Below are 52,118 nucleotides of genomic sequence, written 5' to 3' on the forward strand. Positions count from 1 at the left end.
TCTCGCCTCCGCGACTGCCGCGGGCAGCAACACCACGCCGTCTTTTAGGCGCAGCAGTCTCCCGGCGCGCTCAGCTGCGGCAAGCTCCTTGTTTCCCAGACCAAGCTCGCGTAGGTCCGCGGCCTCCGGCGCGGCGAAGGGCTCTCTCTTTAGCCGGCGCTCCAGCTCGGCAACGCCCGCTTCTGCCTCGCCCAAGTTAACCGCAGCGCCGGGCAGCCGAATAACGCCTTCGGCGGACTCCAGCTTCGCCGCGGCAACAGCTAGGTTGAGCAGGCTATCTTCTTCGACACCCAATACATCGCGGGCGGCACCGCGCGGCAGGCCGACAGACAGCGGCTTGGCCGCCATGTGTTCCTGTACGGCATCATTAAGCGCCTGCTTCCACTGTCCCACCTGGCGGGCGGTGATCCACCACTTGTTAAAGGCAATCACCCCGGCAGGCGGCGCGGAGGTCTCATAGCCATCCTGTTCTAACTCGCTGAGCAACACGTAACCGCGGCGGCGCAGGCTCTGCGCCGGATTGCGGTAGTCTTCCAGCTGCGCGAGTTCTTCCGCGCGGCGGGCTGCAGCTCCCCGCCGGCGCAGCGCGGGCGGGACGAGGTCAACAATTTCCACGCCGGCCAACACGTGGCGAGCGCCGGGCCCGCGCAGCACAAAGCGATCCCCCAGCTGAAGAGCCAATGGGGCACTGAGTCGAATGCGCGCGAAGTCGCCGCTGAGAGGTCGCACGCGTGCTGCCACGCCCGCCGTGCCGGTATGGGCGATGAGCTCCTGGACCACGTCACTTAGGCTTTCGCCAGAGACCCGGCGCACGTCGAATTCTTGTGTGACCCGCCACGTGCTTGGGCTGAGCAGGCTATCGCCGCGGCTAATCGCCTCTGCCTCCACGCCGCGCAGGTTTACCGCAACGCGGGTGACTGGCTGGGCTGAGACAACCGCCGTATTTTCACTGTGCAGGCCGCGTACCTCGACTGGGACCAGCTCCCCGCCGCTGAGCAGCTCAAGTCGATCGCCCACGGCAATGCTGCCTGCCCCAAGTGTTCCGGTGACCACGGTGCCCGCACCCTTCACGCTGAAGGAGCGATCTACCCACAGGCGAACGCGCCGCACGGCATCTGGAGCAGGCGCGGCAGCCAGCACGGTGTCGAGCTCAGCGCGCAGCTTCTCGATGCCCTCCCCGGTCTTAGCGGAGACCTCGATGATGGCGGCGTCGGCAAGCGCGGTGGCCGCGAGCTGCCTGCCTACCTCCGCGCGCACCTCCTGACGACGCTGATCATCCGCACGGTCAGCGCGGGTCAGCGCCACGACGCCGTGACTAATTCCCAGCGCGGCGATGGCATCGCGGTGATCGGTGGACTGAGCCTGCCAGCCTTCATCGGCGGCGACGACGAAAAGCACCACCGGCGCAGGCCCCAGGCCAGCCAGCATATTGCCCAAGAATCGCTCATGGCCTGGGACATCAACAAAGGCAACATCGGCGCCCGAGGGCAGGTGCGTCCACACGAAGCCCAAGTCGATGGTGAGCCCGCGGCGCTTTTCCTCTTCCCAGCGATCCGGGTCCATACCTGTAAGCGCCCGCGCAAGCGTGGACTTTCCATGGTCCACGTGGCCGGCGGTGGCGACGACGTACATCTTTTACTCCTCAGGCTGTAGCTCTTGGGCTTTGCGGATGGCCGCGATAAGCGCGGCGTCGTGGGAGGCAGGGATGCAGCGGACATCGATAAGACACTGCCCCTGGTGTACGCGCGGCAGCACGGCCGACTGCCCTACGCGCAGAAGAGCGGCGAGTTCTTCCGGCAAAGCCACGGCAAAGCCTTCGAGCGGGTACTCAGGTGCCCCACCACCGCCAACACGTCCGGCGTGTGCAACCACCTCGCCGCCTACCGCCTGCGCCACCTCTTCGGTGCGGCGGCGGTACTTGGCGGAATCAATATGCAGGGCCTCCTCGACTGCATTCGCCGGCGCATTCAGCGCTGCTTCCAGGGCGTTTAGCCGCAGCTTATCGATGCGCACCGCACGCGCGAGCGGGTGCTTTTTCAACAAAGCAATAGCCTTCTTGGTGCCCAAGATGATGCCGGCCTGCGGCCCGCCGAGCAGCTTGTCACCAGAGGCGATGACCACGTCCGCGCCGGCATCCAGCTGCTCGCTGAGGCTCGGCTCCTCGGGCAGGGTCGGGTCCGGCACCAGCAGCCCGGAGCCCAGATCGACGATGAGGCTGACCTGCCCCGCGCCCTCTCCACGAGACTTATTGTGCTTCTGCAGCGCCCCACGCAGCTGCGGCACATCCACGGCGGTGGTAAAGCCCTCGATGCGAAAGTTGGAAGGATGTACCTTGAGCACCGCACCGGTGTTGTTACCTAGCGCAGCCTCGTAGTCAGCGAGGTGGGTGCGGTTGGTGGCGCCAATCTCTTTGAGTACCGTGCCGGAGGATTCGATGAGTTCCGGCAGCCTAAATCCGGCGCCGATCTCGATGAGTTCGCCGCGGGAGATGATGACTTCCTTTCCGGGGGCAAGAGCGGCGGTGGCCAGCAACAACGCTGCAGCTCCGTTGTTGACCACGAGCGCATCTTCCGCGCCCAGGCAGGCTGCGAGCAGCGCATTGATGGCGCCGCGGCCGCGGTCCTTAGAACGCACGCCGGCCGGAAGATCGAGCTCGACGTCGGTGTAGGCGGCGGCATCGGCAAGCGCAGCGATGGCAACCTCCGGAAGCGGCGCGCGGCCCAAGTTCGTGTGCACGATAACCCCGGTGGCGTTGAGCACCGGGCGCAGGCTATACGGGCTTGCGTTGTTTAGAGCATCCCGGACCTTGGCGGTGACATCCGCTGGCGCGATGGCTCCCCTTTGCGCCTGCTTGACGACGCCCCGGATAACAGCCCGCACTGCATGTTCCGCGAGCTTCTCGCGCGCAGCTTGGGCCTCCGGCAGCGCCAAAAGTTGGTCGGTACGGGGGATGTTGCGGCGCTCGTCCTGCCGCTGCGAATCGCTCTTGCTTGTCACAAACGTTCCTTGGGTTGCGGGGAGATGCCACGGGTGCCAGATACGCTGGCGGAGACGGACAGGAATCGAACCTGCCAGACCGAGCTACTCGGCCTCACCGGTTTTGAAGACCGGGGCGCCCACCAGGACACGTACGCCTCCATCGCACGAGTTTACACTTAGGCCAATTCAGCCAACACCCTGCCCAGCACCGCGCCCGCGCTCATCCGCAAAAGCACTATTGTCCCAGCGTGTTGCCAGCGGTTGTACACTCGGGATAATGAACGACATTTTGTTGACATCTTTTGCAGCAGGCGGCGGATGCGCCTGCAAAATCCCGCCGGGCGAGTTGGAATCGGCCGTCGAAGGCCTCGTGGGCAAGGCCGATCCGAACGTCTTGGTGGGCCTCGATGACGGCGACGATGCCGCGGCTGTCAAGATTCAAGATGGCCTAGCGGTAATTTCCACCGCGGACTTTTTCACCCCGATGCTCAACGACCCTTATGACTGGGGCCGAGTGGCGGCAGCGAACGCGCTTTCTGACGTCTACGCCATGGGTGGCACCCCAGTCACCGCCATCAACCTGGTGGGTTGGCCGCGTGAGGTACTCCCCCTCGACGTTCTGCGCGAGGTCTTGCACGGCGGAATGGATATCGCGACGCAAGCTGGCATCTCCGTGACCGGTGGCCACTCAATTACCTCGCCAGAGCCAATCTACGGCATGGCGGCCACGGGCATCGTGGCGCCGGAGAAGCTGATGCGCAACGACACTGCGGAAGCGGGCCTTCCCATCACGCTGACCAAACCCATCGGCGTGGGCATCTTGAACAACAAGCACAAGGCCACTGGTGAGGTTTCCAAAGCGGCCGTGGACTCAATGACCACGCTCAACCGCGAGGCCTCCCGTGCAGCAGTTGAGGCTGGCATTTCTGCAGCTACCGACGTCACCGGCTTCGGCTTGTTGGGCCACCTCTACAAGATGATGCGCGCCTCCGGCATCGCCGCTGAGCTCGACGCCAGCGCGGTTCCGGCCGTAGAAGGCGCCAAGGAAGCTCTTGCTGAGGGCTTTATTCCAGGCGGCTCCCGCCGCAACCTGGATTGGGTACGCCCGCACATCGACAATGCCGCGGAGCTTAGCGAAGAAGAGCTCGTCTTCTTAGCCGACGCCCAGACCTCCGGCGGCCTGCTGCTCATCGGCGAAGTACCGGGCTCCCCAGTCATAGGCCGCACCGTCGCGCACGACGGCGGGCCTTTTATTCGGCTTGCTTAATCTACTGAAGTAATCACCGAATGACGCAGCCCTTCCTGCGCGCGGGCACGTTCCGCCCGGCGTTTTTGGGGCGCGATGGTCGTGGCCGGGTCCTTGACCGCTTCGATGCCGCCGTTAAGCACACCGAAGCGGGTGCAGGCGGAACCAGCCATGAGCGAGAGGCCGGAGACCACCGAAAGCGCACGTGACTTGGTGGCCGCGGCCAGTGCGGTGCCCATACCACCGGCGGCGATGAGGTACTCGCTGGCCTTCATCAACTTGCCTGGGGTGCCGTTGTGCAAAGGTGCGACGGTCTCAGGCTCCATGTTTTCCTCCATGACCTCGGTCATGACCAGGTCGCTGGCAGCGGCAGCCATGCCCAGAGCGCGGGCCGGGCCGGCGCTTTCGACCGGAGTAAAGACCATGGCGCAGCCGGAGGCAGCGGCAGAGGCCGAGGAAACGAACACATAAGGCAGATGCTGCTTGGCGTCGTTCCACGTCGGGTTCGAGGTATTGCCCAAAAGCACCGCGGTATATCCCGCCAGCGGCCCACCCAAGATGCCCGCCGCCACGCCGACCGGACCGGTAGCGGCACCAAGAGCCTTGCGCACGAACTTTGGCACAGGCAGCTTCTGCTTGGTCAGCTTGTCCGCCTCATGCAAAGCCGGCAAGGAGGAGGCCGTGGCAAAGGTGCCCAGAATCCACGAGCCCACGCTCATCGGGGAGGTCACCTTGAACACACGAAACATGTTCAGCAGGCGCTCAGGGCGGCCGAGGTCCAAGACCAGGAACACGGAGCCGCCCGCGGCAGCGCCAAAGGCCGCCAGGCGGGTGCTGCGCGCCAAGGCTTCATTCTTGGTGGCCTGCGCGCCAGCCGCCAGCAGTGCGGAGCCGCCAGAGACGCCGCCCAAGAACAGGTAAGCGCCAATCGGCCACTCCCATGGCGGAGCCTTGACCACGGGCTTGCCGTAGTAGGAGGAGAACTCGAAGTCCTCCGCCATGCGCTCTTCCTTGGAACCGTCCTGCGCCCCGGCGCCAGGACGCTTACGCTTCTTCTTTGGCTTGATGCCGTCGAACTTGCGGTAGCGGTTAGCGCGCGCTGGTTGCGGCGGGCGGTACTCGTCGAATTCACTCACTTGCGGCCTCCCATCACGAATGCGCCAGCGACGGCCAAGGCCATGCCGCCGATAGCTTTAGCTGCGGTCTTGTACATCTGCGGCAGGTCCGCAGTGGGCACGCGTGGGTCTGGCGGCAGGCCATAGACCTCCGGGGAATCCAGCAACAGGAAGATGGACCCAGTTCCGCCGACGCCGTCCTCGCGGTTGGCGCCGTACAGGCGTGCCTCGGTCAGGCCCTGCTCGTGCAGAGCTTTGACGCGCGCCTCGGCTGCGGCCAGCATCTCCTCATACGGGCCGAACTGAATGGAGTCAGTCGGACATGTCTTGGCGCAGGCTGGCTGCTCGCCGATCTTAAGGCGGTCGTAACACATGGTGCACTTCTGAGCGACGCCGAGATTCTTAATCGGCATTTTCTCACCCGGCGTGTGGTCCTCGCCCTGTGGTTTCAGCTGCGCCAGCTTCTTGAACACATTAATGCCAGCGTGGTCATCGGGCTGAAAATCGACGGTAGCCGTCTTATCAGTCTTCAGCGTCACACCGCCGTCATCGCGGCGCTCAATGACGCCGAACGGACAGCCGGCAACGCAAGTACCGCAACCGTTACACACGTCATCCTGCACAACCACCGTGCCGAACTCGGAGCGGAAGAGCGCGCCCGTTGGGCACACGTCCAAGCAGCCCGCGTTGGTGCAGTGCTTGCACACGTCAGAGGACATGAGCCAACGGAAGTCACCGGTGTCCGGCGGCGTGGTATCGACCTTTTCTAGCTGCGACCCGAAACCGGGCATGCCGAGGGAGACCAACTGACGGCCTTCCTCACGTGCCTGCTCGATGCGCTCTTGACCTTGTTCGATGAAGGCCACGTGGCGCCAGGTATTAGCGCCCAATGAGCCGGTGTTGTCGTAAGAGTCACCGGTTACCGCATATCCCTCAACCGGGTTGCGGTTCCATTCCTTACAGGCCACCTCGCAGGCTTTGCAGCCAATACAGATCGAGGTGTCCGTAAAGAAGGCCATGCGGTTATAGGACTCGTAGCCGTGCTGATCGGCTTTTTCAGTAAGCAAATTAGCCATGAGCTCTACTCACCTACCCTTCTTTGCCTTCGTAGTCGGCTACGTTGCCGGCGGTGTCATCAGCGCCGGTGTTTTCGTCCTTGGAATTAGCACCCTTGTCTTCGGGATTCAGCGTGAAAGCATCGTCGACGTCGACAAGCTGGTTACCGGACTCCAGGTCAAGGTGAGCCTTGTCCTGGTACTCCTTGAGCAACTCGATGCGGGCATGTCCGCGTGGACGACGGCCCGGGCGGATATCGCAGGCACCAATCTTGGAGTTCTGAATCCACACGTTCGGCTCAAGCGTGAGACCGAGCAGGTCATTCGCGCCGTCGCCAGCCACGTCCGTGGTTTCAGACTCGCCGTAGTGATACGGCAAACCGATCTGGTGGAAATCCTCGCCGTTAATCGTCAGCTTCTGCACGCGGCCGGTGACCAAGACCTGCGCCTCGATCACGCCACGCGGTGAAACGATGGTTGCCCATTCGCCATTTTCCAGCCCGCGCAGTTCTGCAAGCTCCTTCGAGACCTCACAGAACAGGCCCGGCTGCAGCTCCGCCAGGTAAGGCAGGCGGCGCGACATCGCACCCGAGGTATACATCTCGGTCAGGCGGTAGGTGGAGAACACGAACGGAAAGACCTCGGCTCCTGGCTCGCCCGGTTCTGGGCGCGACAGGTTATCTGGACGCTTAATGGTAAGACGCGTCGGCGATTGCTGCTGCTTGTAGAGCAGGTTGTGCGCTGGGGACTCATGCGGCTCATAGTGCGTTGGCAGCGGGCCATCCGATAGTCCCTTCGGCGCGAAGAGCCAGCCGACGCCGTCCGCCTGCATGATGAATGGATCGTCACCGTCGAGCGCGGCAGGGCCGACGGCGTCGATAGGCGCACGGTAATCCGGCGCCTTGTTGACTGGGAAGTCTGGGACGTCGTCGCCAACCCATGCCTCCTTGGCAGCATCCCACCAGATGTACTTCTTGCGCTCAGACCATGGTTTTCCGTCTGGGCGTGCGGAAGCACGGTTATAGAGGATGCGGCGGTTTGCAGGCCAGACCCAGCCCCACTCGAGGGCGACCTCGTTTTGTTCAGATCCCGGTACCTTCTTGGCGGCATGGTTGATGCCGTCCTTGAACACGCCTGTGTAAATCCAGCAGCCGCCGGAGGTGGAGCCGTCGTTCTTCATCTCCACGAAGGTCGGCAGTAGCTCGCCCTTCTTAGGACCATCGAGGTAGTAGCCGTTGATCTCCTTGAGGATCTCCTGGGAGTCTGGCTCACCTTCCTCGTTTTCGGTGTAATCCCAGGTGATCTTCTGAACCGGAAGATCGCGCGGATCGGTGGAGTCGGCCAAGCGCTCCTTGATCTTCTTACCCAGCTGGTAGAAGAACCACAGGTCACTGGTGGCCTCACCCGGCGGGGTGACCGCCTGGAAACGCCACTGCAGCATGCGCTGGGTCTGGGTGAAGGTGCCGGCCTTTTCCACGTGGGTAGCTGCCGGCATGAGGAAGACCTCGGTACCGATTTCCTCGGTCTTCAATTCACCGTTTTTAATCTCCGGCGAGTCCTTCCAGAAGCTGGCGGTCTCAATTTCTTGGAAGTCACGAACGACCAGCCACTTCAGCGCAGCCAGACCACGGCGCTGCATACCGCCGTTGGACTGTGCCACCGCTGGGTTTTGACCGAAGACGATGTAGCCCTCAACCTCATGCTCGAGCATGGCCATCAAGGTCTCATACGTCGAGTGCGCACCAGAAATGCGCGGCATGAGGTTATAACCCCACTCGTTTTCCGCCGTAGCGGCATCGCCCCAATAAGACTTCATGAGCGATACGGCATAGTTTTCGCCGATCTGCCAGAAGCCCTTCTGATCTTCCTTGCGGAAGGTATTGACGTAATCCTTCCAGCTCTGCAGGTTAACGTGGGGCATCGGCAGGTAGCCCGGCAGCGAGTTAAACAGCGTCGGGATATCCGTGGAGCCCTGGATGGAAGCGTGGCCACGCAGCGCCATGATGCCGGAGCCTGGGCGGCCGACGTTGCCCATCAGCAGCTGCAAGATAGCAGCGGTACGGATGAACTGAGCGCCCAGCGTGTGCTGGGTAAAGCCCAAGGCATAGGCAAAGCAGGTGGTGCGATCCGGCTTGGAGTTATCCGCGATGGAATTAGCCAGATAGAAGAAGTCCTCCTGCGAGATACCGCAGGTCTCCTCCACCATCTCCGGGGTGTAACGGGAGTAGTGACGCTTTAAAATCTGGAACACCGAATTCGGGTGCTGCAGAGTCTCGTCCTTCTCCACGTTCCACGAGGAGCCTTCCGGCTTGCGCACGTACTGCCACGAGTCGGTAACGTACTTGCCCGTTTCTGGGTCATAGCCAGAGAAAAGACCATCCAAGTCCTCGGTGTCCTGGTAATCAGGCGAAATGATCGAGGAAGCGTTGGTGTACGAGACCACGTAGTCGTGAAAATAAAGCTCGTTGTCGAGCATGTACTTGATGATGGCGCCAAGCAGCACCACGTCAGTACCACCGCGAATGCCGATGTGGCGGTTCGCGAAAGCCGAAGTACGGGTATAGCGCGGATCCACGTGGATGATGCGCGCGCCGCGCTTCTTGGCCTCAACTACCCACTGGAAGCCCACTGGGTGGCATTCAGCCATGTTAGAACCCTCAATGACAATGCAGTCCGCATTTGCCATATCCTGCAGCGGTTGGGTTGCGCCGCCGCGGCCAAACGAAGTTCCCAAACTGGGAACGGTGGCAGAGTGTCAAATACGAGCCTGATTTTCGACCTGAATCGCGCCGGTGGCGGTAAACAGCTTCTTAATCAGGTAGTTCTCTTCGTTGTCCAAGGTTGCACCGCCCAGACCGGCGATACCCATGGTGCGGTTGAGAGTGCGGCCTTCATCGTCAACGTCTTGCCAATGGGCCTTGCGGGATGCGATATAGCGATCCGCAATCATGTCCATGGCGGTTTCGGTATCCAGGTACTCCCACTCGGTGGAGTAAGGCGCACGGTACTTGATCTTGGTCAGACGCGAAGCAGAGTTAATAAGCTGCTCAGAGGCAGAGCCCTTCGGGCAAAGGCGACCGCGCGAGATCGGAGAATCTGGATCGCCTTCAACCTGAATGACTCTGTTGTCCTTGACATAAACGCGCTGCGCACAGCCCACCGCACAATAAGGACAGACAGACTGCACGACGCGGTCCGCTTCAACGGTCCGTCCGTGGAGCTCTTTGCTCTTCTTCGACTGGGTGCTGAGATCCCTGCCGAAGGCGTCTTTAGAACGCACCTGGCGCACAACGGGCCAGTTGAGAGGACTAAATTTCGACATACAGTCAAAAGTAGTGTGACCCATTGCCTAAATCTAGAAAGGCGTGCCTAACTTAGGGCCTTCAGTTCTGGAACAATCGGCCGCCCTACAGCGTTGACCAAGGTATGGCTAACCCAACGCATTTCGAACTCAAAGTCCCAGGCGGCAAGCTCCTTGTCGTAGACATCGAGGTCACCGACGGAACTATCTCCTCCGCGCAGGTCTCGGGCGATTTCTTCCTTGAGCCGGAAGAGGCCTTCGAGGCTCTCGGCCCTACGCTGGAGGGCTCCAAGGTTTCTGATTCCACGCAAGAGATCACCGCGCGGCTCGATGCCGCCCTCGCCAAGATTGAGGCGGAGCACCCTGTGGCCCTCCACGGCTTTTCCACGCACGACTTGGCCGTAGCTGTTAAGCGTGCGCTCTCAGGCGGCACCGACTTCACGGACCACCAATGGGAGATCCTCCAGCCGGGAGTGCTGCCTACCCCAGTGAACGTGGCGCTCGACGAGGTCATCCTCAACGAGGTGGCTGAGGGCAAACGTGGTCCGACGCTGCGTTTCTGGGAGTGGGACGACAAAGCGGTCGTGTTCGGCTCCTACCAGTCCTATGCCAACGAGTTGGACCAAGCAGGCGTCGACAAGCACGGCATCACTCCGGTGCGTCGCATGTCGGGCGGCGGCGCAATGTTCATGGAAGGCGGCAACTGCATTACCTATTCCATCTATGCGCCTGAGTCCCTGGTTGCCGGGTACTCCTACGAGGCTTCCTATGCCTATTTGGACCAGTGGGTGTTGGCCGCGCTAGCTAAGCACGGCGTCAATGCCTGGTACGTTCCCATCAACGACATCACCTCCGACGGCGGAAAGATCGGCGGTGCCGCACAGAAACGCCGCGCGGGCGCCGTTCTTCACCACACCACGATGAGCTACGACATCGATGCAGACAAGATGATGGAAGTCCTGCGCATCGGCAAGGTGAAGGTCTCCTCGAAGGGACTTTCCTCCGCCAAAAAGCGCGTGGACCCGCTGCGCCGCCAGACTGGCGTAAAGCGCGAAGAGATCATCGAAACGATGGCCCGTGAGTTCGCCACTCGCTACGGCGCCAAGGACGCCGTGCTTTCCGACGCGACCCTTGCCGAGGCCGAGCGCCTCGTTTCCGAGAAGTACTCCACCGAGGAGTGGACGAAGCGAATTCCGTAATTCTTTCGCGGCTCTTCTCAGAGTTCAAAAGCAGCCCGGCGAAATCGCAGTTCCCGCTCAGCGGCATTAGCCGTCATGCGGTCACAACCTCAACACGCAGCCCCACTGCGCTGAGCAGTTCTAAAACGGTGGAAAAGCTCGCTTTTCCGGTCCCCAGCTCCACATCTCGGACCGTTCTGTCGCTCACTCCCACCAACTCGCCCAATTCTTCCTGAGTCAATTGATACGCCTTTCGGCTTTCCCGCAGTGCGGTCCCGAGTTCAGTCAACCAGCCATCGATGCGATTCATGCCGGAAATATCCTTCCTTTTTACGCTTTTCAAACTCTAAAATAGCCTCAAAATCACAAAACAGGAAGTATTTTTCCGATTTATCCATTTCCCCTGACATCCTCCTCACCCCGGCAAGTTTCCGGAAGGATATTTCCCCTTCAAACAACCCGCACCACCACACGGGCTCGAAGGTCGACGTAGCGCCCCTTGCATCCCCGGGCACCCCAACCATGAGCCCGATCTCACAATAGTTGCACGGGAATTTATAAACGTCGTACAGTGTTGATGTCATTAGTGAACCGATCAGTCCATAATCGATGGACTAGACAGTTCAAATACATACAAAGTTGTCTACAACGCCAAACTCTCACAAGTTCGAAGTAAAAGGAATTTTCGTGTCTCAACCACAAACGCAATCACGGAAACTGCCCAGCTGGGTAACCGGCTTCGGCGCCCAGGTCATTGCAGGCCTCATCATCGGCCTGATCCTGGGATTTATCGCTTCCAAAATGGACGCTGGCCTGCCTGCCGACGATGAAAAGGGCTCCTGGCTCACCCAGACCCTCACCGGCGTGGGCAGCGCTTATGTCCAGCTACTCAAGGTGATGGTGCCGCCGCTCATCTTCGCGGCCGTTGTTACCTCCGTGGCAAACCTCCGCAAGGTTGCCAACGCCGCATCGCTCGCGATTTCCACCTTGGTGTGGTTCGCAATTACCGCCTTCTTCTCCGTCATCAGCGGCATCGTCGTTGCCCTCGTGCTGCGCCCTGGCGTTGGTACCACTGTCGATGCAGCGAGCGCAGCGGAGCCATCCCACGTCGGTTCGTGGACGGCCTTCCTGCAGCAGCTCATCCCCTCGAACTTCATCGGTATGAAGGCTTCCTTCGACGAGGGCGAGGTTTCCCTAGGCTTCGGTGCCCTTCAGCTACTGGTTATCTCCCTGGCGCTGGGCATTGCCGCCGTGAAGGCCGGCAAGGCAGCCGACCCATTCCTGCGCTTTACCGAGTCCTTCCTCAAGGTCATCCAGGTTGTCTTGTGGTGGATCATCCGCCTGGCGCCGGTTGGCACCGCAGCCCTCATCGGTAAGGCAGTGGCCACCTACGGCTGGGACGCACTGGGTTCCCTGGGCAAGTTCGTGCTCGCGATGTACGTGGGCTTGGCAATCGTCATCGGCGTGGTTTACCCGGCAGTTCTTGCCTTCAACAAGATTCCGGTCGTGGGCTTTTACAAGCGCGTATGGCCCGTCTTCTCCCTGGGCTTTGTTACCCGCTCCTCCATGGGCGTTATGCCGGTTACGGAGCGTTACACCGAGCAGGCAATGGGTGTGCCGAGCGAGTACGCTTCCTTCGCCATCCCGCTGGGTGCTACCACCAAGATGGACGGCTGCGCTTCGGTCTACCCTGCTATCGCCGCCATCTTCATCGCTCAGTTCTACAACATTGACCTGACGTTGACGCAGTACCTTCTCATTATCTTCGTCTCCGTCATCGGTTCTGCCGCAACCGCGGGCACCACCGGTGCAACCGTCATGTTGACCCTGACCCTGTCCACCCTGGGCCTGCCTTTGGCCGGTGTTGGCCTGCTGCTGGCCATCGAGCCGATCATCGATATGGGTCGTACCGCCGTGAACGTTACCGGCCAGGCACTGTGCGCCACGATCGTCGCCAAGCGCGCCGGTATCCAGAACCAAGAGGTGTGGGACGCAGCCGAGCACGGCGTATCCGGCTTGATGGAGTCCGAAGAGCGCGAGTCCGTCGACGCCTAATAAACTTAGGCATTAACGCAGGGAGGCGCCTCACTGAGTGGGGTTCCTTCTTCGTTTTGCTTCGGTTACTCTCGATGCCGGTCGGACTCGGTCGGTGCCGGTCGGCGGTAGGCTGTGTGCTAGTCGACGATCGCCCCAAGAAAGGCCGCCATGGCAGGTGCCAGGTGGACGGCCTGTTCGTTAGTAAGTACCGCGCCTTTGAGGGAACCCACACCAGAGATAGCGTCGAAGTCGAGGCCGCGGAAGTCCACGTCTTTCATCCGCGCCGCATCCACCCGCAGGGTCCGAGCACGACAGCCCCGGAAGGCCACGCGTTGGGCCTGTACCTGGGACAAATCGACTTCGTCGAATACGCAGTCTTCAAAGAGGACATCCCGCAGTGTTCCACCAGAATGGTTAGTCCAGGCGAACTTGCACCCGCTGAACCTCACCGAAAAGAGGTCCGCTTCACCGAAGTCTGCAGCGCCAAAACGGGAATCAGCCACCTCGACGTCGCGAAGCACGGTGCACGCCATCCTCCATCCTGGCGCATCGAGGCCGGTCAGCTCGCACTCGGTGAAAGTAGATGAGGAAAGGTCGATTCCGTCGAGTGAGGAATCAGCAACCATGCACCCAGTCAGTGACATCCCTTGAAGGTTGCGCTCAAACTCGCCGGAGAACCACTCGTTTTCAAACACTCCCCTCGCGTCCAGTCCCAGGCCTTCCCGCACTTCCAGGTGCAATGAAGATAGTTGGGGCGCTTGGACGATCCGGCGAGTCACTGCTTACTTCCTTGTTGGTCGTGTTTTATTCATTTACGCGTTGCGTTCTATAGGTGCAAGCTTACGCAGCACCAACTCCGGCATCCACGAACGTGCCCCGATTGTGCGGGCAAGCATCCAGACAAGAACGAGAAGGGCTGCAACTGCCGCGAAGACAGCAGCGACGCTGCAGGCTCACAAAGTCGCGGGATCGACTGGAACGCTGATCGATTGTGCAGGAAGATAAGGGCGCAACAAGGCTAGGAGGCCAAAGTGGCGCTTGTTGAGCAGTGGATTGAACAGGCTCCGTGCGCTGATCTGAAGGTCCGGCTCAGCAGTCAGCAACGCTTGGTACACCGGCCACTGCTCCTCATCCGACGCTAAAGAGTGAACCAAATGAACCCAGACGGTTTCGCCAAAGCGATTGACAGCGTTGGGATCGGCGCCTGCAGCGATGAGCTTTTCGATGACTGGGGCGTCCTGCGCGCAGAGCTCTGGGTTGTCCGCCAGCTCCGGCAGCAGCTTGGTTGGCGGTGCCCAACCGAACTCAAGCATCGCCGTGAGAGCCTCAACTCTTTCGGCAGTGTCACGGACACGCGATGCATCAAAGAATACGGCTTCCGGGTCATGGCTCGCCCAGTCGATAGTGTCAACGAAAGTCATTACTGTGCCTCCTGGAGTTGAATCACGAGCCAATCGGGAATCCATTCCGCGGTGCGCGGGAAAGTCTCTATGTCGGCCGCCCACTGCTGCGGGCTAGGTTGTACCGACCACGCCGGGCGGTAAGCAAAGTTAGGTGTGAGGACAAAACCGTTAGGTCCTGGCTTACCGTGCAGCGAGAGCCACGCTCCACGGGGATCGTCTTTGCAATAGCGGGCATCCAAGAATTCGGCACGCTTGTCTGCTGGCAGTTCCCCGCTGACCTCGTAGATTTCGCCGCATGCACGCAGTACGAACTCTGGCAGGTCGGCGTCGATGGTGCCGTAGTAAGGCCCCTCTTGGCCGTTAACAGGCGCGGCAGGAGCAACGCTGTATTTTTCTTCGGCCCACTGACGCGCGGATTCGAGTTGAGTGCGGGCTTGGGGACGCAGCTCATCCACCTCTTGCGCGGAAAGGCTCTTGCCATCGATGATGATGCCATGTTCGGCAGGAGCGAAGTCGATGAGCTCTCTCATCGTCATCTGCAATTGTGCTCCCTCGAAAGGCGCGATGTCGAGGGTATGCGCCTCCAGATGCGGTAGCTTTTTGCGGCTGCGAATCTTGAGCCGGAGCGGACGCGGCTTTGCTAGCGCCACTCCGACCAGCGGGGCGAAATTGAAAGTATCGGGCTTTTCCATGGCAGTCTCCTGTCGCGTATAACTACAAAGTCGTTGACCATGTGCCGCCTAGTGTAAATAACTACTGTGACGTCCGCCTGAGGAGTTTCCGCACTGAAGTTTCACGCTGCACAAAGCGCTAAGAAATGGCTGTGTTGCACCAGCCGCAGACCGAAGAGCTAAGCAGTGGCAGCCGTAACGTGCACTGTTTCGCCGTATGCGCGCCGACCATGCACGAAGTAGTACAGCACCGTCGCCAAGGCCACGGTTGCGGCAAGCACCCAATACATAGCGGAGTAGCCCAGCGCAGAAATCAGCATGCCCAAGACCACGGGGCCAAAGCCTATTCCGATGTCGAGGAGTAAGAAGAGCGTCGAAATACCCGCGCCCATCTCGTGCGGAGCCACGAGGCGCACGGCCACCGCTTGCGCCGCCGGCATGATGGAGCCATAGCCCAAGCCAACCAAAGCACCCGCGATGACGACCTCCCAGTCAGCTACTGCGATAGCAAGCACCACGAGACCAATCATGAACGAAGCGAGCGCACCGTAGAAGATGACGTTATCGCCGTGGCGGTCTTGGACACGGCCCAAGACAAAGCGCATCGCGAGGCTGACAATCGCATAGGCAATGAAGAAGAAGCTGGCGCCCGTCGCCAGGTCGGACGCGTCAGCATAAGCGTTGAGGTACGTGATGATGCCTGCATAAGCAACGCCGATGAGAAGCATGAAGAAGCCAAAGGGTGCGACCGCCGGGTGGACGATGTTGGCCAGGCTAAAGGTCACGCTAGGGCGCTCCTGCGTGGGAGTCTTGAGTGCCAGTGCCAAAGCCACGGCACATACCGCGAGGCTGAGCACCACAACGAAGATGGTGTTGTAGCCACTCGCACCGACGATAGCCAGTCCTGCCGCCGGGCCAAAAGCGGTGGCAAGGGTAGTTCCCAAGGCAAAGTAGCCCGTGCCCTCAGCACGGCGATGGTCAGGAATGACGGACTGCGCCACGGCCATGACGGCAGTCGACGCCACCGCATACCCCAGGCCATGAATGATGCGCACGACGATAAGCAGCGCCAACGAGTGCGCAACAAAATACGCGGCACATGCCACGGTCACGAGAACCAACGAGACCAAGAGGGACTTTTTACGTCCTGCCGCATCTACCAGATATCCCGAGAACAGTCGCGCAATGGTCGCACCGACCACGAAGGAGCTGGAGGCAAAGCCGCCCGCTGTGTCTGATGCACCAAACTGTTGCACCGCATACAAAGCCATGATCGTCACCAACAGGTAAAAGACCATGAATTGGGCAAAATTAACCAGCCATGCAAAGACGAATGTTGGGGTGATGAGTTTCTGCTCAGCGGACGTAGGAAACACCTTCTTGACGCATATGGAGTTAAAACGAACCCTAAAACGGTATCAGACCCTTAATCGGCGCATGGCACTAGCTGGGCAGCAGAGCGGCTACCTCGGCGTCGGAAAGCACTGCGTCCTCGAAGTTGCGCAGCGTCTCCTCCGCATTGAACTCCACACCGATGAGCACGACCTCAGAGCCCGGCGTCACTCCGTTGGAGGCCCACAGTGAGGCCGGCTGGATCTGGAGGTTGGGGCCTGCCTGCTGCCAAGCGTGGGCAACGCGCAGATCCGTGTCGATCCAGCAATACCCCTTGGAGCGGACCAACCCGGTACTCACGCGCAGCGCCTTGAGCAGTCGCTCACGATTGAACGGCCTATCGGAGCGAAAGACGACGGAAGAAATCCCGTACTCCTCAGTCTCCGGTGTGTGTGGATTGGCCAGTTCCTCAGCATAGCCGTGATAGGTCGCGGCGGTAGCGGGGTTATAAAGGGCGGCATCGAGGATGAGCTCGGTGGCGATGACGCCGTTGGTCACCGGCACCACCTTGGCGCGGCGGTTCATAGCCTTGACGGTAGCGATGACCCGCTCGGTCTCCTCCGCGTCGACGAGATCGGTCTTGGTAATCAAGATAAGGTCGGCGAACTCAACCTGGTCCACTAAAAGGTCCGCGATGGTCCGGTCATCTTCCGGAGTCGCTTCGATTCCCTGTGAGACAAGGCTGCGGCCGCGACGTAGCTGGTCTAAGAAGGTCGAAGCGTCGACGAGGGAGACCATCGTGTCGATGTTCGCGTAGTCCTGCAGCTTGAATCCGTCTTCAAATTCCCACTCGAAAGTGGCGGCAACCGGCATCGGCTCGGAGATGCCGGTCGACTCAATGATGATCTGGTCATATCTGCCTGACCTTGCAAGGCGCGCAACCGAGTCGATGAGGTCCTCACGCAGGGTGCAACAGATGCAGCCGTTGGACAGCTCCACGAAACGATCTTCGCCGCGTTCGAGGTGGCCCTCCCCTGCAACGAGCGCCGCATCGATGTTGACCTCGGAGAAGTCGTTGACGATGACGGCTAGCTTGCGGCCTTGTCGGTTAGCCAGCAGGTGATTGAGCACGGTGGTTTTGCCGCTGCCCAGGAATCCAGAAAGAACAGTCACGGGTGTAGTCATTCCGCAAATGATAATCATTTTCATTTACGGAGACAACTACGCCCTAACCGAAGACCCTCCGCGTGTAATCAGAACCAAAGCGCCACTGCGGGTCCAGTTCCTCACGCAGGGCACAGAACTCGTCGAAGCGCGGATACAGCGCGGAGAAGTCTGCCCGCGTCAAGGTGTTCATCTTGCCCCAGTGTGGGCGGCCGCCGGCAGCCTTCAGAATGGGTTCCACCTTTGGCATGTATTCGTATGGGTTTTTGAAACGCGGGACGTGGAACGCGATGTACATCGACTCGCGGCCGTTGGCGGTAGACAGCGCGACGTCGTCAGATGCCGTGGTGCGTAGCTCCAGCGGGAAAGCAATCTGCCAGCCCTGTGCATCAATTAAACGTCGGATCTCTCGCACCGCTTCAGGTCCATCCGCCAGTGGTCGACTTCGCGGGAGTGCGGATGAGTGAGCGCCGCGGTCCGACTTTGACGCCACGCAGATGGGAAGCCCACCCGCACGCGTCACCATTTGTTCCGCGTTGAAGTCGAAAGCGGCAATGTCAATGACACCAAGAGGGGCAGCCGCCTCGCCGGCCCTGACGAGTGGCGCGATAGTTTCCCGGAGCTGCGGGCTCGGAATTTTTGAAAGCGTTGCCATAAAGTAATGCTACTCACACTCGCACCATGATTGCGATACATATCACAATCAATTTCTGGCACTATAGACTCCATGAAAACCTTCACTAGTGCTCATCTCCCGCCGCGCGTCTCTGATTTCCTGGCCACCAACCCGGTAGGCGACGTGCGTGGTTCCGGCGCTCAACACACAGCACTCATGCCGTTTACAGGCGAAGAGCTTTTCTCCTTCCCCACGGCCACGCCCAAGGACGTCGCCGCTGCCGTCACCACCGCACGGGCCGGGGTAGGCCAGGGCAATCGCGGGCGCATACTGCTCAAGCTCCACGACCTAATCCGGAAACATGAAGAGCTCATCCTCGACCTCATTCAGGCTGAGAACGGCAAGTCCCGCTCGCACGCCTACGACGAGGTGATGGATCTCTATAACTGCGCGCGCTTTTATGGCGTGAACATACGCAAGGCCTTTGGTCCGGAGCGACATCCCGGCGCGTTGCCGGTGCTCACCAAGACGCGCACCCAGCACTACCCACTGGGCGTCGTGGGGCTCATCTCCCCGTGGAACTATCCGCTTTCCTTGGGCGTGGGCGACGTTCTGGCGGCGCTTTCTGCTGGCAACTCTGTGGTTCACAAGCCTGATTCCCAGACCACGCTGACGGCAATCTTGGTCCGCCGGCTGGCGATTGAAGCCGGCCTACCAGAGGCTGCCTGGCAGCTAGTACCAGGCAACGGCGCGGAGGTGGGCGACGCCTTGATCCCCCTCGTCGACGGTCTTTCCTTTACCGGTTCCACCAAGGTGGGCAAGTCCATTGCCACCCAGGCGGCCGGACGTCTCATCCCCACAATGTTGGAGCTCGGAGGTAAGAATCCAATGCTGGTGCTTGACGACGCCCCCCTTGAGCCCACCGCTCGCGGCGCCGTGCGCACTGCCTTCTCGTCCTCGGGCCAACTGTGTATGTCCGCCGAACGTGCCTACGTGCACACGGACATTTATAAGGACTTCCTCGTTGCGCTTAAAAAGGCCCTCGATAAACAGACTCTGGGCGCAGCGTTCTCCGATGCCGCAACTATCGGCTCCCTGACTTCGCAAAAGCAGCTCGACTCCGTCCAAGCTCATGTGCGCGACGCTGTGGACAAGGGCGCAACGATTGTCTACGGCGGAAAGCATCGCCCGGAACTCGGTCCGTTTTTCTTTGAGCCCACGGTGCTCACTGGGGTAACGCAGGAAATGGAGCTCTTCGCTAACGAGACCTTCGGCCCAGTGTTGGCTGTGTACGAGGTCGATTCTGATGCTGCTGCCATCCACGCAGCAAATGACACGAACTACGGCCTATGCGCCTCAGTGTGGTCGGGCAGCCCCCGCCACGGCTGGGAGGTTGCTTCCCAGCTAGAAGCGGGCATGGTCAATATCAACGAGGGCTTTGCCGCAGCATATGGTTCTATTGCCGCCCCAGGTGGCGGCGTAAAGGAGTCCGGCCTCAATCACCGCCACGGTATTACCGGCATGCGCTTGTGGGCAAATAAGCGCACCGTAGCCGAGCAAAAGCTGCACCCGCTGGCGCCCTCGGAGCTACTGCCGCCGCAGCGCTTCCAGAAGCTCATCACCACGGGCATGGCGGCCATGAAGGCGCTGCGCTTGTAGCAGCATAAAGAAAGTCCGAATAAAGTTTAAGCAATGCTCCATCTAACGCTGCCTGAACTTCGCGCCCGCCGCCTCATCGCCCAAGGCCTGGCCCCTTCGGCGGCGCGCCCAGCCACCACTTCACCGCTGGCTGCGGCCGAACACCTCATGGCAGTCCAAGGGCAGAACTATGCCGCGGGCGTGCGCGCGCTGGCCCTGCGCAGCACCCAAGGATCCGCAGCGCCAGACGATGCCGCAGTGCTCAACGCCATCGATGAGTTCCAGGTCGTGCGCTGTTGGCCGCAGCGCGGCACGGTCCACTTCATGCCTGCTGCCGACGTGCGTTGGATGTCCCGCCTGCTCTATCCCCGTGTCGCGCGCAGCCAGCAAGCCCGACGCCCAGGGTTGGGCCTCGACGAAGACCTGTTTAACCGCGCACACGCCGCACTTCACGACGCCGCCCTAAAAAGCACGACGCCGACTCTGACCCGCGCCGAGGCCTACGAGATCTTCCGGTCAGTTGGCATCGCTCCGGATGGCGGCCGTGGATCGCACCTGCTGCGCGCATTCGGTGGCGCGGGCGACCTCGTCCAAGGACCGAAGCACGGCAAGCAAGAAACGTTCATGCACGTCGATGTCCTCCCCGTCGAGCAACGTCAACCGGAGGAGCCGCTCCGCGAGCTAGCACTGCGCTACGTCAGTGGACATGGTCCGGTGAGTGCCGCCGACCTAGCTTGGTGGACCATGCTCGCCAAAGGCCAAGCAGCCAAGGCCCTCGAAAACTCCGGATTGGTGCGGGCTGAGCACAAGGGCGAAACCTTCTGGCTCAGCCCATGGCAGCAGGACGTGACCGCAGAGGAAATCTCGGTCGCATTGGCGCTGCGGCTCGAGCTTCCCGCCTTCGACGAATACTTGTTGGGCTACGCCAACAAGGAGTGGATTCTGCCCGATGAACTACGCCCAGATATTCTCACCAAGAACGGGCTTAGCTGGCCGTGGGTGATGGAAAACGGTATGGCCGTGGCTAGCCTGCGTGAACCCGCTTAAGGCATGCGCAAGATGCGGCGATGCACCGTGCCGGCGGGCTCGACGTGGATGAACACTTCGGCGCCTGAGAAAAGCTCGTCGATGTTGTCCTCGATGCGATCCGCGATGTCGTGGGCCGCAAGAACTGTCCACTCGCCAGGCACGTCCATGGTGAGATAGACCAAGCGCTGGCGGCCCGATGCGATGGTACGACGGGACGTGAACAACACGTCGAATTCATCCTCAAGCTCAGCAAGTCGCGCATCAAGCTCAGCGTGCTCTTCCTTGGGCAAGGACTCGGAAAGCAGGCTGCTCAAGGATTCTTTGAGCAGCCTGTAACCGGTCCACAGGATGTTGATGCCCACTGCAAAAGCGACCATCGGATCGAGCCACAGCCAGTCCGTCAGGGCAACCAGCGCGATGCCCACGAGGACGCCAACAGAAGTCCACACGTCAGTCAGCAAGTGATGGCCGTCAGCTTGAAGCGTTGCCGAACGATATTTCTTGCCCGCTTTCAGCAACGCCAGACCGACAGCCAGATTAAGGACCGAAGCGAGCGTCGAAAGCGCCAGACCAATGCCTGGCTGTTCCAAAGGCTGGGGGTTGAGCAAGCGCAATGCAGAGGTATAAATGATGAGTGCTGCGGCGACGAAGATCATCGCGCCCTCTACCAACGCGGAAACATATTCGGCCTTGCCGTGGCCGAATTGGTGGTTCGCGTCAGCCGGCTTCGCAGCAATGCGAAGGGCGATGAAGCCCACTACTGCAGCAACGAGGTTGACTCCGGATTCCAAAGCGTCAGACAGGAAGCCGACGGAGCCAGTAAGCATGGCCGCAAGGACCTTTAAGACAATGGTGAGAACAGCCGTCGCGATGGACAGCTTCATGAAACGCTCAAGCAGGAGCTGCTCGGAAGGAAGTGCCATACAGATACCTTCGGTTAGTTTGGCGCCAACCGAGCATCCAACAACGGGGACAATCGGTCGACGTAGGAACTACGGACCGAAGGTCTCGCTCACTCACGAATTTCGCAAGCTGGGTGGCCGGGCGCAAAGGCACCAGTATGTCGACCATCCATCCGCCGCCATGGGAGGCCGCGGAGGAGCTACTCCCCTTCAGGAGGTTTTAGGTTAGCAAGCCGCCAAGTTGCCAACAACTCGGCGGCTCAAGCAATGCTGAGACTACAGCTTTAATCTCAGGCGAGCGCTAGCCGCCAATCTTGAAGTCGCAGACGTCGCCGTCCTGCATGATGTATTCCTTGCCTTCTTGACGGACCTTGCCCTCAGCACGGGCAGTGGCCATATCGCCGGCGGCATCCAGGTCATCGAAGGAGACGATCTCAGCCTTAATGAACTTCTTTTCAAAGTCGGTGTGGATGACGCCTGCTGCGGCAGGAGCTGCCGCGCCCTGTTTGATGGTCCAGGCACGCGCTTCCTTCGGGCCTGCGGTCAGGTAGGTCTGCAGGCCGAGGGTGGCAAAACCTGCTTTAGCCAGAGTTGCCAGGCCAGGCTCGGTCTGGCCGACGGACTCGAGCAGTTCCATTGCCTCTTCCTCGTCGAGCTCAAGCAGCTCGGTCTCAGTCTGTGCATCGAGGAAGACGCACTCTGCTGGGGCGACGAGCTCGGCGAGCTCGGCCTTCTTCGCGTCGTCGGTAAGCACTGCTTCGTCGGAGTTGAACACGTACAGGAACGGCTTCGCCGTCATCAAGTGAAGCTCACGAACCAGTGCGAGGTCGATCTCGCCATTCTTGGAAGCGGCGAAGAGCGTGCGGTCATCCTCCAGGATTTCCTGTGCCTTCTTGGTGGCCTCGACGGTCTCAGCCAGCTCCTTGTTCTTGCGCGCTTCCTTCTCCAGGCGCGGCAGGGCTTTTTCAATGGTCTGCAGATCCGCCAGGATGAGCTCGGTGTTAATCACGGAAATATCGTGGGCAGGATCGACCTTGCCATCGACGTGAATGACATTGTCATCGGCAAAGGCGCGCACGACCTGGCAGATAGCATCTGCCTCACGGATGTTGGCAAGGAAGGCGTTACCCATGCCTTCACCCTTGGATGCGCCTTCGACGATTCCGGCGATGTCCACGAAGGACACGGTCGCCGGCAGGATGCGCTCGGAGCTAAAGATCTCCGCCAAGCGGTTAAGGCGGTGATCCGGTAACTCAACGAGGCCGACGTTCGGCTCGATGGTGGCGAACGGGTAGTTCGCTGCCAGAATGTCAGAACGGGTCAGGGCATTAAACAGCGTGGACTTGCCAACGTTAGGCAGGCCGACGATTCCAAGTGTAAGACTCACAGGGGCAATCCTAACGCACCCAAGGTTTTTTAAGGCAAGATGGTGGGGTGAGTTCTCATTCGCCTTCCTCATCATCCACGCCGCCATCCGGTCACCACTCGGATCCGGACCACGCTGGGCTCGGCGATCGTTTTGACGAGTCTGTTGATGCCGCAGCGCTTGACGACGTCTCCCCTCACCCACCCGGAGACCAAGTCGACCGTTCCGTTGTAGTCGGCGAGGTAATTAAGTCTGCTTCCCTATGGGCACTGCGCCTGTTCGTCATTTGTCTTTTCCTTTATGCGCTCTTCCGCATCGCCGGCAACCTCTGGCGCGGCATCCTGCCTATCCTGTTGGCTCTCATCATCTGCACAGTTTTGGCTCCGATCACCCGGTGGCTACGCCGCCACCATGTGCCAAGTTCGCTAGCAGCGGCGTTGACGATCTTGGTTTCCTTCAGCGCACTGGGCGCGCTGTTTCTTTTCATCGCGCCGAATTTCGTTCGGCAATCCCAAACGCTTTATTTGCAAACAGCCAACGGCATTCAGGCACTGCGCCTATGGGTCCAGCAGCCGCCGCTGAATCTCAATGAGGATCAGATCGGCACCTACATCGATGAGATCGCCGCCTGGGCACAAAAGCAGGCCGGCACCATTGCAGGATCCGTGTTCAACGGTATTGGGCAGGCAACCAACATCATCGTGACCTTGATGGTGGTTTTGGTCTTGACCTTCTTCTTCCTGAAGGACGGTCACCGCTTCCTGCCATGGCTGCGCGAAGCCACGGGCCGGCGCACCGGTTGGCATTTGACGGAACTGCTCACCCGAGGCTGGAACACACTGGGCGGTTTCGTGCGTGCCCAGGCGCTCGTATCGCTAGTCGACGCCATCTTCATCGGCATTGGCCTGGCCATCATCGGGGTCCCGCTGGCACTAACGCTGGCCATCATCACCTTCGTTGCGGGCTTTATCCCCTTTGTTGGCGCTATCGTCGCCGGCGCGCTTTCGGTGACCATCGCCTTGGTCTCCCTGGGAATCACCAAAGCACTGTTGGTCTTGGCGCTCGTGCTTTTGGTCCAGCAGCTTGAGGGCAACGTGCTCTCCCCCTGGTTGCAATCTAAGGCGATGAACCTGCACCCCGTCGTTGTGCTGACTTCCGTCACTGTGGGCTCTGCTCTCTTTAACCTCGTGGGTGCGTTCTTGGCTGTGCCAGCGGCCGCGATGTTCGCTGTGGCGTATCGCTACTTCCAGGACATGATGATGCTGCAGTCTGGCGAGAAAACCGCAGAGGATATGCATTTTGCCACGGTGGCAGGCTTCCTCATTGGCCGCTATACCCAAGAGCAGGGCGATCATAAGCGGGAGGCCTGGTTGGCGATGCCGGACCACGCCGCCCCGGAGGCCGTCCCTGCCGATGTTGCTAATCACGGCAATAGTCCGCACCTCGACGCCGCGGTCGATATGGATGCCCGCCCTACTGGTAAGGGCGAGGGAGAAGCACCTGCTTCCCGCGGCACGCAGATGCGCGTTGTTCGAGGTGGCGTGCAAAAGGCTATGTCGCGCGTCGAACATCTGTTGCATCCACGCCGCGAAGATTAGGCCAAGACAAACGGCAACGTCCGGAGCACGCGCTTAGGTGGTGGCTATGTCTACCACCTTGCCCGTGCTTTTGTTATTTCTAGGTCTTTTCATCGGCGCCATTTTGGGCTGGCTGCTGCGCGAATACCGCAGTAATTCCGCGCGCCCCAGCGATGAGCATCGCGCGCTACAGGAATCGCAACGCCGGCAAGCGGAGCTTGCGCCTTTAGAGAAAGCTATGGACCGCTTGGGATTCAAACTGCAGGAATTAGAGGAAGACCGCGCCACTGCCCTAGCAGCATTATCGAGCCAAGTCCAGGCTGTTACCCGGACTTCATCCAGGCTGACAGATCGCACTGACAAGCTCGTGGGCGCTCTGCGTTCCCCAAACGTCCGCGGCCGCTGGGGCGAGATGCAACTAGAACGCGTCGTGGAAATCGGCGGCATGACCAAACACGTGGATTTCGATTCCCAGGTAACAGCAACACTCAACGGAAAATCCGTACGCCCCGACCTCGTAGTGCATCTAGCGGGTGGGCGCAACATCGCTGTCGATGCCAAAGTGCCGTTTTCTTCTTATTTGGACGCAATGGACACCGAAGATCCAGAGGAGCACGCAGGTTACCTCCGCCGGCACGCACACCTGTTACGCAACCATGTTCAAGCGCTCTCCCATCGCGATTACATTGAGGCCTTCTCTCCCACTCCTGAGTTCGTAGTGCTCTTCGTCCCGGCGGATCCGTTCCTAGACGCCGCATTGAGCATCGATCCTGAGCTGCTCGAGTTCGCCTTCGGGCGCAACATCGTCATCGCCACGCCAAGCACACTTTTTGCGCTCCTGCGCACTGTGGCGCTGGGATGGCGGCACGAAGACATTTCAGAGAAGGCACGCGAGGTGCAACGTCTTGGCCGCGAGCTCTATGCGCGGCTAGGCACTCTCAACGAGCACTATGAGAAAGTCGGTCGCAGCCTTGAAAAAGCAGTCGAAGCATTCAACTCCAGTCTCGGCTCCTTGGATTTACGAGTGGGGGTTACTGCACGCAGGCTCTACGAGCTGGAGATCCCAGCACGCACCGATAAAAAACCGGTCTCCCCGCACCCCATCGAGGCAGAACCGCGGCACCTACGCTTTGGGGAATAGCTGCATTTACCTCCTTCACGGAAATAAATTTCGCCACATTCGGGCGAAGAAATACCGATAAGCCCAGCCAACGCTGTAGAATCTTCCGGCGTGTCACTTGCCAAAAATCGAAACCACCGAGCCGCGCGTGAAACCTCCGCCGCTGCGCATGAGCTGCCGCTAGCCAAGGGTCTCCTTGGCCTAGTAGCCACGTTCGTCGTAGCCGCACTGATCACGATTGCCGTGGGTTCGATTGGTTGGCTATTCTTCATCATCTCCGCGGCCGGTGCGCTGGCAGTCACCTGCTTCGCCCGCCTGCGCAGCTTGTACCTCCTAGTTGTCAGCATTCCAGTTCTGTTTACGGTCGCGATTGTGTTGACCTCCTGGGTGCTGTCCATTCAAGCCGCGCCAAAAGGCACATCGCCGTTCTCGAACACGTCACTGCTTTCCGCAGCGTTCCCTTTTATCCAGCGTTTCCCCTGGTTGCTCATCGTATTTTTGTTGTGCGCCGCTCTTGCCGTAGTCCGTCTATGGCGACACAAGAACTTGGCTCGAACCCGCGACGCCAAGGCACAGGTTGCCCGTCGCGCGGAGCAAAAAACCAATGAGCGCACTACCAACGAGCGTCTTTCCGTTGCCGAGCTTATAGCTCGTAACCGCCGTGATGCAGAAGGCTCAGGTGAAGCACTTCCCCAGAGTTCGCCGCGCCGCCGTACCCGTGCCCGCGAGTTGGACCGTGAGGTTCGTCGCCGCCGCCAGGCTGAAGAACGCGAGCAGCAAGCCCGAGAGCGCGTGGAAAAGAGCCGCTCAAGCAGTGAGGAGCTCAAGCGCGCACACGACGAGCGCGTGGCTCAAGCACGCTCCTACCGCGAGGCACGTGAGGCCCGCGAGCGGGGTACCACAGCTAGCTCCGCGGAGTACGACGATTCCGACTTCGCACCGCGCCGCCCCGACCCCGCACGCCGTGCTGGCGATGCAGGTGAATCCCGCGAAACCGAAACCACCAAGCCTAAGGCGTCCAAGGCAAAGCCAAAGTCCTCGTTCTTGGAAGACAATCTCTACGACGAAGACTAGTTCACCGCGCAAACCAGCTCGAATATTAGCTATCAATAAAACACCCAGGGCAGCCATTTACTGCTCTGAGTGCTTTTCTTTTGCTGTGGCTTAGGAGGGCACCCTTAAGCCTTTGGGGCCTGCGACGTGCGCGCCGGACGCAGCTCTCGTGGCAGGGAGAACTGGATAGTCTCGGTGGAAGTGGTAACTTGCTCAACGTTGCTGTAACCACGCTCGTCGAGGAATTCGAGCACCTCGCGCACGAGCAGCTCAGGTACAGAAGCGCCACAGGTAACGCCGACGGTCTCGACGCCTTCGAGCCACGCCTCATCGATCTCACGGGCGAAGTCGATGAGGTGGGAAGCCTTGGCCCCTGCCTCTAGCGCCACCTCAACTAGGCGCACGGAGTTCGAGGAATTCTTCGAGCCCACCACAATCATCAAATCGCATTTCGGAGCAATATTCTTCACCGACTCCTGGCGGTTCTGGGTGGCGTAGCAGATGTCGTCTGAAGGCGGATTCTCGAGGTGCGGGAAGCGCTCGCGCAGCTTATTCACAATAGTGATGGTCTCATCCACCGAGAGGGTGGTCTGGGATAGCCAGATGAGCTTTTCATCTTGCAGGGACTCAGGCAGCTTGTCGACGCCCTCGATGCCATCCACCAAGTGCGTGACCTCAGGAGCCTCGCCGGCGGTGCCTTCGACCTCTTCGTGACCTTCGTGGCCCACCAACAAGATGTGGTAGCCATCTCGCTGGAAACGGCGCGCCTCGTTATGCACCTTGGTCACCAGCGGGCAAGTTGCATCAAGGGTCAGCTGCTTGCGGCCTTCAGCCTCCTCACGCACCGCCGGGGCGATACCGTGTGCGGAGAAGACAAGGTGCGCGCCCTCGGGCGCTTCGGATGCTTCCTCGACGAAGATGACGCCGCGCTCAGCTAGCGATTCCACGACGTAGCGGTTGTGGACAATCTGCTTGCGCACATAAATCGGTGCGCCGTACTTTTCAAGTGCCTTCTCCACGGTCTCAACTGCGCGATCGACACCGGCACAATAACCGCGCGGTGCTGCCAGGAGAACATTCTTGCCAGTCTCAGTCATGCGTTCCAGCGTATCTAAAACTGCTTTGAAACAGTAGATTGGGTCGCTTTGCAAAGGCAATAGGTGGCCTATTTCTGACGTGGACAGCAATGTGACTTCGCTCGAACTTTCTCTGGCCCGCTGACCTTTAAATTTGCCCAAGCTGGCTGCCTCCGAAGACCACATGTCCGGGCTGGACAATAGACTTAAGTGGCAATCCACTGCTGCATAGAAAGGCTGCTTTGTGAATCAACCAGCAAACTCTGCGGAGACGCCCTGGCCCGTAGGCCGGGTCAATGACCAGGTCAAGGGTTGGATCGAGCGTCTCGGGTTCTTGTGGGTCGAAGGCCAATTAACCCAGATCAACGTCAAGCGCTCATGGAGACTTTCCTACCTCACTTTGCGCGACGTCGAGCAGGAAAAGTCCGTGCAGCTAACGTGCCCTACTGACATGGTCTTGAAAATGCCCACGCCTTTAAAAGACGGCGATCGCGTGGTGGTCTACGGCAAGCCCGCCTTTTATGCCGGCCGCGGTTCCTTTTCATTGTGGACCACTGAGATTCGCCACGTCGGCGTCGGTGATTTGCTAGCACGCATTGAGATGCTGCGCCAACAGCTTGCTGCTGAAGGGCTCTTCGATCCTTCGCGCAAGTTGGCGCTGCCCTACCTACCCAACAAGGTAGGGCTTATCACCGGCCGCGGCTCTGCTGCTGAACGTGACGTGCTAGCCGTGGCAAAGGACCGTTGGCCGGCGGTGCAATTCCGCGTCATTAATACCGCGGTGCAGGGAGCGAACACCGTTCCAGAGGTTATCAACGCGTTGGAAACCCTCGATGAGGATCCAGAAGTAGACGTCATCATTATCGCCCGTGGCGGCGGTTCTGTCGAAGACCTTCTTCCTTTCTCCGAAGAGGCTCTACAGCGCGCAGTTGCCAGCGCACGCACTCCGGTGGTCTCTGCTATTGGCCATGAGCCAGACAATCCAGTGCTCGACAATATTGCAGACCTCCGCGCCGCCACTCCTACTGACGCCGCAAAACGAGTAGTGCCATCAGTTGCTGAGGAATACGCATTGGTGGATGAAGCGCGTTCCCGCATGGCAGCTGCACTGCGTGGTTGGGTCGAAAGGGAAAGGCGCGGGCTGGAAAATATTCGTTCACGCCCCGTGCTTGCTGATCCAATGACGCCGATCAACGCACGCCGTGATGAGCTTGAGCGCTCCCGCGCGTTGATGAAGCGCGAGGTCACCTACTTGCTCGAGCGAGAAAGGAACAAGGTCACTGCCCTGCGCGCACAGGTCTCGGCTCTCGGCCCGTCGGCCACCTTGGAACGCGGCTATGCCATCGTCCAAGTCGTGCCGCGTGATGGCTCGGGCCCAGAGGTTGTGACTTCCTACGAGCAATCACCACCCGGCTCGCAGTTGCGTATCCGCGTCGGTGATGGCTCGATTACCGCAGCGGCAATGGCGGCCAAACCAGCCGACTAACAAACTTCAGTAATCATTCAGCGCTAAAGCACTGAAAAATATAGACCCGAAGCCAAAGACTTAACTAAAGGAGCAGACATGAACGAGACAATCGGTACCGGTACTCCCGGCCAAGACGCATTCCCGCCAGTAGAGGAACTTACCTACGAGCAGGCTCGCGATGAGCTCATTGAAACCGTCAAGATTCTTGAGCTCGGCCAGATGGGCCTCGACGAGTCGCTGAAGTACTGGGAGCGCGGTGAAGCGCTGGCAAAGGCCTGTGAGGCCCACCTTGACGGCGCTGCGCGTCGTGTCGAGAAGGCACTAGATAGTGCCGATAACTCCGAAGATGCCACAGACGCAGAAAACGCATCATCCAACGAAGGAGAGTACTAATGCAGATTTACGGCTACCCAGGTGAGCGCGTGGACTTCGTATCAAAGTCCGGCTCTGCCGGTTCCCTGCTCTTTGGCGATCCACGCCATCTTGCAGAGGAGTTTTTCGGCACGCCGCATACGGCAAGCACTGATGAGATCTCCTATTACTCTGGCTCCATCGTGCTGTGCTTTAAAGAAGGCCGGCTCCGCGAGGTAAAAATCTACCCGCAGAACTCCAAGCGCGAACGAGTCGACGTCTACGTTGCTAAGCAGCGCCTGAGCGGCCTAGACGAAGAAACCCTCGCCCAAACGGTAGAAACCGCGGGCGAGGGTGTCCAGGTCGAGTTTGCAGACGGCCTTTACTCAGCCACCTTCAGCTAAGGCTGCTGCGAGGTCGGTGCTGAAGCACCGTCCTCCTGCGCACCAGCCTCGGCTGCCCCGTCGTCATTCACGTGCAGAACCGGCGCCTTGGCGAATGCCTCGATGGTGGTCTCGTAATCCGCTTCAGAGGCGGAGCCGGACAATACCAAGCGGGAGTCGCCTAAATCTGTGATCCATAGTGGCCGAACATTAGCGTCGTCGCTTTCTAGGATCTTGACCTTCTTGCCGGCCACCTCACGCTCGGATTCGTTGGCACGGTAGTTGGAGTCATAGCCTTTCTCCGCCTCTTCAATAGAGACTTGGGTCTGCGTAGACTCCACATAGCCTTCATCAGCAGTCAGCCAGCTCACCACGGAGGCGTTCTCCCCCGCCACAGCGGAGCGACGCGCGGCAGTAGGCGCCCAGCCTTCGGGCATCTGTGGGTTACGGATTACTGCCCCCGTAGCGCGTGCTTCCATCTCTAGGAACGTCGTGGCATCGACATCCTGGACAGGCCCCTTCTTTGTCTCCGGGTTCACGCTACACAAGCCGGTAGCTCCCACAACAAGGAGCATGGCGATGACGGTCACGCCGAGAGACAAAATAATGTCCCGGGCGCCCTCAAAAATCTTGGGTTTCTCTTCTGCTGCCACGCGTCCAGTATTCCACGTACCCAAGCGCACAACGAAAAGCCGGGGCGAACTCAAATTCTTATGCTGCGAATTTTCTACTTCACTGCCCCCGGGATCGGGCAAAGCCCTCAATCGGGGGCACCAACCTGTCTAAAAATCCATTCAAAAGTGCAAGAATAGGAAACAGTGCCCTGGAAGGTTCCAGCGGCGAGACAGAAAAAGAATGGAAGGCAGCCTAAACACATGTCCGAAAACACTTCTTACATGCCAGATCGCAACCTCGCTATGGAGCTGGTTCGCGTCACTGAGGCCGCAGCTTTGGCCTCCGGCCGCTGGGTAGGCCGTGGCAAGAAGAATGAGGGCGACGGCGCAGCTGTGGATGCAATGCGCAAGCTCATCAACTCCGTCGCAATGAACGGCGTTGTGGTCATCGGCGAGGGCGAAAAGGACGAAGCCCCGATGCTGTTCAACGGCGAAGAAGTGGGCACCGGCGAGGGCGCTGCAATGGACATCGCAGTTGACCCGGTCGACGGCACCCGCCTGATGGCAGAGGGCCGTCCGAACGCTATTTCCGTCATCGCTGCCGCAGAGCGTGGCACCATGTATGACCCGTCCGCCGTCTTCTACATGAACAAGATTGCTGTCGGCCCAGCTGGCGTCGGCGCAATCGACATCAACCAGTCCGTTGAGTGGAACATCAACTCCGTCGCTAAGAAGCTCGGCATCAAGGCTGCCGACCTCACCGTCGTTGTACTGGACCGCCCGCGCCACCAGGACCTTATCGATCAGATCCGCGCTGCCGGCGCAAAGGTTCGCCTCATCATGGACGGCGACGTCGCAGGCGCAATCGCTACCTGCCAAGATTCCAACTCCATCGACATGATGATGGGCATCGGCGGCACCCCTGAGGGCATCATCACCGCTTGCGCCATGAAGTGCATGGGCGGCGAAATCCAGGGCAAGCTATGGCCGAAGGACGAGGAAGAAGCCGAAAAAGCTCGCCAGGCTGGCCACGACTTGGACCGCGTTCTGGGCACCGACGATCTGGTTTCCTCCGATAACTGCTACTTCGCTGCTACCGGCGTTACCAACGGTGACATGCTGCGCGGTGTTTCCTACCGTGCAAACGGCGCCACTACCCGTTCCCTGGTTATGCGCTCCAAGTCCGGCACCATCCGCTACATCGATTCCGTACACAAGCTGGCCAAGCTGCAGGAGTACTCCGTTATTGATTACTCCAACGCAGCGGATGCCTAAAGGTTTTTAAAGACCCGCTTTTGCATTTGGTGCACGCCCTTTTCAGCATGGACGTGCACCTTGCACATTCGCACGCCATTTAGTCCATACTGGTTTTAGTGAGGCGTGACTTCCAGCACCATTATGGTGCCGGTTGATACAAATCTTATTATTGCGTTTACTGCCGGAAGGGACACGTTATTCCGACTCCCTCCCGACACAATCGCTAAATGAACATCTTTATTCAACACATAATTTTGAGGTGGATTTCATGACTGAGTACCGCATTGAACACGACACCATGGGTGAAGTGAAGGTTCCTGTTGATGCTCTGTGGCGCGCACAGACCCAGCGTGCTGTAGAAAACTTCCCGATTTCCGGCCGCGGGCTTGAGGCCGCTCAGATTCGCGCTTTGGGCCTGCTGAAGGCAGCTTGCGCACAGGTCAACAAGGATTCCGGCACGCTCGATGCGGACAAGGCTGACGCAATCATCGCTGCAGCGAAGGAAATCGCTGAGGGCAAGCACGACGATGCTTTCCCAATCGACGTCTTCCAGACCGGCTCTGGCACCTCCTCCAACATGAACACCAACGAGGTCATCGCCTCGATCGCCCACAACAACGGCGTAGAGATTCACCCCAATGACCACGTGAACATGGGTCAGTCCTCCAACGACACCTTCCCTACCGCAACCCACGTTGCGGCCACCGAGGCAGCTGTCAACGACCTCATCCCAGGCCTGAAGGTGCTGCACGAGTCCCTGAGCGCCAAGGCCAAGGAATTCGCGGACGTCGTTAAGTCCGGCCGCACCCACCTGATGGACGCAACCCCGATCACCCTGGGCCAAGAGTTCGGTGGCTACGCACGCCAGATCGAGCTCGGTATCGAGCGCATCGAGGCCACCCTGCCACGCCTGGGCGAGCTGGCTATCGGCGGCACCGCAACCGGCACCGGCCTGAACACCTCCGCTGACTTCGGTGCAAAGGTCACCGAAGAGCTCAAGAAGCTCACCGGCGTTGAGCAGCTCAAGGAAGCAGAGAACCACTTCGAGGCTCAGGCGGCGCGCGACGGACTCGTTGAGTTCTCCGGAGCAATGCGCACCGTTGCGGTATCCCTGAACAAGATTGCCAATGATATCCGCATGATGGGCTCCGGCCCACTGACCGGCCTGGCAGAAATCCACCTGAAGGATCTGCAGCCAGGTTCCTCCATCATGCCGGGCAAGGTTAACCCGGTTCTGTGCGAGGCAGCCACCATGGTTTCCGCACAGGTCATCGGCAACGACGCTGCCGTTGCATTCGGCGGCGCCAACGGCCACTTCGAGCTGAACGTGTTCATCCCGGTCATGGCACGCAACGTCCTTGAGTCCGCTCGCCTGCTGGCTAACGTCTCCCGCATCTTCGCTGAGAAGTGCGTCGACGGCATCGAGGCTAACGAGGAGCGCATGAAGAAGTTTGCTGAGTCCTCTACCTCCATCGTTACCCCGCTGAATTCCAAGATCGGCTACGAGAATGCAGCAAAGGCTGCTAAGCACGCACTGCACGAGAAGATCACCGTCCGCGAGGCCGTCATTGACCTGGGCTTCGTCGACGGCGAGAACCTCACCGAGGAAGAGCTGGATGAGCGCCTCAACGTCTTGTCCATGACCAACCGCGAGCGTGATAGCTTCTAAGCTTTCTACCTAGCGGTACTTTCAAGCAGCACTTTTCAGCCTCCCACTGCCTTGCCGCTCGGGCACCCACCCGAGTGCATGACAGCGGGAGGCTTTTCGCTACCCCAAAAGCATTTGTGACCAAGCGCACTGAAGGTACCTCAGGGACTCAAAAATCACGAAGTTTGCACTTGGTGCAAACTTGCACCGGGTGTAATGTTGCACAGCGTGCAAGAAGAAATGTCACTACGCGAGCAGAAGCGACTCAAGACGCGACTGCGTATCGAAGACGCCGCCACTTCCCTAGTGGACAAGCGAGGCTTCGCCGCAGTCACCATTGAGGAGATCTGCGAAAAAGCCGGGATTTCAAGGCGCACATTCTTTAACTACTTCGATTCCAAAGACTCCGCAGTCTTAGGCGCCCCTAGCGCACTATTTTCCCAAGACCAACGAGCATATTTCCTTGACACTCCAACTGAAAACCTCCTGCGTTTGACCGTGGAACTCGTCATTTCCCATTTGGACGGGCACCACGCCGACAAAACAATTGCAGCAAGGCGGCGCCGCATAGCAAGCGACCCAGATGCTGCCGCGGCGTCGTTTAGCCGCAAACGCGCAAAGTCAACCGAGATTGCAGAACTCATTACGCTTCGCCTCAAGCAAGAACCGCAGCTCCAGCTCATGCCAGAAGTTGCGCCAGAGACAGAAGCATTACTCATCGGAGCCACCGTTAGAGAAGCGCTTTGGATTGCCACCGCTTCCCCCGAAATCAGCTGCGAACAACCATTTGAGCAAAAGTTCAATGATGCACTCGCACTCGTTATCACTTTCACGAAAGGACTAAAATGGTAGATACCGCCAAGTCGCCGACGAACAACGTCGGCGAGGCGCAGCCAGCGCAAGCTGGCGGAAACGAAAAGAAAGAAAACAACGTAGCTCTCGTTTTCTCCGCCCTCGTTCTCACCATGTTGATGAGCTCCTTGGGCCAAATGATTTTCTCTTCGGCCCTGCCTACTATCGTGGGCGAGCTCGGCGGCGTCGACCACATGAGCTGGGTTATCTCCGCTTTCTTGGTCACCATGACCATCGCTATGCCAATCTCTGGCAAGCTGGGCGACATGATGGGCCGCAAGTGGCTCTACATCGGCGGCATCGCAGTCTTCGTCGTCGGCTCTGCCATCGGTGGCTTCGCAAATGACATGAACTGGCTCATTTTGGGCCGCGCTGTCCAGGGCTTCGGCGCTGGCTTCATGATGATTTCCTCCCAGTCCATCATCGCGGAGGTCACCACTGCTCGTGAGCGCGGCAAGTTCATGGGCATCATGGGCGGCGTCTTCGGCCTTTCTTCCGTTCTCGGCCCAGTCCTCGGCGGCTGGTTCACCGACGGCCCGGGCTGGCGCTGGGGTCTGTGGATTAATATTCCACTTGGTATGCTCGCCATTACCGTGTGCACCATCGTGCTGCACCTGCGCGTTGGCGATACTGACCTGCGTAAGTTCGACGCTCTTGGCGCTACTTTCATCGCTATCACCACCGCTTCCCTCATCCTCATGACTACTTGGGGCGGCACGCAGTACGAGTGGTCTGACCCAATCATCATTGGCTTGGGCATCACCGTTGTCGTCGGCGCTATTATCACCGTGATCGTCGAGGCAAAGGCCAAGGAGCCGCTGATTCCGGTTCACCTCTTTAAGAACCGCAACATGGTTCTGACCACCGCAGCCGGTACTGTCCTCGGTCTGGCAATGTTCGGTGTGCTTGGCTACATGCCAACCTACCTGCAGATGGTTCATACCTTGACCCCAACCAAGGCGGGCCTCATGATGATTCCGATGATGGTAGGCCTCATCGGCACCTCGACTGCTGTTGGCTTCATCATCGCCCGCACGGGCCATTACAAGATTTACCCAATCATCGGCCTTATCATCACCGCCGGTGCTTTGTTCTGGATGTCCAAGCTGACCGTGGATACAACCCTAGTTCAGCTCGGTGCTGAGTTCTTCGTCTTCGGCGTGGGCCTGGGTTTTGTGCAGCAGGTTCTGGTTCTCATCGTGCAAAACTCCTTCCCTATCGCGCTGGTCGGTACCGCAACGGCTGCCAACAACTTCTTCCGCCAGATTGGTTCCGCAGTGGGCGCTTCCCTCGTTGGATCCCTGTTCATCCACAACATGAAGGATGAGATGGCAGCCAACATGCCAGCTGCAATCAAGGCCATGGGCCCTGAGGGCGCGCAGTACGCTGAGCAGTTCGCTTCCGCAACGGGCGGTTCTTCCCGCCTGACCCCGAACATGGTTGCGCACCTTCCGGATGCAATTCAGTCCGTCATCCTCAACGCCTACAACGATGGCCTCACCCCAGTCATCCTGCTGATGGTTCCTATGGCCACCGTTGCCCTTCTTTTGGTTCTTCCCGTCACGGAAGAGCACCTTAAGGAAGAGATCTCTTAAATATCACTCACCAGACAAAGAATCGAAGGCTACTAGCGAGGAGCGCTGTGAGCTCCAGTCCCGCATTGCGCTAGACGACGCCACCATAGAGAACAACCTTGTCTATCCCCCCGGGCTTGCTCAAGGAAGTCTTGGCTCTAAATGTTAACTCGGTCGACGTGTGGCGCACTCGCGACTATCTGGTCGCACTCGCTGAGAAAGAAGGAATTGAAATTCCAGCTTTTATCCGCCTTTTGCTCTATCTCTCAGGGTTCCATCATCAATGATACCGGCGGCAATTGTCAGCATAGAAAATTCCCGGTCTGAAATAGGAAGCGATTTCAGACCGGGAGTTCTCTTATATCTTCAGCAATTGCGCCAACCTCAACGCCGCGACATTGACGAGGTCATGAGGACAATAATGCGCGGTACATTCCCCGCCGCCGAGTTTTTCTAGCTCTATTGCCTAGCTAAAAGTCCTAATTATTGTTGCCTCGCTCCCGCTCATCGGGCTTCGGAAGCAGTAGCTCGTAGACGTCGGTGTCGCGCCACTGACCAGCCATCTCGCCGTAGGTCATCTTCGCCATGTGGGAGTAGGTACCGACCTTGACGAAGCCGCGAGACTTATGCAGGCCTGCGGAACCCTGGTTTTCTGGGAAGATCCACGCGTGGATTGCCCATTTGTGGAGGTCCTTGCAGGTTTCGATGAGCTTATCGAGCAGGGCACCGGCGATGCCACGGCCTTGAGCCTCCGCGCTGATGTAGATGGAATCTTCCACCACACCATGGAAGACTGAGCGGGAGGAAATCTGCGCTGCAGAAACCCAGCCCAATACCTTGGAATCATCGTCTTCCTCAACCGCAACGAAGACCGAGGACATGATCTTTGCACGGGTAAACTGCTCCAGCGTCAAAGAACGCGTTTCATACGTGGCGTGACCGGTGTTTAGGCCCTCTTCATAAATTGTCCGCATCTGGGGATAGTCGGCCGTGACAAAAGGTCGAATCTTAAAGTTCTTCGCGGGTTTGTTTTCTGCCATGTGATTCATTATTACAAGACAACAACCTGTACGGCTATATAAACCGGAAAAAGTTAGCTAGCCGCGATCGAGGAAGACGGTTTAACCTTAAGCCTCGCTTTCGAGTAAGTCCGTGACAAGCTCGGCGATTGCGGAACGCTCTGAGCGCTGGAGGGTCACGTGTGCAAACAGCTCATGCCCTTTGAGCTTTTCAATGACAGCCTGCACACCGTCATGGCGGCCCACGCGCAGATTGTCACGCTGGGCGACGTCGTGTGTCAACACCACGCGCGAGCCCTTGCCCAACCGAGACAGGACGGTGAGCAAGACGTTGCGCTCAAGCGACTGCGCTTCATCGACGATGACGAAGGAATCATGCAAGCTCCGACCACGGATGTGGGTCAGCGGCAGAACCTCAAGGAGGCCGCGGTCATGGACTTCCTCCATGACGTTGTCAGAGACAAGGCCTTCGAGGGTATCGAAGACGGCCTGGGCCCAGGGATTCATCTTCTCGGACTCGCTACCTGGAAGGTATCCCAGCGACTGCCCGCCCACTGCATACATGGGGCGGAAAACCACGATGCGGCGGTGCTCACCGCGCTCCAGGACTGCTTCAAGGCCCGCGCACAGCGCCAGCGCAGACTTACCAGTGCCGGCACGGCCGCCCAGGGACATGATGCCCACGGAGGGATCTGACAAAAGGTCAAGTGCCACGCGCTGCTCCGCGGAGCGGCCCTGCAGTCCAAACGCATTGAGATCACCGCGTACGAGCTGGATGGTGCCCTCTGCCGTCATGCGGCCAAGCGCGGACTGCCCTGCCGCGTCCAGCTTGATGCCGCAGTGAACTGGAAGCTCTTCGATAGCAGTGCCATCTTCAGTCAGTACGCCGTCTACCATGACTTCCCCATCACGGTAGAGAGCATCGATGACTTCAGCAGAAGTATGAACCACAGCCATGCCGGTATAGCCGGTAAGAACTACGTCCTGCGCGTGGTACTCGTCGTCTTGCAAGCCAACTGCCCCAGCCTTGACACGCAGTGGGACATCCTTAGTCACAAGCACGGTGTCTTTGCCCTCGTGCGCCAGGTTGAGTGCGCAAGCGAGAATGCGGTGGTCACCTTCGGGACCCCGGAAGGAGGATGGCAGCAAAGACTGATCCTGATGATTTAGCTCAACGCGTAAGGTTCCGCCCTCAACGTTGACCGGAACCGCTTGGGCTAGACCGTCGTATGCACCACGCAGGTCCTCCAAAAAGCGAAGAGCTTGGCGGGCGAACCAGCCAAGCTCAGGGTGATGACGTTTTCCTTCCAATTCGGAGATGACGACGATGGGAAGGATGACCTCGTGCTCTGCGAACTTGCGCAGGGCCCATGGGTCAGAAAGGAGGACTGAGGTATCAATAACGTAGGTCTTAGTGGCCACTGCACTGGGGCTCATAGGCTCGGTCAGAACAGAAGGATTGGACATGATTGCGGGGTTCTCCCTTTAGATCGTGTTGCTTGATCTCTTCCCAAGCTAAGCGCCAAAGGTTGAAATTACATGGGTGAAAGATGAACATTGCGAAAACGCAAGGTTCATGCCAGCCAAAAGCTCGTGAATTGGTACTGCAACCATGAGGACCACCAGTGATCACAAAAGCCGGCTAGGTAGAAACCTAGCCGGCTTTATTAAATTAGCGAGATTTACTCAACGGTAGCCTCGTACTTACCGGACTCACCCTTCATCCACTTGATGGTGCCGTTGGTGAACTCCTGAACCCAGCCGTTACCTTCAGCCTGCTCTGGAGCGGTAGGCAGGCCAACCTTGTTTGCCAGGCCGCCCTCGCCCTTCCAGGTCTCAGCGATCTTGCCGATGATTGGTTGTGCGCCGGACTCCTCGTTGAAGGCAATCAGCTTGTCCTCAGCGAAGGTAGCCAGGGAACCATTCTCGGAGTTTTCTACATCCTGAACGTCGCCCCACTCAGCGGACTTCTCATCGATTGCGGAAGCCAGAGCGGCCGGAACCTCAACCTCGCCAGCCGGGGTGTTGATCTTCTTCATCTCACCGGAAGCTGCGCCTTCCTTGGAATCATCGGAGCTCATCTTGTCGGAAGCATCAGCGGAAGTATCGCCGGCCTTGTCCTTGGCATCGTTGGCAGCGTCGCCAGCTTTGTCGGTAGCCTCGCCGGCCTTATCCTTGGCGTCCTTAGCAGCGTCACCGGCCTTGTCGGTTGCCTGGCTTGCTGCGTCCTTTGCGGCATCGCCAGCGTTGTTTGCTGCATCCTCAGCGTCGGAGCAAGCAACAACTGCCAGGGACAGGGAAGCTGCGGTCAGGCCAGCGGCGAAACGACGGGAAATCTTGTTCATGATTAGTAATCCTTTTCTAAAAATGTCAATTGCTTCTGCTGCTTCTGCCTTGCGGCAACTCAATCAACGCTATACACGGATCACTCACAGCAGCCACCCAGTTTTCAACAATTTAGGCGGAAAATATCCTTATTTGCGTCGTTTTCGCCGCTGAGAGGATTTCTTACTTTTTGGTAACGGATTGGTTTTTCGGCCTTGAACAGCCCGCTTGTTACCGGACCGTGACCTAGAACTTGTCGTTTTCTGGCCACTTTGCTGACCTTTTCCTTGGCCACCTTGGCCCTTGGCCGCGGCTTCCCGGCGCGCTTGCTTAGCCTTAGATTTCTCGCGGGCGCTAAGCTTCACCGCAGTACCGCGGGAGGAGTTTTTGGTTCGTCCTTTAGCTACCCCGACAAATGCTTGGATGTCCTCGCCATCGCGGTCCTTTCGCCAGACCAAAGCAATGGCAGTGCGCGCCACTGTCGGATCATTGAACGCCAAAGGCACTACTTGCTTTTTGCTGAGCACCTTCAGCAATGGGCGCGGGGCAATGACAATACCCACGTTGGCGCCCACCACCTGAAGACCTGTACGCACTGCTTCGACGTCGACCTGGGCGTCATCGCCAATGCGGTAGTTCAGATGCTCCTCAGAAACATCGGAGGGCTCAATCTCTTCGCCTACCTCTGCATAAACAGAATCCTTGGGAACGGCAATTCCCGGGGCTTCTTCATATAGACGCACTAGATGGAAGGAATCATCGATGCGCGGATCCGCGCCCTCTGCGGGGATTCGGGTCAAGGCAAGGTCGGCTTCGCCTTCGAGCAAAGTTGCAAGAGTATCATCAGCGTCTAAAGTGACTAGCTCCCCATAATCCGGGTTGGAGCGGTATCGTTCAAACCATTTTCCTGGTTCGGTGCCCGTGGCAAAGACTAGTCGCAGCATGCAGCCAATAGTACTGTCTTGCTTGCTCAGTACTAGTTCCTGCACTTTATGGGCAGTGACACCTCCCCCGCCGTGCTGCTACCGTAGGGAGAGTGAATGAGATGAATAAACAGCCTTCTGGCACCGCGATGCGTGCGCAAACCGCAGCGAAGAAGCTCGGCATCTACTTGCCCGCTACCCCGGAGGAATTCCAGAACTCCGCTGTCAGCCATGCAGAGCTACGCGAGCTGCAAGACAACCCACCACAGTGGTTGGTCGACCTGCGCCTGAACGGCCCACACCCACGCCCCGTCGTGGCACAGAAGCTCGGTATCTCCGTTACTTCTCTAAAGAAGAACGAACTTGACCGCCCGATGACCACTCCAGAGATCAAGGAACTCTTGGTAGAAATGCCGGAGTGGCTGGCTGCTGCGCGCAAGGCACATGCCGAAAACCGTGACGGCAATGGGCAGCCTGCCTATGAAGACTCTCCTGCTAACGAGTCTTAAATCTTAAGGCCCTAGCGCCACCTCAGAACCAAGGGCTGAGAAAATCTAGGAATAGTCTTCTGCCAGTGGCACGGCGGACTGCCACAACTGTTCGTTGAGCTCCGCAGCGCTTTGACATTGTTTGCCCAATGCTGGGTGCTCTGCTCCGGCAAGCGTTTCACCGCCGATGAGCCACTTCGTTACCGGCGTCCAACCATGCAGTGCACTGGCACACCAGGCTGGCAGCTGAAGAGCTTCCTCCACTGAAAGTTCCACTCGGCGCGGTTGATCAATAAGCCCCGCCTCGACGGTGGCGCGCACGGTGGTCGAGAGCAGAACAGAACCATGTGGGCCCATCACGAGACCCTTCTCATCTTTGAACACGATTGCCGCATTTGCGGCCTCATGGACAACCCCACGGGCCGAATGCAAAACCGCATCATCCGCACCATGGTCGCGGGCCTTTTGTCTTAGCTCCGCGAGCTTAGGCAAATCCGGGCCTTTAAGCAATGGATGCTCCCGCGGATCCACAGTCTCTGGAACCCACAACGTCGAGTGGGTGCGCAGGGCTGGGGCTAGACGCCATTCCACAGCATTTTCTGTAATTCGCGGAAACCATTGCCCCTCCTGCGGGATTTCGCCGAGTACTGGATAACCATCGCCGAAGCGTTTGCGGTGGAGGTCGGGGCGGATAGCGCGCCCTTCGCGGACCAGAAAAGAATCCACCAGGCGGCAATCAACGTGATTCATCTAAGGTCTCCGAGCTTTCAGCATGTGGTTCCTTCCGCGCGTGAAGATCGCTTGGAGTCATGCCCAATTGATTAAACAGCGGGCGCGCTTTGACCATGGTTTCTTCCCACTCCGCGGAAGGCTCGCTTACAGCCAGCACTGCCCCGCCCACACCGTAATAAGCGCCGCGTTCGTTGCTGACCACTGAGCGAATCACCATGGAAAAATCCGCCGTACCGGTCAGCGAAAGGTAGCCAAAGGCGCCAGAGTAGACGCCGCGCCAGGTGTCCTCAAGCTCGTCAATTATCTGCATCGTGCGTTCTTTCGGCGCACCGGTCATGGAACCGCCGGGAAACGCGGCCTCAATCGCATCTATGGGGCTAGACTGCTGCTTCAGGCGCCCGGTTACCTCACACATGAGTTGATGCACCGTAGAATAAGAGTGCACCTGAAAACCATGGGGCACCCGCACATCGTCGCAGGCGCGAGCTACGTCGTGACGGACCATGTCCACCACCATGAGCAGTTCCGACGTGGTCTTTTCGCCCCGGAGACTACGCGCATTCGCCGCATCTATTTCTGGGTCCGTATCGCGCGGGCTCGTTCCTTTAATTGGCGTCGAGGAAACGTTTCGCCATGCGTCAATACTTAAGAATTGCTCCGGCGACGTCGATAGCAGCGCGTTGCCGGCAAACCCCAGGAAGCCGGTGCGCTTGCTCGGATTAGCCGCGCGCAGTTGGAGGAAGGTCTCCAAGGGATTTGGCACAGGTTCCAACTCAATGCGATTGGTCAGACACACCTCATAGGACTCGCCGCGCACCATATAGTCCTGAGCGGCAGCGATACGTTCTAGATATTCTTGTTCGCCGTGGACCAGCCGGCCAGGGCTTTGCCAGGGAGCTTGCGGTACCGAATCCGTGGCGAGCTTAAGCTGCCACTTGCTGTCGTCGGCGAAGCTTAAGAGGTGAGTTCTGCGCTGTTCATGGTCCACCACTATCGCCCGGTCGCAGAAAATAAACTCTGCGTCTGGCCCCGGTGACCTATGTCTTTGGGACTGGGCGAAGCGCTGCTTTTCGACGCCGACTTCATAGCCGAGGTAGCCCACCCACCCTAGGGCGAAGTCGCAACCGGGAATCGGAGCTCCAACGCGCGCGGGGAGAACGTGGCGTTCATACTCGCGTTTAGCCACTTCGAAGAAGTCTTTGCCCGGCTGACAGTTATAGCTGAGATGTCGGGCCCTGTGACCAGAGTCATCGCCAAGAATGCTAAAGCGGCCAAAGTCGAGCCAAAAGGCATTTCCGGTCAGCGCACGAGCTGCATCTTCAAGTGAGACTTCTTTATCCACAGTGCGTACGCAGAAATACTGGCGTGCATAATAGCGTCTGGCAAGGCCGAGGAAATTCTCGATGAGCTGCGGGCCAGAATCAGTAAGCAGTGACTCCGGGTGGAATTGCACGCCCCACTGGGGTTTTGTGCGGTGTGCGATGGCCATTGTGAGCGTCGTGCCAAAAGTGTCGGCGCAGGTGGCGGTCACATCGAAGCATTCGGGAACACGGTGGGCTACCAGCGAGTGGTAACGCACCACGCGATGTGGGCTGGCAAGGCCTTCGAAGAGCCCAGAGCCATCGTGGTCTACTTCGGTAACAATACCGTGTGCCGGGGCGGAAGCTAGGCCCACTTCCCCACCTTCAAGGTGCACCATAGCTTGCATGCCAAGGCACACGCCGAGGATTGGGCCGGTGAATTCACGCAGCACATTGGCACTAATTCCCAAGTCGGCTGGATTGGCCGGGCTACCAGGCCCGGGCGAGATGATAGCGGCGTCGTAAAGCGCCAGATCAATGCGAGCCCACGGGATGTCATTCGGGACAACCGTGGGCTCACACCCGGTTACCCGCCGAACGTAGTCCACGAGATTGAAGGTAAAAGAATCGTGGTTATCTACGATCAGCAGGTTCATAACCGGAATTTTATAGGCGGCAGATGCGCGGGGTAGCGCTTGGCTGCCTTAGACCATCTTCCAATCCTCAAGACCGTCGTAGAGCGGGTACTGCTCAGCGATCTTGGAAACGCGACCGCGCAGAGACTCAACATCAGCGTTCTTGCCCTGTGCGAGTGCGGTACCGATGATGTCAGCGACCTCTTCGAAGGCTGCTGCATCGAGGCCACGGGTGGCCAGCGCAGGGGTTCCGATACGCAGGCCGGAGGTGACCATTGGTGGGCGTGGATCGTTCGGCACAGCGTTGCGGTTGACGGTGATGCCAACCTCGTGCAGCAGATCCTCAGCCTGCTGGCCATCGAGCTCAGAGTTGCGCAGGTCTGCCAGAACCAGGTGAACATCGGTGCCGCCGGTCAGCACGTCAACGCCGGCTGCCTTGGCATCGGATGCGGTCAGGCGCTCAGCAAGGATGCGTGCGCCCTCAAGGGTGCGCTCCTGACGGTTCTTGAACTCCTCCGAAGCTGCGATCTTCAAAGCGATTGCCTTTGCAGCGATGACGTGCATCAGAGGGCCACCCTGCTGACCTGGGAAGACGCTGGAGTTGAGCTTCTTAGCGTAGTCCTGCTTCGCCAGGATGAGGCCGGAGCGTGGGCCGCCCAGGGTCTTGTGAACCGTGGTGGAAACGACGTCAGCGTGCGGTACCGGAGAAGGATGCAGACCAGCAGCAACCAGACCTGCAAAGTGAGCCATATCGACCCACAGCTTTGCGCCGACCTCGTCCGCGATGGAGCGGAAAGCAGCGAAATCGAGAGTACGTGGGTACGCGGACCAACCGGCGATGATGACCTTCGGCTGCTCCTTGATAGCCTGCTCACGCAGCTTATCCATGTCGATACGCATGGTCTCTGGGTCGACCTCGTAAGCTGCGACGTCGTAAAGCTTGCCGGAGAAGTTCAGCTTCATGCCGTGGGTGAGGTGGCCGCCGTGCGCCAGGGACAGGCCCAGAATTTTGTCGCCCGGCTCGGCGAGGCTGGACAGTACCGCAGCGTTAGCCTGAGCGCCGGAGTGTGGCTGCACGTTGGCGAAGTCAGCGCCGAAGAGGCTCTTGGCACGCTCACGTGCCAGATCTTCGATGACATCAACGTGCTCGCAGCCACCGTAGTAACGGCGGCCTGGGTAGCCCTCTGCGTACTTGTTGGTCAGAACGGAGCCCTGTGCCTGCAGAACGGCACGCGGAACAAAGTTCTCAGAGGCGATCATCTCGAGAGTCTCGCGCTGGCGGGCGATTTCGCCGTTGATGGCGTTAAAAACGTCCGGATCCAGCTCGCGCATCTCCTGATAGCGCACGTCTGCGGAATTATTGGCAGTCATGGAAGCGTTGATTCCCTTCTCGGTTGCTTAACTGGTCGTTTCAAACCTGCCCTACATATTAACTGCCACGCCCCCACGCGGGGGACGAAAGTACCATTTCATCCCCCAAGGTTTTCCCCAGAAAGAAATAAGGTGCGACAATGTGGCCATGGCGCGTGCAACCGATTCCAGTCCATACCTTGATTTCGACCGTGAAACCTGGCGCCAAAGGCGCTTGTCGATGCCCCAGGTTCTCACCGCTGCAGAAGTCGAGGCGCTTCGTGGTATCGGTGATCGCATCGACCTAGACGAGGTCGCTGACGTTTACTTGCCATTATCGCGTCTTATCCATCTGCAGGTAGCAGCCCGCCAGGAGCTCACGGCTGCTACGGAGGAATTCCTGGGAAACAGCGCAAACCACGTGCCCTTCGTCATCGGTGTCGCAGGCTCCGTTGCGGTGGGTAAGTCCACCACTGCCCGCGTTCTACAGCTGCTTCTGCAGCGCTGGGAGACCCACCCAAAAGTAGATCTAGTGACCACTGACGGATTCTTGTATCCGGCAAAGGTGCTCCATGAGCGCGGATTGATGCAGCGCAAAGGTTTTCCGGAATCCTACGACCGACGCAAGCTCATGCGTTTTGTCACCGACGTGAAGTCAGGCAAAGCGGAAGTCAAAGCGCCGGTCTATTCGCATATTTCCTACGACATCCTGCCTGACGAACATCAGGTGGTGCAAAGGCCCGACATCCTTATCCTAGAGGGCCTCAACGTCCTCCAGACTGGGCCTACCCTAATGGTCTCTGACCTTTTCGACTTCTCGGTCTACGTCGATGCGCGCGTCGATGACATTGAGCATTGGTACATCGAGCGCTTCCTGCAACTGCGGCATACCGCTTTCCGTGAGCCGGGCGCGCACTTTGCTGCCTATGCAGAGATGAACGATACGGAGGCCCGCGCGCAGGCTCGCGAGATTTGGCAGTCCATCAACCTGCCCAACTTGGTGGAAAACATTTTGCCCACCAAGCCGCGCGCTTCCCTGGTTTTGCGCAAGGGTTCCCACCACTTGGTGGAAAAGGTACGCATGCGCAAGCTCTAGTAAACGGGGTTTCTTGGCGCGCAGATGAGGCCCTATTTGCCGAAGCGACGCGAACGCTGAGAGTAATCCCGCAGCGCGCGCAGGAAATCCACGCGGCGGAAAGCCGGCCAATAGGTATCGGTGAACCAGATTTCGGAATACGCCGCCTGCCACAGCAAGAAGCCGGAAAGGCGCTGCTCACCGGAGGTACGGATGACAAGATCTGGGTCCGGAAGGCCCTTGGTATACAGGTGGCTCGTGATGGCCTCGGCGGTAACATTGCCCGCGATTTCCTCCGCGCTATGGCCTTTCCCGGCCTCGTCACGGATAAGGTTTTGCACGGCGTCGACGATCTCCTGACGCCCGCCATAGCCGACGGCGATGTTAACGATGACGCCCTTATTACCCTCAGTTGCCTGCGCTGCAAGGCGCATGCGCTCGGTGACCTTAGCCGGTAGGAGATCCAGATGGCCCACCAAGCGAATCTGGCAGCCCAAGTCGCCCTTGGAAAGATGGGTGACAACGTCCGAGATGATGTCGAAGAGAAGCTGCACCTCTTGGGTGCTGCGCTTCAAGTTCTCCGTGGACAAAAGATAAATGGTGACGACCTCAATATCGGTGTCTTTGCACCATGAGATCATCTCGCTGATCTTCTTCGCACCTTGGCGGTGACCGTGGCTGATATCAGTGAATCCAGCCTCCCGCCCCCAGCGGCGGTTTCCGTCCGCCATGATGGCGACGTGCCGGGGCTGCGGGGTTCCCTTGATAGCGCGCGTGAGGCGAGCCTCATACAGGGGATAAAGCAACTGGCTGAGGAAGTTCACGGTTAGTCCTTAAAACACAATCCAAGACGAGGGACAGGCCGCAATTGACCTACAAGAAGGAGCGCTTGCTCTGGTCGAAGATGCCTGCTTCCTTCATCGCGGCGTCGACAGCCTGGTCATCGAAAGGGTCGATGCCGTGGTCTTGGGCGAACATGGTGCGACGACGAAAGCGCGAGTAACGACGGTGGAAATTCCACCCCGCAAACAAGACGGCTGCACCCATCAACGCCAAGATGAGAAGGCCAATTGGCGAGGCCTTGCCAAACTCAGGCCCCATCGGGCCTTCCTGGGCACCCTGGGCTAGGTAGTTAACTTGTGCGTGGACGTCACCTGCTGCAAGAATCAGCGAATCAAATGCGCTCATGCTTCTAAGACTCCCCTACTTCGGCAATTCCTGCAAATAAATCCGACTCCGGCAGCTCAGTAGCAACGCGGGTCTGCGCGAGCTCGAACTCCTCGGTGGGCCATAGGCGCTGCTGTACATCGACGCTCGTCGCCAAGAATGCTCCTGCCGGATCAATCTGGGTGGCATGCGCGCGCAGGGCATTCTCGCGATTTTGGAAGTAGTCTGCGCACTCTACCTGCGTGGTAACGCGCGCCATGATGTCCCCAAAGGCCGTATCCCAGCGTGCCAGCATCGGGCCATAGGGGCTGGTCTTTCCCTCTTCTTCCAAAAGATCATGGAAGAGCTTCATGCGCTGGTAGACAAAGCCATGTGAGTAATAGAGCTTTTGCGGCGTATAAGGTTCGCCCAGTTCTGGGTGGTAGGAAGGAACTCCGGCCTTTTCCCAGGCGATGATGGAAGCTCGGTGGACCATCAGGTGGTCTGGATGCGGATAGCCGCCGATCTCGTCATAAGTGACGATGACCTGGGGACGGAACTCACGAATGGTTTTCACGAACTCTTGCGCTACTTCATCGTCTGGAATAAGTGCGAAGCAACCTTCCGGCAGCAGATTCTTTAAATCCGGATCGAATGGATCACCGCCTGGCAGGCCGGAATCGACATGCTCCAGCCAGCGGTGCTCTACGCCCAAGGCTGCGGCGGCCTTCGCCATCTCTTCGCGGCGAATCTCGCCCATGTTTTCTTTCACACCCGGCTTATCCATCGCTGGGTTGATGACGTCACCGCGCTCGCCGCCGGTACAGGTCAGCACCAGAACCTCGGCACCTTCAGCCGCGTATTTCGCAGTGGTTGCAGCACCCTTGGAAGATTCGTCATCTGGGTGCGCGTGAATGGCTAGTAGGCGCTTGTCGCTCATAGTAGGGTTCATCTCCTCTAGCGCTGAATTTCGGAACAGAGGTCCATCCTAGTGGATAGTTTGAAAAACTTGACTGTTGGTTAGACTAAGATTCATGACTTCCGCCGGTACCCCTCGTTCAGGTGCTCGCTACGGTGCCCGCCCCACGGCAGACAGCTCTGCGAATAATACCTCGAGCATTACAAACAAAGCCATCGTTTTGGTCTTCGCCGCCATGTTTATTGCCGCGATTATCTATGGCGTGCAGTACTTCCAGAAGCAGGAGAAGGTCAACGCGGACATCTCCTACGTCACCCACGAAGTTCTTTCCGACGATTCCACCCGTGTGTGGGCGGATGTCACCCGCAACCACATCGATGAAGACGCATACTGCATCGTGCAGGCCTTCGATTACTCCAAGGCAGAGGTCGGACGCCGCGAGTTCGCGGTCCCGGCCGGCGGCCCGAAAACCCAGCGCATTGCTGTCGACGTCCCCACTAACCACCGCGCAGTAGCCGGTGGCGTTTATGGTTGCTCGGGAAATATTCCTTCCTACTTGGATATGGAGCACCCTGACTACGTTGAGCAGTCCAGCAACTAAATAGATTTATCAATCTATATTGCTCAAGGTGGGCACCGTCTTCTTCTTGCTCAGTAGCTTGGCGATAGCCGCCCGCCCCGCAAATCGCCTGCGAATTCACCCCTTAAGCGCGGAGCCTTACGCGCTAGTCGACGCCGTGGCAGACGCAGCGCATGTGCTAGGATTTGTAGCGCTTAGGACAGGTCGCGGCTGCAAATCGCAGTTTTGGAGCTGACCTTATCCATATAATTTTCATTTCTTCACCCCCGCTTTACGGAAGGTTGCACTATGGCTGAGCAGCAGAAGCAATACATCACCCCGGAGACCAAGGCCAAGCTTGAAGCTGAGCTGCAGGCTCTCATCGACCACCGCCCGGTCGTTGCTGCCGAGATTAACGAGCGCCGCGAAGAGGGCGACCTGAAGGAGAACGCAGGCTACGACGCAGCCCGCGAGATGCAGGACCAGGAAGAGGCCCGCATCAAGCAAATCTCTGAGGTCCTGGCTAACTCCACCACTGAGCGCACTGCCGTTCAGGAGGGCGTTGCAACCGTCGGCTCCGTTGTTCACGTTTACTACAACGGCGATAAGGAAGATAAGGAAACCTTCCTTATCGGTACCCGCGCTGCCGCTTCCGATAACAAGGACCTGGAGACCTACTCTGAGCAGTCCCCGCTGGGCGCTGCACTGATTGGCGCTCAGGAGGGTGAGACCCGCGAGTACACCGCACCAAATGGCAAGACCATTTCGGTCACGGTGGAATCCGCAGCGCCGTATGATTCAGCTAAGGCCGCAACTCCGCGCGAGTCCTAATTTTCTTTTCTTTTATTTCAATTCATTCTGGAGAAAGAGCACCCATGAAGAAGTTCTCCCGCTTCGCAACTGCTGGTTTGGTTTTCGCTGCAGGCCTGTCCCTGGCAGCTTGCCACCCACCGAACCAGCAGGATTCCACCAGCGAGAAGATCGATAACGCCTCCACCTACACCGGCAAGGCTCCAAAGCCAGCTGAGTCCAGCTCCCAGTCCGAGGCTTCCGCTACCCAGGCTCCTGAGGCTGAGGCCGCCGGCTCCGAGGCTCCTGCCGCTGGCGATCCGAACGTAGTTGTTGAGACCCAGGTAGTTCCGGCTCAGTAAACGTCGCGGCTTTCTCGCTGCTGCACAAGGCAACGGGGAAAATAAAAGCTAGTTAGCAGTAAAGCGCTCAGGCGGAATGCCTGGGCGCTTTACTTTTCTGTCTTCTTCGCCTTAGCTTTCTTCGCGGGCCCAGGCCCCAATGACACCCGGCAATGCTGCCGGCGGCTCGCCTAGGAGATCACGACGGTTGGGATCGCGTTCGACCTTGCTGGTCACCGATTTGATGCGCCGATCTTGCCCGGCGCCCTGGCCGGTTCCTGCCATCAACGGCATCATTCGGCCGCCCATCGCACCGCGTGTATTACCCGCACCCCGGGCCGAATTAACGCCCGCTGCGGCGGTACCTGCAGTATTACCCGGACCGCCTACTCCACCAACGCCTAATGCGCCTGTGCGTGCACTCGGCGACGCGGTTGACCCTGCCGAGCCTGCCAGCCCAGCGCCGCCAACTCCACCGGCGCTAAAAGCTCCGCCCGGTCCAACAGCGCCAAGACGTCCCGCTCCACGGCCGCCTGCGTTAGATTCACCAAGGCCCAGCCCTTGCCCGCGGCTATGCCCTTGCCCGTTTACCGACGCACTACCTGCTAGCGCCGGTACGCCTCCAAAGGCACCCATCATTGGGCCAGTTCCTGCACCCGCGCCAAGACCACCGGTAGCTCCCGCACCTGCGGTCATAGTCGCTGGGCTCAAGTTCGCACCGCTCCCGGAAGCCAGCGATGGCGCCCCGCCAAGAGCACCCGCTCCTACACCAGGGCCCATGCCCATACCGGCGCCCGCACCTCCTGGCGCAACAGGAGCAAAATTGACACTTGCTCCCCTAGTTCCGACATCACCGGCAGCGATCGGGTTGAAGCCTCCCGCGCCTAGTTCCGCAAGTGTATTCCGACCATTGGTGACCAAGTCATTATTGAATTGCTGGATGGCGGCATCGCTCATGCCCAAGCCTTCCAGTCCTTCTACCTTGCCATTTACGATTCCAAAAGAACCCGGCCCAAGCTCTCCACGCGAGATCGCTTCAGCGATATGCTTCGGCCACGCTACGTTGGCAGTGCTATAACGCTGCCCGCTTCCGCTTACTCCGCCGAAGTCGGTGCTCACGTCACCACCGCCTGAAGGTGGCATCGTGGTCATCAGTGGATGCTGGAACGGCATCGCGGCGACCACTTGGGTTTGGAGTGCGCTTTGCATAAATGCCAGGCCTGCCTGTTCGGCTGCTTTTCGTGCTGCTGGATCAGGAATCGCCATAGCCGACATCGCCAAGGCCATCGCCTTCGGCTGGGAAGCCATCAGATTGGCTTGGAAGCCGAAAAGCTTCTGGCTCATCACCTCAGCATTAGCGATGAAGTGATTACCCGAATCCGCCACAGTTCGGATCTTGTGTGCTGCCCGCGCGGTTGCTTCACTATCATTTTCGGATTCCAGCGAAGAAGCCGCCTCATTCAATCCGTCCACAATCGCCGCAACTTCAGTAGACAACGTCCGCCACCGCGAGTTCGTCTCCGAAACACTCCAGATCTTGGTATTCAACAAGTCCATCGCCAGCCCCAACAAGTCAGGCCCGACGTTGACCACCGGCATCACGAAGCCGAAAGGACTGTAGCCTGGATCAGGCTGGTTCATCACCGGCATCGCCTCACCCGCTACAGAACCGCCCGCGTCAGCGATGTCCAGACCTCGACTGTTAGCTGCGTCTTGTGACTCAAAGCCGTGAGCTTCAGCCATAAGCGTCTTAGCCAACCACTGAATTTGTTCGTTGAAGCTACGAAGCGAGTTACTGGCTGAGCCAGGATCTGTAGCAATTACTCGCTGATGAATCGCCCCCACATCACCTACCCCATTGACGCTGGAGAAGCTTCCATCGATAGGTGATTTCGCGGATTCCGCAGCCCGCTGCATTTGCCGAGATAGTTCATCAATTCGATATTGTGTCGTAATTAAGCCATCAATCGAAATTTGCACTGGTCCCCCCTAGTTCAGAGCTAATCGATAAGTTTCTTAAGCACTAATTCTGCTTGTCTACAATTTTCCCAATTGTCTTCTTGCAATTTGGTGTCCCCAAAACTGACGCTAACCATCCCCCTGACCGTGTTGACATTGACGGTGCAATAGAGATCACTACCGAACTCGTTTTCAAATGCGATAACGGGCAATTCACGACCACGATAGATTTCCGATTGCCCTAGAGGAACTTCAACCTCGTCGTACGAAGACGAACTCGAAGACAACGAAATCATGGCTTCACTGCCGGACACGCTCTGCCCCCGGAAACTGCAGCTAGTCATGTCCGTAAACCTAAGTGTCCGTGCGGTTCTTTTCCCTAGCCCCACATCCTCGAGTTTCTGCTGAGGAATTTCAAGGCAAGGGTCGAACAGGTCGAAATCTGGGTCGGTGCGATCGAAACTGCCGAATGGCGGCAGAACGCCGTTCCCTTCCCCCTCTGCGGTGATGCTGGAATCCGCACCAGCATCACCGCTGTCGCTCGTGTCATTG

Annotated in this window: 48 protein-coding genes and 1 tRNA gene; 20 read left to right on the forward strand and 29 right to left on the reverse strand. The window is 58.9% G+C overall.

Annotation, left to right across the window (positions count from 1 at the left end; genetic code table 11):
- The 3 genes from selB to HMPREF2724_RS00370 all read right to left on the reverse strand — a co-directional run.
- Nucleotides 1–1,632: selenocysteine-specific translation elongation factor (gene selB, locus HMPREF2724_RS00360; RefSeq protein ID WP_070586681.1), on the reverse strand; the 1,632-nt coding region annotated here is incomplete at its 3' end.
- 3 nt (nt 1,633–1,635) lie between these two features.
- Nucleotides 1,636–2,997: an L-seryl-tRNA(Sec) selenium transferase gene (gene selA, locus HMPREF2724_RS00365; protein WP_070456231.1), complete on the reverse strand. Its 1,362-nt coding sequence runs from the start codon at nt 2,995–2,997 to the stop codon at nt 1,636–1,638.
- 46 nt (nt 2,998–3,043) lie between these two features.
- Nucleotides 3,044–3,138, reverse strand: a tRNA-Sec gene (locus HMPREF2724_RS00370).
- 118 nt (nt 3,139–3,256) lie between these two features.
- Here HMPREF2724_RS00370 and selD point away from each other — a divergent pair.
- The gene (selD, locus tag HMPREF2724_RS00375) at nt 3,257–4,246 is read left to right on the forward strand and encodes a selenide, water dikinase SelD (RefSeq protein WP_070456233.1); all 990 of its coding nucleotides are present in this window, start codon (nt 3,257–3,259) and stop codon (nt 4,244–4,246) included.
- Here the strand turns inward: selD and nrfD are convergent.
- From nrfD to fdnG, 3 genes are read right to left on the reverse strand one after another with little or no spacing between them, the layout of a single operon-like run.
- Nucleotides 4,243–5,361: an NrfD/PsrC family molybdoenzyme membrane anchor subunit gene (nrfD, locus tag HMPREF2724_RS00380; RefSeq protein ID WP_070586682.1), complete on the reverse strand. Its 1,119-nt coding sequence runs from the start codon at nt 5,359–5,361 to the stop codon at nt 4,243–4,245. The genes selD and nrfD overlap by 4 nt on opposite strands.
- Nucleotides 5,358–6,416, reverse strand: a complete 1,059-nt coding sequence (locus tag HMPREF2724_RS00385) for a 4Fe-4S dicluster domain-containing protein (RefSeq protein WP_061921695.1) — start codon at nt 6,414–6,416, stop codon at nt 5,358–5,360. The genes nrfD and HMPREF2724_RS00385 overlap by 4 nt, the downstream gene beginning before the upstream one ends.
- Before the next feature lie 13 nt (nt 6,417–6,429).
- The gene (gene fdnG, locus HMPREF2724_RS00390; protein WP_246818173.1) at nt 6,430–9,717 is read right to left on the reverse strand and encodes a formate dehydrogenase-N subunit alpha; all 3,288 of its coding nucleotides are present in this window, start codon (nt 9,715–9,717) and stop codon (nt 6,430–6,432) included.
- A gap of 104 nt (nt 9,718–9,821) precedes the next feature.
- On the opposite strand from fdnG, the gene HMPREF2724_RS00400 reads away from it, so the two are divergent.
- Nucleotides 9,822–10,895 (forward strand): lipoate-protein ligase small subunit, encoded by a 1,074-nt coding sequence (locus HMPREF2724_RS00400; protein ID WP_061921685.1) that lies wholly within the window; start codon nt 9,822–9,824, stop codon nt 10,893–10,895.
- Between the two features lie 73 nt (nt 10,896–10,968).
- On the opposite strand, the gene HMPREF2724_RS00405 is transcribed toward HMPREF2724_RS00400, so the two are convergent.
- Entirely contained in the window at nt 10,969–11,184 is a 216-nt protein-coding gene (locus tag HMPREF2724_RS00405; protein ID WP_061921683.1) for a helix-turn-helix domain-containing protein, read from the reverse strand.
- A gap of 377 nt (nt 11,185–11,561) precedes the next feature.
- Here HMPREF2724_RS00405 and HMPREF2724_RS00415 point away from each other — a divergent pair, with 377 nt between their 5' ends.
- Nucleotides 11,562–12,929, forward strand: coding sequence for a dicarboxylate/amino acid:cation symporter (locus tag HMPREF2724_RS00415; protein ID WP_061921680.1), 1,368 nt, complete (start codon nt 11,562–11,564; stop codon nt 12,927–12,929).
- A gap of 119 nt (nt 12,930–13,048) precedes the next feature.
- Here HMPREF2724_RS00415 and HMPREF2724_RS00420 read toward each other — a convergent pair whose 3' ends face one another.
- From HMPREF2724_RS00420 to HMPREF2724_RS13025, 6 genes are all read right to left on the reverse strand, one after another.
- Entirely contained in the window at nt 13,049–13,690 is a 642-nt protein-coding gene (locus HMPREF2724_RS00420) for a pentapeptide repeat-containing protein (protein WP_070456240.1), read from the reverse strand.
- A gap of 174 nt (nt 13,691–13,864) precedes the next feature.
- Nucleotides 13,865–14,332: a hypothetical protein gene (locus HMPREF2724_RS00425; protein WP_061921672.1), complete on the reverse strand. Its 468-nt coding sequence runs from the start codon at nt 14,330–14,332 to the stop codon at nt 13,865–13,867.
- A complete protein-coding gene (locus tag HMPREF2724_RS00430; protein ID WP_061921668.1) occupies nt 14,332–15,006 on the reverse strand; it encodes a hypothetical protein in 675 nt (224 codons plus the stop codon). The genes HMPREF2724_RS00425 and HMPREF2724_RS00430 overlap by 1 nt, the downstream gene beginning before the upstream one ends.
- A 158-nt stretch (nt 15,007–15,164) precedes the next feature.
- On the reverse strand, nt 15,165–16,361 hold the full coding sequence (locus HMPREF2724_RS00435; RefSeq protein ID WP_082778583.1) for an MFS transporter: 1,197 nt from the start codon (nt 16,359–16,361) through the stop codon (nt 15,165–15,167).
- Nucleotides 16,362–16,428: 67 nt separating this feature from the next.
- The gene (locus HMPREF2724_RS00440; RefSeq protein WP_061921885.1) at nt 16,429–17,502 is read right to left on the reverse strand and encodes a GTP-binding protein; all 1,074 of its coding nucleotides are present in this window, start codon (nt 17,500–17,502) and stop codon (nt 16,429–16,431) included.
- A 43-nt stretch (nt 17,503–17,545) separates the two neighbouring features.
- The gene (locus tag HMPREF2724_RS13025; protein ID WP_070586687.1) at nt 17,546–18,136 is read right to left on the reverse strand and encodes a D-arabinono-1,4-lactone oxidase; all 591 of its coding nucleotides are present in this window, start codon (nt 18,134–18,136) and stop codon (nt 17,546–17,548) included.
- 72 nt (nt 18,137–18,208) lie between these two features.
- Here HMPREF2724_RS13025 and HMPREF2724_RS00450 point away from each other — a divergent pair, with 72 nt between their 5' ends.
- Both HMPREF2724_RS00450 and HMPREF2724_RS00455 read left to right on the forward strand, forming a co-directional pair.
- Nucleotides 18,209–19,756: a succinic semialdehyde dehydrogenase gene (locus HMPREF2724_RS00450; protein ID WP_070586689.1), complete on the forward strand. Its 1,548-nt coding sequence runs from the start codon at nt 18,209–18,211 to the stop codon at nt 19,754–19,756.
- A gap of 33 nt (nt 19,757–19,789) precedes the next feature.
- Entirely contained in the window at nt 19,790–20,782 is a 993-nt protein-coding gene (locus HMPREF2724_RS00455) for a winged helix DNA-binding domain-containing protein (protein ID WP_070586691.1), read from the forward strand.
- Here the strand turns inward: HMPREF2724_RS00455 and HMPREF2724_RS00460 are convergent.
- Both HMPREF2724_RS00460 and ychF read right to left on the reverse strand, forming a co-directional pair.
- On the reverse strand, nt 20,779–21,687 hold the full coding sequence (locus HMPREF2724_RS00460) for a cation diffusion facilitator family transporter (protein WP_070586692.1): 909 nt from the start codon (nt 21,685–21,687) through the stop codon (nt 20,779–20,781). The genes HMPREF2724_RS00455 and HMPREF2724_RS00460 overlap by 4 nt on opposite strands.
- A gap of 280 nt (nt 21,688–21,967) precedes the next feature.
- Nucleotides 21,968–23,053, reverse strand: a complete 1,086-nt coding sequence (gene ychF / locus HMPREF2724_RS00465) for a redox-regulated ATPase YchF (RefSeq protein ID WP_061921651.1) — start codon at nt 23,051–23,053, stop codon at nt 21,968–21,970.
- Between the two features lie 47 nt (nt 23,054–23,100).
- On the opposite strand from ychF, the gene HMPREF2724_RS00470 reads away from it, so the two are divergent.
- From HMPREF2724_RS00470 to HMPREF2724_RS00480, 3 genes are all read left to right on the forward strand, one after another.
- Nucleotides 23,101–24,630, forward strand: a complete 1,530-nt coding sequence (locus tag HMPREF2724_RS00470; RefSeq protein ID WP_062041368.1) for an AI-2E family transporter — start codon at nt 23,101–23,103, stop codon at nt 24,628–24,630.
- A 46-nt stretch (nt 24,631–24,676) separates the two neighbouring features.
- On the forward strand, nt 24,677–25,750 hold the full coding sequence (locus HMPREF2724_RS00475; RefSeq protein WP_061921645.1) for a DNA recombination protein RmuC: 1,074 nt from the start codon (nt 24,677–24,679) through the stop codon (nt 25,748–25,750).
- Nucleotides 25,751–25,840: 90 nt separating this feature from the next.
- On the forward strand, nt 25,841–26,803 hold the full coding sequence (locus HMPREF2724_RS00480; RefSeq protein WP_070456246.1) for a DUF6542 domain-containing protein: 963 nt from the start codon (nt 25,841–25,843) through the stop codon (nt 26,801–26,803).
- A gap of 104 nt (nt 26,804–26,907) precedes the next feature.
- Here the strand turns inward: HMPREF2724_RS00480 and HMPREF2724_RS00485 are convergent, their stop codons facing one another.
- Nucleotides 26,908–27,879 (reverse strand): 4-hydroxy-3-methylbut-2-enyl diphosphate reductase, encoded by a 972-nt coding sequence (locus tag HMPREF2724_RS00485; RefSeq protein WP_070456248.1) that lies wholly within the window; start codon nt 27,877–27,879, stop codon nt 26,908–26,910.
- A gap of 223 nt (nt 27,880–28,102) precedes the next feature.
- Here HMPREF2724_RS00485 and xseA point away from each other — a divergent pair, with 223 nt between their 5' ends.
- The 3 genes from xseA (at nt 28,103) to HMPREF2724_RS00500 (ending at nt 30,081) form a co-directional block, all read left to right on the forward strand.
- Nucleotides 28,103–29,344 carry an exodeoxyribonuclease VII large subunit gene (gene xseA / locus HMPREF2724_RS00490; protein ID WP_070456250.1) on the forward strand — a complete coding sequence of 414 codons (1,242 nt, stop codon included), beginning with the start codon at nt 28,103–28,105 and terminating at the stop codon, nt 29,342–29,344.
- Nucleotides 29,345–29,422: 78 nt separating this feature from the next.
- Nucleotides 29,423–29,719, forward strand: a complete 297-nt coding sequence (locus HMPREF2724_RS00495; protein WP_061921633.1) for an exodeoxyribonuclease VII small subunit — start codon at nt 29,423–29,425, stop codon at nt 29,717–29,719.
- A complete protein-coding gene (locus tag HMPREF2724_RS00500; RefSeq protein WP_061921631.1) occupies nt 29,719–30,081 on the forward strand; it encodes a hypothetical protein in 363 nt (120 codons plus the stop codon). Before HMPREF2724_RS00495 ends, HMPREF2724_RS00500 begins: the two co-directional genes overlap by 1 nt.
- On the opposite strand, the gene HMPREF2724_RS00505 is transcribed toward HMPREF2724_RS00500, so the two are convergent.
- Nucleotides 30,078–30,713 carry a DUF4245 domain-containing protein gene (locus HMPREF2724_RS00505; protein WP_070456251.1) on the reverse strand — a complete coding sequence of 212 codons (636 nt, stop codon included), beginning with the start codon at nt 30,711–30,713 and terminating at the stop codon, nt 30,078–30,080. The genes HMPREF2724_RS00500 and HMPREF2724_RS00505 overlap by 4 nt on opposite strands.
- Before the next feature lie 222 nt (nt 30,714–30,935).
- Between HMPREF2724_RS00505 and glpX the strand changes: the two genes are divergently transcribed.
- From glpX to HMPREF2724_RS00525, 4 genes are all read left to right on the forward strand, one after another.
- Nucleotides 30,936–31,949, forward strand: coding sequence for a class II fructose-bisphosphatase (glpX, locus tag HMPREF2724_RS00510; RefSeq protein WP_061921624.1), 1,014 nt, complete (start codon nt 30,936–30,938; stop codon nt 31,947–31,949).
- A gap of 250 nt (nt 31,950–32,199) precedes the next feature.
- Nucleotides 32,200–33,600, forward strand: a complete 1,401-nt coding sequence (locus HMPREF2724_RS00515; protein WP_070456253.1) for a class II fumarate hydratase — start codon at nt 32,200–32,202, stop codon at nt 33,598–33,600.
- Between the two features lie 207 nt (nt 33,601–33,807).
- Entirely contained in the window at nt 33,808–34,431 is a 624-nt protein-coding gene (locus HMPREF2724_RS00520) for a TetR family transcriptional regulator (RefSeq protein WP_061921879.1), read from the forward strand.
- Nucleotides 34,425–36,026 carry an MDR family MFS transporter gene (locus HMPREF2724_RS00525; protein ID WP_070456255.1) on the forward strand — a complete coding sequence of 534 codons (1,602 nt, stop codon included), beginning with the start codon at nt 34,425–34,427 and terminating at the stop codon, nt 36,024–36,026. The genes HMPREF2724_RS00520 and HMPREF2724_RS00525 overlap by 7 nt, the downstream gene beginning before the upstream one ends.
- A 458-nt stretch (nt 36,027–36,484) precedes the next feature.
- Here HMPREF2724_RS00525 and HMPREF2724_RS00530 read toward each other — a convergent pair whose 3' ends face one another.
- The 4 genes from HMPREF2724_RS00530 to HMPREF2724_RS00545 all read right to left on the reverse strand — a co-directional run bounded on the left by HMPREF2724_RS00530 (nt 36,485) and on the right by HMPREF2724_RS00545 (nt 40,293).
- Nucleotides 36,485–37,045, reverse strand: coding sequence for a GNAT family N-acetyltransferase (locus tag HMPREF2724_RS00530; protein WP_201040681.1), 561 nt, complete (start codon nt 37,043–37,045; stop codon nt 36,485–36,487).
- Nucleotides 37,046–37,132: 87 nt separating this feature from the next.
- Nucleotides 37,133–38,491 carry a PhoH family protein gene (locus HMPREF2724_RS00535; protein WP_070586694.1) on the reverse strand — a complete coding sequence of 453 codons (1,359 nt, stop codon included), beginning with the start codon at nt 38,489–38,491 and terminating at the stop codon, nt 37,133–37,135.
- Nucleotides 38,492–38,706: 215 nt separating this feature from the next.
- A complete protein-coding gene (locus HMPREF2724_RS00540) occupies nt 38,707–39,369 on the reverse strand; it encodes an LGFP repeat-containing protein (RefSeq protein ID WP_070496860.1) in 663 nt (220 codons plus the stop codon).
- Between the two features lie 129 nt (nt 39,370–39,498).
- On the reverse strand, nt 39,499–40,293 hold the full coding sequence (locus HMPREF2724_RS00545) for a LysR family transcriptional regulator substrate-binding protein (protein WP_070586696.1): 795 nt from the start codon (nt 40,291–40,293) through the stop codon (nt 39,499–39,501).
- Between the two features lie 101 nt (nt 40,294–40,394).
- On the opposite strand from HMPREF2724_RS00545, the gene HMPREF2724_RS00550 reads away from it, so the two are divergent.
- The gene (locus HMPREF2724_RS00550) at nt 40,395–40,781 is read left to right on the forward strand and encodes a DUF5997 family protein (protein WP_210386662.1); all 387 of its coding nucleotides are present in this window, start codon (nt 40,395–40,397) and stop codon (nt 40,779–40,781) included.
- Between the two features lie 45 nt (nt 40,782–40,826).
- Here the strand turns inward: HMPREF2724_RS00550 and HMPREF2724_RS00555 are convergent, their stop codons facing one another.
- Genes HMPREF2724_RS00555 through glyA form a run of 3 tightly spaced genes read right to left on the reverse strand, consistent with a single transcriptional unit; the run spans nt 40,827 to nt 44,799 of the window.
- Entirely contained in the window at nt 40,827–41,510 is a 684-nt protein-coding gene (locus HMPREF2724_RS00555; RefSeq protein WP_070456261.1) for an aminotransferase class IV, read from the reverse strand.
- A complete protein-coding gene (locus HMPREF2724_RS00560; RefSeq protein ID WP_070586698.1) occupies nt 41,497–43,449 on the reverse strand; it encodes a chorismate-binding protein in 1,953 nt (650 codons plus the stop codon). The genes HMPREF2724_RS00555 and HMPREF2724_RS00560 overlap by 14 nt, the downstream gene beginning before the upstream one ends.
- A 48-nt stretch (nt 43,450–43,497) precedes the next feature.
- Entirely contained in the window at nt 43,498–44,799 is a 1,302-nt protein-coding gene (gene glyA, locus HMPREF2724_RS00565; protein ID WP_061921596.1) for a serine hydroxymethyltransferase, read from the reverse strand.
- Nucleotides 44,800–44,947: 148 nt separating this feature from the next.
- On the opposite strand from glyA, the gene coaA reads away from it, so the two are divergent.
- A complete protein-coding gene (gene coaA / locus HMPREF2724_RS00570) occupies nt 44,948–45,874 on the forward strand; it encodes a type I pantothenate kinase (protein WP_070518093.1) in 927 nt (308 codons plus the stop codon).
- A gap of 32 nt (nt 45,875–45,906) precedes the next feature.
- Here coaA and HMPREF2724_RS00575 read toward each other — a convergent pair whose 3' ends face one another.
- Genes HMPREF2724_RS00575 through mca form a run of 3 tightly spaced genes read right to left on the reverse strand, consistent with a single transcriptional unit; the run spans nt 45,907 to nt 47,939 of the window.
- Nucleotides 45,907–46,677 (reverse strand): isoprenyl transferase, encoded by a 771-nt coding sequence (locus HMPREF2724_RS00575; protein WP_070586700.1) that lies wholly within the window; start codon nt 46,675–46,677, stop codon nt 45,907–45,909.
- A gap of 49 nt (nt 46,678–46,726) precedes the next feature.
- Complete coding sequence (locus HMPREF2724_RS00580; RefSeq protein ID WP_061921590.1) at nt 46,727–47,041, reverse strand: hypothetical protein; 315 nt, start codon at nt 47,039–47,041, stop codon at nt 46,727–46,729.
- A 4-nt stretch (nt 47,042–47,045) separates the two neighbouring features.
- A complete protein-coding gene (gene mca / locus HMPREF2724_RS00585; RefSeq protein ID WP_070586702.1) occupies nt 47,046–47,939 on the reverse strand; it encodes a mycothiol conjugate amidase Mca in 894 nt (297 codons plus the stop codon).
- A 94-nt stretch (nt 47,940–48,033) separates the two neighbouring features.
- Between mca and HMPREF2724_RS00590 the strand changes: the two genes are divergently transcribed.
- The 3 genes from HMPREF2724_RS00590 (at nt 48,034) to HMPREF2724_RS00600 (ending at nt 49,628) form a co-directional block, all read left to right on the forward strand.
- Nucleotides 48,034–48,519 carry a DUF4307 domain-containing protein gene (locus tag HMPREF2724_RS00590; protein WP_062035526.1) on the forward strand — a complete coding sequence of 162 codons (486 nt, stop codon included), beginning with the start codon at nt 48,034–48,036 and terminating at the stop codon, nt 48,517–48,519.
- Nucleotides 48,520–48,786: 267 nt separating this feature from the next.
- Nucleotides 48,787–49,308, forward strand: coding sequence for a transcription elongation factor GreA (greA, locus tag HMPREF2724_RS00595; RefSeq protein WP_061921580.1), 522 nt, complete (start codon nt 48,787–48,789; stop codon nt 49,306–49,308).
- A 44-nt stretch (nt 49,309–49,352) separates the two neighbouring features.
- Entirely contained in the window at nt 49,353–49,628 is a 276-nt protein-coding gene (locus HMPREF2724_RS00600) for a hypothetical protein (RefSeq protein WP_070586704.1), read from the forward strand.
- Nucleotides 49,629–49,739: 111 nt separating this feature from the next.
- On the opposite strand, the gene HMPREF2724_RS00605 is transcribed toward HMPREF2724_RS00600, so the two are convergent.
- Together HMPREF2724_RS00605 and HMPREF2724_RS00610 are read right to left on the reverse strand one after the other, a co-directional pair.
- Nucleotides 49,740–51,365 carry a hypothetical protein gene (locus HMPREF2724_RS00605; RefSeq protein ID WP_246818175.1) on the reverse strand — a complete coding sequence of 542 codons (1,626 nt, stop codon included), beginning with the start codon at nt 51,363–51,365 and terminating at the stop codon, nt 49,740–49,742.
- A 242-nt stretch (nt 51,366–51,607) separates the two neighbouring features.
- Nucleotides 51,608–52,118: DUF3558 family protein (locus tag HMPREF2724_RS00610; protein WP_070586708.1), on the reverse strand; the 511-nt coding region annotated here is incomplete at its 5' end.

Origin of the sequence: Corynebacterium sp. HMSC071F07, assembly GCF_001810285.1 — a bacterium.
In the GTDB taxonomy this organism is placed as follows: domain Bacteria; phylum Actinomycetota; class Actinomycetes; order Mycobacteriales; family Mycobacteriaceae; genus Corynebacterium; species Corynebacterium simulans.

Excerpts from the sequence above, each read along its gene's own strand:
- selD (WP_070456233.1), top strand. The coding sequence starts at position 3,257 with ATGAACGACATTTTGTTGACATCTTTTGCAGCAGGCGGCGGATGCGCC.
- HMPREF2724_RS00385 (WP_061921695.1), bottom strand. The coding sequence starts at position 6,416 with ATGGCTAATTTGCTTACTGAAAAAGCCGATCAGCACGGCTACGAGTCC.
- HMPREF2724_RS00400 (WP_061921685.1), top strand. The coding sequence starts at position 9,822 with ATGGCTAACCCAACGCATTTCGAACTCAAAGTCCCAGGCGGCAAGCTC.
- HMPREF2724_RS00405 (WP_061921683.1), bottom strand. The coding sequence starts at position 11,184 with ATGAATCGCATCGATGGCTGGTTGACTGAACTCGGGACCGCACTGCGG.
- HMPREF2724_RS00425 (WP_061921672.1), bottom strand. The coding sequence starts at position 14,332 with ATGACTTTCGTTGACACTATCGACTGGGCGAGCCATGACCCGGAAGCC.
- HMPREF2724_RS00430 (WP_061921668.1), bottom strand. The coding sequence starts at position 15,006 with ATGGAAAAGCCCGATACTTTCAATTTCGCCCCGCTGGTCGGAGTGGCG.
- HMPREF2724_RS00440 (WP_061921885.1), bottom strand. The coding sequence starts at position 17,502 with ATGACTACACCCGTGACTGTTCTTTCTGGATTCCTGGGCAGCGGCAAA.
- HMPREF2724_RS13025 (WP_070586687.1), bottom strand. The coding sequence starts at position 18,136 with ATGGCAACGCTTTCAAAAATTCCGAGCCCGCAGCTCCGGGAAACTATC.
- HMPREF2724_RS00450 (WP_070586689.1), top strand. The coding sequence starts at position 18,209 with ATGAAAACCTTCACTAGTGCTCATCTCCCGCCGCGCGTCTCTGATTTC.
- HMPREF2724_RS00455 (WP_070586691.1), top strand. The coding sequence starts at position 19,790 with ATGCTCCATCTAACGCTGCCTGAACTTCGCGCCCGCCGCCTCATCGCC.
- HMPREF2724_RS00460 (WP_070586692.1), bottom strand. The coding sequence starts at position 21,687 with ATGGCACTTCCTTCCGAGCAGCTCCTGCTTGAGCGTTTCATGAAGCTG.
- HMPREF2724_RS00475 (WP_061921645.1), top strand. The coding sequence starts at position 24,677 with ATGTCTACCACCTTGCCCGTGCTTTTGTTATTTCTAGGTCTTTTCATC.
- HMPREF2724_RS00485 (WP_070456248.1), bottom strand. The coding sequence starts at position 27,879 with ATGACTGAGACTGGCAAGAATGTTCTCCTGGCAGCACCGCGCGGTTAT.
- HMPREF2724_RS00495 (WP_061921633.1), top strand. The coding sequence starts at position 29,423 with ATGAACGAGACAATCGGTACCGGTACTCCCGGCCAAGACGCATTCCCG.
- HMPREF2724_RS00500 (WP_061921631.1), top strand. The coding sequence starts at position 29,719 with ATGCAGATTTACGGCTACCCAGGTGAGCGCGTGGACTTCGTATCAAAG.
- glpX (WP_061921624.1), top strand. The coding sequence starts at position 30,936 with ATGTCCGAAAACACTTCTTACATGCCAGATCGCAACCTCGCTATGGAG.
- HMPREF2724_RS00515 (WP_070456253.1), top strand. The coding sequence starts at position 32,200 with ATGACTGAGTACCGCATTGAACACGACACCATGGGTGAAGTGAAGGTT.
- HMPREF2724_RS00525 (WP_070456255.1), top strand. The coding sequence starts at position 34,425 with ATGGTAGATACCGCCAAGTCGCCGACGAACAACGTCGGCGAGGCGCAG.
- HMPREF2724_RS00530 (WP_201040681.1), bottom strand. The coding sequence starts at position 37,045 with ATGGCAGAAAACAAACCCGCGAAGAACTTTAAGATTCGACCTTTTGTC.
- HMPREF2724_RS00535 (WP_070586694.1), bottom strand. The coding sequence starts at position 38,491 with ATGTCCAATCCTTCTGTTCTGACCGAGCCTATGAGCCCCAGTGCAGTG.
- HMPREF2724_RS00540 (WP_070496860.1), bottom strand. The coding sequence starts at position 39,369 with ATGAACAAGATTTCCCGTCGTTTCGCCGCTGGCCTGACCGCAGCTTCC.
- HMPREF2724_RS00545 (WP_070586696.1), bottom strand. The coding sequence starts at position 40,293 with ATGCTGCGACTAGTCTTTGCCACGGGCACCGAACCAGGAAAATGGTTT.
- HMPREF2724_RS00550 (WP_210386662.1), top strand. The coding sequence starts at position 40,395 with ATGAATAAACAGCCTTCTGGCACCGCGATGCGTGCGCAAACCGCAGCG.
- HMPREF2724_RS00555 (WP_070456261.1), bottom strand. The coding sequence starts at position 41,510 with ATGAATCACGTTGATTGCCGCCTGGTGGATTCTTTTCTGGTCCGCGAA.
- HMPREF2724_RS00560 (WP_070586698.1), bottom strand. The coding sequence starts at position 43,449 with ATGAACCTGCTGATCGTAGATAACCACGATTCTTTTACCTTCAATCTC.
- glyA (WP_061921596.1), bottom strand. The coding sequence starts at position 44,799 with ATGACTGCCAATAATTCCGCAGACGTGCGCTATCAGGAGATGCGCGAG.
- coaA (WP_070518093.1), top strand. The coding sequence starts at position 44,948 with ATGGCGCGTGCAACCGATTCCAGTCCATACCTTGATTTCGACCGTGAA.
- HMPREF2724_RS00580 (WP_061921590.1), bottom strand. The coding sequence starts at position 47,041 with ATGAGCGCATTTGATTCGCTGATTCTTGCAGCAGGTGACGTCCACGCA.
- mca (WP_070586702.1), bottom strand. The coding sequence starts at position 47,939 with ATGAGCGACAAGCGCCTACTAGCCATTCACGCGCACCCAGATGACGAA.
- HMPREF2724_RS00590 (WP_062035526.1), top strand. The coding sequence starts at position 48,034 with ATGACTTCCGCCGGTACCCCTCGTTCAGGTGCTCGCTACGGTGCCCGC.
- greA (WP_061921580.1), top strand. The coding sequence starts at position 48,787 with ATGGCTGAGCAGCAGAAGCAATACATCACCCCGGAGACCAAGGCCAAG.
- HMPREF2724_RS00600 (WP_070586704.1), top strand. The coding sequence starts at position 49,353 with ATGAAGAAGTTCTCCCGCTTCGCAACTGCTGGTTTGGTTTTCGCTGCA.